48 protein-coding genes, 1 tRNA gene and 1 pseudogene (1 of these 50 only partly in view) are annotated in these 57,671 nt (G+C 62.7%); 25 read left to right on the top strand and 25 right to left on the bottom strand.

The features are described from left to right. Nucleotides 1-81: 81 nt before the first annotated feature. Both O7B34_RS02130 and O7B34_RS02125 read left to right on the top strand, forming a co-directional pair. The gene (locus tag O7B34_RS02130) at nt 82-516 is read left to right on the top strand and encodes a hypothetical protein (RefSeq protein WP_027145679.1); all 435 of its coding nucleotides are present in this window, start codon (nt 82-84) and stop codon (nt 514-516) included. 123 nt (nt 517-639) lie between these two features. After that, a complete protein-coding gene (locus O7B34_RS02125) occupies nt 640-1,299 on the top strand; it encodes a response regulator transcription factor (protein ID WP_027145680.1) in 660 nt (219 codons plus the stop codon). Between the two features lie 23 nt (nt 1,300-1,322). Here the strand turns inward: O7B34_RS02125 and O7B34_RS02120 are convergent, their stop codons facing one another. Next, nucleotides 1,323-2,639 carry an MDR family MFS transporter gene (locus O7B34_RS02120; RefSeq protein WP_337144693.1) on the bottom strand — a complete coding sequence of 439 codons (1,317 nt, stop codon included), beginning with the start codon at nt 2,637-2,639 and terminating at the stop codon, nt 1,323-1,325. Nucleotides 2,640-2,757: 118 nt separating this feature from the next. Next, a complete protein-coding gene (locus tag O7B34_RS02115) occupies nt 2,758-3,414 on the bottom strand; it encodes an O-methyltransferase (RefSeq protein WP_337144692.1) in 657 nt (218 codons plus the stop codon). A 95-nt stretch (nt 3,415-3,509) separates the two neighbouring features. On the opposite strand from O7B34_RS02115, the gene O7B34_RS02110 reads away from it, so the two are divergent. Continuing rightward, the gene (locus O7B34_RS02110) at nt 3,510-4,145 is read left to right on the top strand and encodes a TetR family transcriptional regulator (RefSeq protein ID WP_337144691.1); all 636 of its coding nucleotides are present in this window, start codon (nt 3,510-3,512) and stop codon (nt 4,143-4,145) included. Nucleotides 4,146-4,161: 16 nt separating this feature from the next. Here O7B34_RS02110 and O7B34_RS02105 read toward each other — a convergent pair whose 3' ends face one another. Beyond that, entirely contained in the window at nt 4,162-7,671 is a 3,510-nt protein-coding gene (locus tag O7B34_RS02105; RefSeq protein WP_337144690.1) for a PAS domain-containing hybrid sensor histidine kinase/response regulator, read from the bottom strand. A 247-nt stretch (nt 7,672-7,918) separates the two neighbouring features. Here O7B34_RS02105 and mscL point away from each other — a divergent pair, with 247 nt between their 5' ends. Both mscL and O7B34_RS02095 read left to right on the top strand, forming a co-directional pair. Further along, complete coding sequence (gene mscL, locus O7B34_RS02100) at nt 7,919-8,341, top strand: large conductance mechanosensitive channel protein MscL (RefSeq protein ID WP_337144689.1); 423 nt, start codon at nt 7,919-7,921, stop codon at nt 8,339-8,341. A 109-nt stretch (nt 8,342-8,450) separates the two neighbouring features. Beyond that, entirely contained in the window at nt 8,451-9,617 is a 1,167-nt protein-coding gene (locus O7B34_RS02095; RefSeq protein WP_337144688.1) for a pyridoxal phosphate-dependent aminotransferase, read from the top strand. A gap of 13 nt (nt 9,618-9,630) precedes the next feature. Here O7B34_RS02095 and hemA read toward each other — a convergent pair whose 3' ends face one another. Next, nucleotides 9,631-10,908, bottom strand: coding sequence for a 5-aminolevulinate synthase (hemA, locus tag O7B34_RS02090; RefSeq protein WP_337139378.1), 1,278 nt, complete (start codon nt 10,906-10,908; stop codon nt 9,631-9,633). Between the two features lie 279 nt (nt 10,909-11,187). Here hemA and galE point away from each other — a divergent pair, with 279 nt between their 5' ends. From galE to O7B34_RS02075, 3 genes are all read left to right on the top strand, one after another. Continuing rightward, on the top strand, nt 11,188-12,183 hold the full coding sequence (galE, locus tag O7B34_RS02085; protein ID WP_337144687.1) for a UDP-glucose 4-epimerase GalE: 996 nt from the start codon (nt 11,188-11,190) through the stop codon (nt 12,181-12,183). 119 nt (nt 12,184-12,302) lie between these two features. Continuing rightward, on the top strand, nt 12,303-13,553 hold the full coding sequence (locus O7B34_RS02080; RefSeq protein WP_337144686.1) for a D-amino acid dehydrogenase: 1,251 nt from the start codon (nt 12,303-12,305) through the stop codon (nt 13,551-13,553). 1 nt (nt 13,554) lies between these two features. Beyond that, the gene (locus O7B34_RS02075; RefSeq protein WP_337144685.1) at nt 13,555-15,381 is read left to right on the top strand and encodes an alanine racemase; all 1,827 of its coding nucleotides are present in this window, start codon (nt 13,555-13,557) and stop codon (nt 15,379-15,381) included. Here O7B34_RS02075 and O7B34_RS02070 read toward each other — a convergent pair whose 3' ends face one another. From O7B34_RS02070 to O7B34_RS02040, 7 genes are all read right to left on the bottom strand, one after another. Continuing rightward, nucleotides 15,382-16,758, bottom strand: coding sequence for an FGGY-family carbohydrate kinase (locus O7B34_RS02070; protein WP_337144684.1), 1,377 nt, complete (start codon nt 16,756-16,758; stop codon nt 15,382-15,384). Next, a complete protein-coding gene (gene rhaM / locus O7B34_RS02065; RefSeq protein WP_337144683.1) occupies nt 16,755-17,072 on the bottom strand; it encodes an L-rhamnose mutarotase in 318 nt (105 codons plus the stop codon). The genes O7B34_RS02070 and rhaM overlap by 4 nt, the downstream gene beginning before the upstream one ends. Then, nucleotides 17,072-18,073: an ABC transporter permease gene (locus O7B34_RS02060; RefSeq protein ID WP_337144682.1), complete on the bottom strand. Its 1,002-nt coding sequence runs from the start codon at nt 18,071-18,073 to the stop codon at nt 17,072-17,074. Before O7B34_RS02060 ends, rhaM begins: the two co-directional genes overlap by 1 nt. Beyond that, complete coding sequence (locus tag O7B34_RS02055) at nt 18,070-19,047, bottom strand: ABC transporter permease (protein ID WP_337144681.1); 978 nt, start codon at nt 19,045-19,047, stop codon at nt 18,070-18,072. The genes O7B34_RS02060 and O7B34_RS02055 overlap by 4 nt, the downstream gene beginning before the upstream one ends. Then, nucleotides 19,044-20,585 (bottom strand): sugar ABC transporter ATP-binding protein, encoded by a 1,542-nt coding sequence (locus O7B34_RS02050; RefSeq protein WP_337144680.1) that lies wholly within the window; start codon nt 20,583-20,585, stop codon nt 19,044-19,046. Before O7B34_RS02050 ends, O7B34_RS02055 begins: the two co-directional genes overlap by 4 nt. Before the next feature lie 82 nt (nt 20,586-20,667). Next, nucleotides 20,668-21,663: a rhamnose ABC transporter substrate-binding protein gene (rhaS, locus tag O7B34_RS02045; RefSeq protein WP_015319234.1), complete on the bottom strand. Its 996-nt coding sequence runs from the start codon at nt 21,661-21,663 to the stop codon at nt 20,668-20,670. Between the two features lie 54 nt (nt 21,664-21,717). Continuing rightward, nucleotides 21,718-22,521, bottom strand: coding sequence for a DeoR/GlpR family DNA-binding transcription regulator (locus tag O7B34_RS02040; RefSeq protein ID WP_027145694.1), 804 nt, complete (start codon nt 22,519-22,521; stop codon nt 21,718-21,720). A gap of 187 nt (nt 22,522-22,708) precedes the next feature. On the opposite strand from O7B34_RS02040, the gene O7B34_RS02035 reads away from it, so the two are divergent. From O7B34_RS02035 to ggt, 3 genes are all read left to right on the top strand, one after another. Further along, nucleotides 22,709-24,811, top strand: a complete 2,103-nt coding sequence (locus tag O7B34_RS02035) for a bifunctional rhamnulose-1-phosphate aldolase/short-chain dehydrogenase (protein WP_337144679.1) — start codon at nt 22,709-22,711, stop codon at nt 24,809-24,811. Nucleotides 24,812-24,920: 109 nt separating this feature from the next. Beyond that, nucleotides 24,921-26,213: an L-rhamnose catabolism isomerase gene (gene rhaI / locus O7B34_RS02030; RefSeq protein ID WP_337144678.1), complete on the top strand. Its 1,293-nt coding sequence runs from the start codon at nt 24,921-24,923 to the stop codon at nt 26,211-26,213. A 252-nt stretch (nt 26,214-26,465) separates the two neighbouring features. Further along, the gene (gene ggt, locus O7B34_RS02025) at nt 26,466-28,199 is read left to right on the top strand and encodes a gamma-glutamyltransferase (protein ID WP_337144677.1); all 1,734 of its coding nucleotides are present in this window, start codon (nt 26,466-26,468) and stop codon (nt 28,197-28,199) included. A gap of 83 nt (nt 28,200-28,282) precedes the next feature. On the opposite strand, the gene O7B34_RS02020 is transcribed toward ggt, so the two are convergent. Further along, entirely contained in the window at nt 28,283-28,624 is a 342-nt protein-coding gene (locus O7B34_RS02020) for a hypothetical protein (protein ID WP_084636831.1), read from the bottom strand. A gap of 309 nt (nt 28,625-28,933) precedes the next feature. Here O7B34_RS02020 and O7B34_RS02015 point away from each other — a divergent pair. Beyond that, nucleotides 28,934-29,071: pseudogene (locus tag O7B34_RS02015) on the top strand (alpha/beta hydrolase); the annotation flags it as partial. A gap of 9 nt (nt 29,072-29,080) precedes the next feature. Here the strand turns inward: O7B34_RS02015 and O7B34_RS02010 are convergent. Both O7B34_RS02010 and O7B34_RS02005 read right to left on the bottom strand, forming a co-directional pair. Beyond that, complete coding sequence (locus O7B34_RS02010; protein ID WP_337144676.1) at nt 29,081-29,515, bottom strand: hypothetical protein; 435 nt, start codon at nt 29,513-29,515, stop codon at nt 29,081-29,083. 331 nt (nt 29,516-29,846) lie between these two features. Continuing rightward, nucleotides 29,847-30,143 (bottom strand): adenylate cyclase, encoded by a 297-nt coding sequence (locus tag O7B34_RS02005; protein WP_337139391.1) that lies wholly within the window; start codon nt 30,141-30,143, stop codon nt 29,847-29,849. Nucleotides 30,144-30,811: 668 nt separating this feature from the next. Between O7B34_RS02005 and O7B34_RS02000 the strand changes: the two genes are divergently transcribed. Further along, nucleotides 30,812-31,033: a hypothetical protein gene (locus tag O7B34_RS02000; protein ID WP_337144675.1), complete on the top strand. Its 222-nt coding sequence runs from the start codon at nt 30,812-30,814 to the stop codon at nt 31,031-31,033. A gap of 19 nt (nt 31,034-31,052) precedes the next feature. Here the strand turns inward: O7B34_RS02000 and O7B34_RS01995 are convergent, their stop codons facing one another. Both O7B34_RS01995 and O7B34_RS01990 read right to left on the bottom strand, forming a co-directional pair. Continuing rightward, nucleotides 31,053-33,752, bottom strand: a complete 2,700-nt coding sequence (locus O7B34_RS01995) for an EAL domain-containing protein (RefSeq protein ID WP_337144674.1) — start codon at nt 33,750-33,752, stop codon at nt 31,053-31,055. 435 nt (nt 33,753-34,187) lie between these two features. After that, a complete protein-coding gene (locus tag O7B34_RS01990; protein WP_337144673.1) occupies nt 34,188-35,153 on the bottom strand; it encodes an alcohol dehydrogenase catalytic domain-containing protein in 966 nt (321 codons plus the stop codon). Between the two features lie 99 nt (nt 35,154-35,252). Here O7B34_RS01990 and O7B34_RS01985 point away from each other — a divergent pair, with 99 nt between their 5' ends. Next, nucleotides 35,253-36,158 carry a LysR family transcriptional regulator gene (locus tag O7B34_RS01985; RefSeq protein ID WP_337144672.1) on the top strand — a complete coding sequence of 302 codons (906 nt, stop codon included), beginning with the start codon at nt 35,253-35,255 and terminating at the stop codon, nt 36,156-36,158. A gap of 455 nt (nt 36,159-36,613) precedes the next feature. Here O7B34_RS01985 and O7B34_RS01980 read toward each other — a convergent pair. Beyond that, nucleotides 36,614-36,689: transfer RNA gene (locus O7B34_RS01980), tRNA-Phe, on the bottom strand. Between the two features lie 172 nt (nt 36,690-36,861). Next, nucleotides 36,862-37,734 (bottom strand): helix-turn-helix domain-containing protein, encoded by an 873-nt coding sequence (locus O7B34_RS01975; RefSeq protein WP_140748163.1) that lies wholly within the window; start codon nt 37,732-37,734, stop codon nt 36,862-36,864. A gap of 104 nt (nt 37,735-37,838) precedes the next feature. On the opposite strand from O7B34_RS01975, the gene O7B34_RS01970 reads away from it, so the two are divergent. The 5 genes from O7B34_RS01970 to O7B34_RS01950 all read left to right on the top strand — a co-directional run bounded on the left by O7B34_RS01970 (nt 37,839) and on the right by O7B34_RS01950 (nt 44,050). Next, the gene (locus O7B34_RS01970; RefSeq protein WP_140504757.1) at nt 37,839-39,110 is read left to right on the top strand and encodes an ABC transporter substrate-binding protein; all 1,272 of its coding nucleotides are present in this window, start codon (nt 37,839-37,841) and stop codon (nt 39,108-39,110) included. Nucleotides 39,111-39,204: 94 nt separating this feature from the next. Then, entirely contained in the window at nt 39,205-40,065 is an 861-nt protein-coding gene (locus O7B34_RS01965) for a carbohydrate ABC transporter permease (protein WP_337144671.1), read from the top strand. Next, nucleotides 40,062-40,898: a carbohydrate ABC transporter permease gene (locus tag O7B34_RS01960; protein WP_337139447.1), complete on the top strand. Its 837-nt coding sequence runs from the start codon at nt 40,062-40,064 to the stop codon at nt 40,896-40,898. Before O7B34_RS01965 ends, O7B34_RS01960 begins: the two co-directional genes overlap by 4 nt. An 8-nt stretch (nt 40,899-40,906) precedes the next feature. Then, nucleotides 40,907-41,986 (top strand): ABC transporter ATP-binding protein, encoded by a 1,080-nt coding sequence (locus O7B34_RS01955; protein WP_337144670.1) that lies wholly within the window; start codon nt 40,907-40,909, stop codon nt 41,984-41,986. A 36-nt stretch (nt 41,987-42,022) separates the two neighbouring features. Continuing rightward, entirely contained in the window at nt 42,023-44,050 is a 2,028-nt protein-coding gene (locus tag O7B34_RS01950; RefSeq protein ID WP_337144669.1) for an aldo/keto reductase, read from the top strand. A 22-nt stretch (nt 44,051-44,072) separates the two neighbouring features. Here the strand turns inward: O7B34_RS01950 and O7B34_RS01945 are convergent, their stop codons facing one another. After that, nucleotides 44,073-44,981, bottom strand: a complete 909-nt coding sequence (locus O7B34_RS01945; protein ID WP_181165933.1) for an AraC family transcriptional regulator — start codon at nt 44,979-44,981, stop codon at nt 44,073-44,075. Nucleotides 44,982-45,194: 213 nt separating this feature from the next. On the opposite strand from O7B34_RS01945, the gene O7B34_RS01940 reads away from it, so the two are divergent. The 6 genes from O7B34_RS01940 to O7B34_RS01915 all read left to right on the top strand — a co-directional run bounded on the left by O7B34_RS01940 (nt 45,195) and on the right by O7B34_RS01915 (nt 54,248). Next, nucleotides 45,195-46,661 (top strand): alpha-glucosidase/alpha-galactosidase, encoded by a 1,467-nt coding sequence (locus O7B34_RS01940; protein ID WP_337107268.1) that lies wholly within the window; start codon nt 45,195-45,197, stop codon nt 46,659-46,661. A 159-nt stretch (nt 46,662-46,820) separates the two neighbouring features. Beyond that, on the top strand, nt 46,821-48,902 hold the full coding sequence (locus O7B34_RS01935; RefSeq protein ID WP_337144668.1) for an ABC transporter substrate-binding protein: 2,082 nt from the start codon (nt 46,821-46,823) through the stop codon (nt 48,900-48,902). A gap of 132 nt (nt 48,903-49,034) precedes the next feature. Next, a complete protein-coding gene (locus O7B34_RS01930) occupies nt 49,035-50,042 on the top strand; it encodes an ABC transporter permease (RefSeq protein WP_027146563.1) in 1,008 nt (335 codons plus the stop codon). Continuing rightward, nucleotides 50,043-51,179, top strand: a complete 1,137-nt coding sequence (locus tag O7B34_RS01925) for an ABC transporter permease (RefSeq protein WP_337144667.1) — start codon at nt 50,043-50,045, stop codon at nt 51,177-51,179. Between the two features lie 11 nt (nt 51,180-51,190). After that, the gene (locus O7B34_RS01920; RefSeq protein ID WP_337144666.1) at nt 51,191-52,858 is read left to right on the top strand and encodes an ABC transporter ATP-binding protein; all 1,668 of its coding nucleotides are present in this window, start codon (nt 51,191-51,193) and stop codon (nt 52,856-52,858) included. Between the two features lie 19 nt (nt 52,859-52,877). After that, nucleotides 52,878-54,248 carry an alpha-glucosidase/alpha-galactosidase gene (locus O7B34_RS01915; protein ID WP_337144665.1) on the top strand — a complete coding sequence of 457 codons (1,371 nt, stop codon included), beginning with the start codon at nt 52,878-52,880 and terminating at the stop codon, nt 54,246-54,248. Nucleotides 54,249-54,280: 32 nt separating this feature from the next. Here the strand turns inward: O7B34_RS01915 and yacG are convergent, their stop codons facing one another. From yacG to hisD, 6 genes are all read right to left on the bottom strand, one after another. Further along, nucleotides 54,281-54,478 (bottom strand): DNA gyrase inhibitor YacG, encoded by a 198-nt coding sequence (yacG, locus tag O7B34_RS01910; RefSeq protein WP_337144664.1) that lies wholly within the window; start codon nt 54,476-54,478, stop codon nt 54,281-54,283. Beyond that, nucleotides 54,475-55,101 carry a Maf-like protein gene (locus O7B34_RS01905; protein WP_337107274.1) on the bottom strand — a complete coding sequence of 209 codons (627 nt, stop codon included), beginning with the start codon at nt 55,099-55,101 and terminating at the stop codon, nt 54,475-54,477. The genes yacG and O7B34_RS01905 overlap by 4 nt, the downstream gene beginning before the upstream one ends. An 18-nt stretch (nt 55,102-55,119) precedes the next feature. Further along, nucleotides 55,120-55,338: a translation initiation factor IF-1 gene (gene infA, locus O7B34_RS01900; protein ID WP_006329283.1), complete on the bottom strand. Its 219-nt coding sequence runs from the start codon at nt 55,336-55,338 to the stop codon at nt 55,120-55,122. Between the two features lie 197 nt (nt 55,339-55,535). Continuing rightward, nucleotides 55,536-56,006: an arsenate-mycothiol transferase ArsC gene (locus O7B34_RS01895; RefSeq protein ID WP_140504733.1), complete on the bottom strand. Its 471-nt coding sequence runs from the start codon at nt 56,004-56,006 to the stop codon at nt 55,536-55,538. Continuing rightward, on the bottom strand, nt 55,994-56,479 hold the full coding sequence (locus O7B34_RS01890) for a UPF0262 family protein (RefSeq protein WP_337144663.1): 486 nt from the start codon (nt 56,477-56,479) through the stop codon (nt 55,994-55,996). The genes O7B34_RS01895 and O7B34_RS01890 overlap by 13 nt, the downstream gene beginning before the upstream one ends. Nucleotides 56,480-56,485: 6 nt before the next feature. Continuing rightward, nucleotides 56,486-57,671: the 3' portion of a histidinol dehydrogenase gene (gene hisD / locus O7B34_RS01885; protein WP_337144662.1), read on the bottom strand. It continues 107 nt past the right edge of the window; only the last 1,186 of its 1,293 coding nucleotides appear in the window; its start codon lies beyond the right edge, outside the window; the stop codon is at nt 56,486-56,488.

Raw genomic sequence — 57,671 nt, 5'->3', positions numbered from 1 at the left:
CGCGGGGAAGGCCACGCCAAGGGTCTTCCCCATTTCCGGCGCAAACATGCGATATTTCAGGCTTTGGCCATGGAGGACAACATGCGTCTGCAGCACATCTTGATCCCCGCCGCGCTCGTTTCACTGGTCGCGGCCTCAGCTTATTCGGAAGAAGCCGACCGCTACCGGCTGGAAAAGTCTGATAACGGCTATGTCCGCATGGATACGCAGACCGGCGCGATGTCGATCTGCGAGGAGCATTCGGGCCAGCTCGTCTGCAAGATGGCGGCCGATGAACGCGCCGCTTACCAGGATGAGGTCGATCGCCTGCAGACCTCGATGAAGGCGATGGACGAGCGCGTCACCAGGCTGGAGAATTCGCTCTCCGCCCGCCTCGAATCGAAACTGCCGAGCGAGGAGGATTTCAACACGACGATGAGCTATATGGAGCGCTTCCTGAAGAGCTTCATGGGCATCGTCAAGGATATGGACAAGGACAGCGGCGGCGGCGCCCAGCTCAACTCGCAGAAGACCTGAGCGCGAGTGACGAGGGAAAACGCGGCGCGCTGGCTTTGCCGCTTGAAAACAGCGCGCGGCCCCTCATAATCGTCCGACTGATCCCGCAAAAAGCAGTAAATCGGGGATTCGGGGAGGGACATCTTGCCGTCAGGCTATACTTTCGTCATCGCCGACGACCACCCGCTGTTTCGCGGCGCCCTGCGCGAGGCGCTTGCCGGCATCGGCAATGTCACCGCCATTCATGAGGCGGGCGATTTCGAAAGCGCCAAGGCGCTGGTCGTGGCCAACGAAGATGTCGATCTCGTGCTGCTGGACCTGTCGATGCCTGGCGCCAGCGGCCTCTCCGGCCTGATCTCCCTGCGCGGCATCCATCCGGCGGTGCCGCTGGTTGTGGTGTCTGCGCATGACGATCCAGCGACCATCCGGCGCGCTCTCGATCTCGGCGCCTCCGGTTTCATCTCCAAGTCGGCCAGCATGGAGGAGATCCGCGGCGCCGTGCAGTCGGTGCTTGCCGGCGATATCGCGGCACCCGTCGGCGTCGATCTCGGTGTCGAACGCGATCCCGAAATATCGGACCTGATCAAACGGCTGCAGGCGTTGACCCCGCAGCAGACCCGCGTGCTCGGCATGCTGGCTGAAGGCCTGCTCAACAAGCAGATCGCTTATGAGCTCGGCGTTTCCGAGGCGACGATCAAGGCGCATGTCTCGGCCATATTGCAAAAACTCGGCGTCGACAGCCGCACCCAGGCGGTGATCCTGCTGTCCAAGATCGGCAGCGACCCGCTGCAACCGGCGGGCTGAGTGCCGGCTGCAGCGGGTCGCGACTATTCGGTTGCCGGATTTGGCGACCATGGTACCGGCAACTCCTGTGGATTGACCGCTTCCGGTCTGGCGCTCGGGTTCGATTTGGATTCGTTTGAAGGCCGCCGTGCGCGGCCGATCGCGGCGCCAAGGCCGAGCGAGGCGATCGCCACCAGCGGAATGCCGGCGATCCATGGCAGGCGCGGCGCCAGTGCGTAAAGCGCCGTGCCGATGGAAGGGCCGAGCGAATCCTTGAGGTCGACCGCCACCGACGAGGCCGCCATGTAGGAAGCCCGCCGTGCCTGAGGCGCCAGCGCATTGACGGCGGTCGGCACCAGCGGGCCGACCAGCATCTGGGCGACCGAGCACAGGCTGACCGCGCCGATCAGCGCCAACATTGCAGGCGAGGCGGCCAGCAGGGCGAAGGCGAGTATCGTTGCCAGGCCAGCACCGACCGTAAGCCACAAGGCGGACCGTGCCTCGACCATACGGCTTACCAGCATCTGCAGGCCGACCGTCAGGGCGGCCGCGTAGGCGAACAGCGCGCCGATGCCGGATGGTGTCAGCGTGCCGGCGTCATGCGCATAGAGCGGGATGACCGCCTCGATCCAGTTGCCGGCGACCTCGAACAGGACGACCCAGAGCAGCAGCTTCGCCAACCGGCCATCGCGGAACGCCGGCAGCAGCGCGGACAAGCCTTCTTCCTCTTCGTACTCTTCGTCGCCGTCGCCGTCGCCGTCGCCGTCGCCGGTGGCGCGGCCGGCGCTGATCGTCTCGTCCAGGGCCAGCAGCATCACGATCCCGCCCAGCACAAGCATCGTGCCGCCGGCGAGAAACACGCTGCGCAGTGACATAAGCGCAAGCAAGGCACCACAGGCCGGCCCGAGTATCTGTCCCGCGCTCGAACTCACCCGTGCCATGCTGAACCAGCGCGGATGCGCGGACGGCTCTGTCACATCGGCGATCGCGGTCAGTATTGTCGGGTGAAGCACCGATTCGCAGATGCCGGTCAAAAGCAGCACGAGCGCGGTGGCGACGACGCCGTGTACGAAGAACAGGGCCAGAAAGCCGGCACCGACGCCGAGCGACGAGGCAATCAGCACCGGCCGCCGGCCGATGCGGTCGGCGATGCCGCCGATGAGCGGCGCCGCCAGCAGCTCGCCGCCGGCATAGCAGCCGAACAGCAGGCCGATCGCGCCGACAGGGATGCCGGCTTCGCTGCTTGCCCAGAGTGGAAAGAAAGGCACCAGCGCGCCGTCGGCGAAACCGGCGCAGAAGAACAGAAAAAGTCCAAGCGTCGCCGGGCGCGGCAGCCCGCGCCAGGAGGGAATTGTGGTCATGATGATGTCACCTACGCGTCGGAGGCCCGAAGGGCCGGATTGCGCGTTGTCTGACGTTAACGCCTACGGCCGCTCGAGGAGCAGCATGCTGATCTGATCGTCGTCTATGCCGGAGTGTTCAGCCGAGCCGCATCGACAACTCCACCTCGTCGCCAAACGGCGTCGACATGTAGCCTCCCGCCGGCAAGCGCACGCGCTCGAGATAGTCGGGAGCGAAATCGGCGTTGTCGGCAATGACCAAAGCACCGGGCCTCAACCGGCTCTCGACCAAACCAAGAATCTCCGGATAGAGCGCCTTGGCGCCGTCGAGCAGCAACAGGTCGATCGTCTCGGGCAAGTCGGCGCTCAGCGTCTCCAGCGCGTCACCCTCGCGGATTTCGACCAGGTCGATGAGGCCGCCTTCCCTGAGATTGGCCTTGGCTCGCATCACCTTGGAACTCTCGAACTCGGTCGTGATCAGACGGCCGCCACCATTGTCCCGCAGCGCGGCGGCAAGGTAGAGCGTCGAGATGCCGAACGAGGTGCCGAATTCGACGATGATGCGCGCGCCCGTGCTGCGCGCCAGCATGTAGAGCAATGTGCCGGTTTCCGGCGAAACCGCGAGCCAGAGATCCTTCATGCTGCCATAGAACTCGCGATATTCGGTCTTGCTGTTGAGCAGGCGGGCCCGTTCTTCATGCGAATATCGCGCCATGGCCGGGCTTGTCGCGGCATCGGCTTCCTCGAACAGGCGCGCGAGCAGGGGAGCCAGCGGGGTTCCGGTGAGCGTGGTCATGGCAGTTCTCCAGTCGGAAATGCATGCGTCGTTGTGTTGTCTCGAAAAATACGAATAATCCTTCAGGTTTCCAATTCGCATTCCCGGGTGCCTCCATGATCCAACGCCCAACCCCTTCAATTTCCACCCGAAAACAACCTAAGCAGGCGCGCGCCACGGAACTCGTCGCGGCGATTTTAGAGGCTGCTGTTCAGGTTCTGGCGAGTGAAGGCGCACGGCGTTTCACCACCACGCGCGTGGCCGAAAGGGCCGGCGTCAGCGTCGGCTCGCTCTACCAGTATTTCCCCAACAAGGCGGCTCTGCTGTTCCGGCTGCAGAGCGATGAATGGCGGCAGACGACCGAGCTCTTGTGCGGCATCCTGGAGAACGCCGAAAGTCCGCCGCTTGAGCGGACGCGCACCCTGGTGCACGCCTTCATCCGTTCGGAATGCGAGGAGGCGGCGGTACGCGGGGCCCTGAACGATGCCGCTCCGCTCTACCGGGACGCGCCTGAGGCCGACGAATCGAGGGCCGTGGCCAATCGCGCGGTCCAGTCATTCATGCGCGAGACGCTGCCTGATGCGCCCGATGCCGTGTGCGTCATGGCCGGCGACCTGATCCGAACGACGCTGAGCTCGGTGGGGGCGGAGTTTTCGGAAAAGCCGCGAACGTCGGCGGAAATCGAAGCCTATTCCGACGCACTCGCCGACATGTTCTGCGCCTATCTCAAAAACCTGGGGCACCAGGCCTGATCCAGGCGCATCGACATCACTCCGCCGCCCGTACCATCGGCCTGAACCTGGCCATCATCGAACGCAGGACCGCCGGCTTCAGGGGCTTGTTGATTATCGGGATATCGAGGCCTGCCGCGGCTGCTCGCACCTCGTTGGAGCGGTCGGCCGTGACCAGCACGGCCGGCAGGTCGTCACCATGCGTCGCCCGCAGCCGGATGATAATGTCGAGACCGGTTTCGCGGTCGAGATGGTAGTCGGCAAGCACGATGTCGGGACGTTGGACCGCGACCCTGTCGAGATCCCCCGAGCCGGTCACCGTGGCGACATTGCAGCCCCAGCCTTCGAGCAGCAGCCGCATGCCTTCGAGGATACGGATGTCATTGTCGATGCACAGCACATGCAGCCCGGACAGCGAAGCCGCCGCGCGGGCCGGCGCCCTGGTCTCGACCTCGCGTCGCGGCTCCTGCGCGGCCGCCACCGGCAGGATGACGGAAAAGCGCGTGCCCTTGCCGGGGTTGGAGAAGATGCGGATCTCGAGCCGCAACACCCTGGCGATGCGGTCGACGATGGAGAGGCCGAGACCAAGACCTTCGGCTTCGCGTGCGCCTTCGTCCAGCCGGGTGAACTCGTGGAAAACAGTGTTGAGCTTGTCACCTGCGATGCCGATACCGGTATCGATCACCTGGATCTCGGCCAGATCGCCACGGCGCCGCACACCGACAAGGATGCGGCCCTGGCGGGTGTATTTGATGGCGTTGGAGACAAGATTCTGGATCAGGCGGCGCAACAGGTTACGGTCCGTCATCACCGTCAGCGACGACGGCATGATCGTCAGGCCAAGCTTTTTCTCCGCGGCCAGTGGCCGAAAATCATTGCCGATCTGGCGCAGCAGGCCATCCAGGGTGAAGGCGGTGTCGTCAGGTTTCATGGCGCCGGCATCAAGGCGCGAAATGTCAAGCACGGCGCCGAGAATGGTCTCGACCGATTCCAGCGAGGATTCGATGTTGATGGCCGCCTTGCCTGCTGGACCCTTGCCGGCCTTCTCGATCAGCGAGGAACAATAGAGCCGGGCGGCATTCAAGGGTTGCAGGATGTCGTGACCGGCGGCGGCAAGGAAGCGTGTCTTGCCGAGATTGGCCTCCTCGGCGAGCATCTGTGCCTGTGCCAGTTCCTCGTTGACCCGGGTCAATTCCTCGTTGACCCTAGTCAGTTCGACGGTGCGGGTCTTGACGCGCTGCTCCAGCGATTCATTGGCGCGCTTCAACGCCAGGTCCTGCTCGACGCGCCCCGAGATGTCGGCATAGGTGGCGACGATGCCGCCGTCGGGCATCGGGTTGGAGCGCAGTTCCACGATGCGACCGCTGGTCTTCAACTCCATCTGCCACGGGCTGACGAAGCTGGTCAGCCGGTTGAGCATCGTCACGCGCTGGTCGGCGGGAATGTCGCCGCGCTCGGCAAGATGGCGAAGGATCTGGTCGAGCGAAACGCCGACCTGGCCCATCTCGTCGGGCAGGTCGAACAGCGCCCGGTATTGGCGGTTCCAGCAGATCAGCCGGAAATCGCGGTCGAAGACGGTGATGCCTTGCTCCATCTGGTCGAGCGCGATCTGCAGCAGGTCGCGGTTGTGCTGCAGCGCTTCCGTGGCGTCGTCGAGCAGGCGGAAGGCGTCGCGGGATTCTCGGTCGTGGCGGCGAAACAGCAGCGACAGGATCAGACGCGCCGAGGAAGAGCCGACGGCGCTTGCCAACAGCTGCTCGGAAAAGCGGATGACGTCCATGCTGGCCTGCTCGTTGCCGTGCAGCGAGGTGCCGTTGCTCTTCTCGAAGGATTGAAAGGACCGCTCGGTGCGTTCGACACCAAGATAACGTGCGATCGTATCCTTGAGGTCGTTGACGGTGATGGCGGTGCGGAAGCGGCGCAGGCTCGGCATCGGGCCGGCTTCGCGCGGCACGAAGATCGATGCCTGGATGCGCTCCAGCGGCACCGACGCGCGCGATAGCGACCCGAAGACGAAGAACAGCGCATTGACCGACAGGCTCCACAGCACGCCGTGGTTCAGCGGTTCGGCGACGGTGCCGAACAGTGCCTGCGGCCGCAACGCCTCGAAGCCGAACAGTCCATGCACGATGATGCCGGCATCTTGCGCGACGAGCGACGGCACCAGCAGCGTGTAGCCCCAGACCAGGATGCCGGCGACCATGCCGAGTGCCGCGCCCCGGCCGTTGGCGCCGCGCCAGATCAATCCGCCGATCAGGGCCGGCGCGAATTGCCCGATCGCCGCGAAGGACATCAGGCCGATCGACGACAGCCGGGCGCTGTTGGTGCTCTCGCGATAGTAGAGAAAGGCGATGAACAGAAGGATGAAGATCGCTCCACGCCGCACATTGAGGATGAGCGTCGACCAATCCTCGTTCTCGGAGGTGGTCGTGCGCAACAGCCGGCGCACGAACAGCGGGATGATCAGGTCGTTGGAGATCATGATCGACAGCGCCACGCTCTCGACGATGACCATGGCGGTTGCCGCCGACAGGCCGCCGATGAAGGCGGCCATGGCCAGGAAATCGTGGCCGCTGAACAGCGGCAGCGACAGCACATAAAGATCGCTGCTCGTCCTTGTGCCGACCAGCGTCAGGCCGGCAAAGGCGATCGGCAGCACGAACAGGTTGATCGCCACCAGATAGAGCGGGAACACCCATGTCGCGGTGCGCAGTTCGGCCTCGCTGCGGTTCTCGACGATGGTGACGTAGAACTGCCGCGGCAGGAGAATGATGGCGAAACCGCTGAGACATGTCAGCACCAGCCAGGTGGCGAGCGACGTCGAATAGCCCATTGCCTGCCGCACCTGGCCATTCTCGGCCAGCCGGTCGAACATGTCGCCGGGGCCGCCGAAGATCAGGAAGATGACCATCAGGCCGATGGCCAGGAAGGCGGCAAGCTTGACCACGGTCTCGACCGCCACCGCCAGCACCAGCCCGTCCTGGTGTTCGGTGGCGTCGGCATGGCGTGTGCCGAACAGGACCGCAAACAGCGCAAGCAGCATGGCGACGACCAGCGAGATGTCGCTGACGAAGGGATCGAAGGAGGGCGGCGAGCCCGTATAATGCTCGACCATCAGGCTGACCGAGCCGGAGATCGCCTTCAATTGCAGCGCGATATAGGGCACGGCGCCGATCGTGGCGATCAGCGTGGCGATCGCGGCCACGGTGAAACTCTTGCCGTAACGCGCGCCGAGGAAGTCGGCGACCGAGGTGATCTTCTCGGTCTTGGCAAGCCGCACGATGCGGTTGAGCAAGGGAAAGCCGAACACGAACACCAGCACCGGGCCGGTATAGATGCCGAGGAATTCGAGGCCGCGCTCCGAGGAAAGGCCGACTGAGCCGAAGAAGGTCCAGGACGTGCAGTAAATGGCAAGGCTGAGCGCATAGATGAAGGGCCGCGCCCGACCGGGGCCTGACAAGGCCGAGCGGCGGTCGCCCAGGCTGGCGATGGCGAACAGCAGCGTCACATAGGCGATCGCGATGATGACGATGAACAAGCCCTGCACGCCGGCAAGATCCTCCCTGTGCCGATTTTCACCTGGCCGGGGCAGACGCAATCACAGCTTGGCGCCCGAGTCCATCACGGCTTTGGGCGCATGCGGGCGATGATTTCCGGCGGCTGCCCCCAGGTAAGGAGAAAGCGGTTGTTTTTTTTTAGCCGATGGTGCAACCCAAGGTTTTTGTTATGGTGTCGCCGGGTCGGTGCCTCGGGGATGGGACGGCTGTGCGGCCCGTCATGACAAGGAGGGTCGAATGCTGAAAGAATTCCAGGAATTCATTTCCAAGGGCAACGTGATGGACTTGGCCGTCGGCGTCATCATCGGCGCTGCCTTCGGCAAGATTGTCGATTCGCTGGTCAACGACATCATCATGCCGATCGTCGGAGCCATCTTCGGCGGGTTGGACTTCAACAATTACTTCTTTGGGCTTTCCTCGGCCGTCAACGCCACCTCATTGGCGGACGCCAAAAAGCAAGGCGCCGTTTTTGCCTATGGCAGCTTCATCACCGTGGTGCTGAACTTCCTCATCCTCGCCTTCATCATCTTCCTCATGGTCAAGGCCGTGAACAACATGCGCAGGCGCCTGGAAAGCGAAAAGCCCGCCGCAGCGGCAGCTCCCCCGCCGGCCGATGTACAGCTCTTGACCGAAATCCGCGATCTGCTGGCCAGGCGGTAGACGGATAGAGTTCTTCTGGACCAAAACCCCGGTCGTTCGCGGCCGGGGTTTTCTGTTTTCGTATCTGGTAAGCAGCGCTTACGAACGCCCGAGACAACGGACCTGCCCAATGACCCTGATCCAGACCCTGCGCCCCGAGGCCCTGGCCGCGCCTGAAAGCGGTATCGTCGCCGTCGTCAACTACGGCAGATTGCGCGAAGGCCTGATCCCGCTCTGGGCCGGCGAGGGCGACCTGCCGACGCCTGCCTTCATCACCGATGCCGCGTCGAAGGCGCTGGCCGGCGGCGAGACGTTCTACACCTGGCAGAGGGGCATCCCCGATCTCAGGCAAGCGCTGGCCCGCTACCATTCCAGGCATTTCGCCAAGACCTTCCCCGAGGAGCAATTCATCGTCACCGGCTCAGGCATGCATGCCATCCAGCTGGCGCTCGATGCGCTTGCGGGAGCTGGCGACGAAGTGATCTACCTGTCGCCCGCCTGGCCGAATTTCGACGCCGCCGCCGCGATCGCGGGTGCCGTGCCGGTGCCGGTCACGCTCGACCATTCCGGAAATGGCTGGTCCTGCGACGTCGAGAAGATCGCGGCGGCGGTCACGCCGCGCACGAAGGCGCTGTTCATCAACACGCCGTCCAATCCGACCGGCTGGACCGCCGACCATGAGACCTTGCGGGCGATCCTCGATCTCGCCCGCGCCAGGGGTCTGTGGATCATCGCCGACGAGATCTATTCGCTGTTCCACTATGGTCATGGCCGCGCGCCATCCTTCCTCGACATCGCGGAGGCGGAAGACCGCATCCTGTTCGTCAACAGTTTTTCCAAGAACTGGGCCATGACCGGCTGGCGCGTCGGCTGGATCAAGACCCATCCAAGCCTGCAGCAGGTGTTCGAGAACCTGATCCAGTATTCGAACTCGGGCGTCGCCCAGTTCATGCAGCGCGGCGCGGTCGCGGCGCTCGACGAGGGCGATGCCTTCGTCGCCGAACAGGTGGAGCGGGCGAGGAAAGCCCGCGACCTGGTCTGCGGCATTCTCGGCGAAACCGGCAAGGCGCGCTTCACCGTGCCGCAGGGCGCCTTCTACCTGTTCTTCACCGTCGACGGCATCACGGATTCGCGGGCAGCCGCTTTCGAAATCGTCGACAAGGCCAATGTCGGCCTGGCGCCCGGCACCGCCTTCGGCCCCGGTGGCGAAGCGTTCCTGCGGCTGTGCTTCCACCGCCGCCTCGATCAGCTCGAGGAAGCGGCAAACCGGCTGGCAAGCTGGATGAACACTGTTTGAACAGGTGGCGGCCTTAGCCGCCTGACTTCGGCACCAGAAGCGGAATAATGCGGTCGCTTTTCGCGACGGCTGGCCGTCCCGCTGACCCGTAAGGAATGCCGAGCGCGTCCCAGGTCTCGACCAGCGCGTCCTGCAGTTCGGCGATCAGCGCGTCGGAATGGAACGGCGTCGGTGTGATGCGCAGCCGCTCGGTGCCGCGCGGCACCGTCGGGTAGTTGATCGGCTGGATGTATATGCCGTGCACGCCGAGCAGCCGGTCGCTGGCCATCTTGCAGAGCTCCGGATCGCCAACCAGCAGCGGCACGATGTGGGTTGGCGACTCCATCACCGGCAGGCCGGCGGCGGACAGGATCTGCTTGGTTCGGCTCGCTTGCTGCTGCTGGGCATCGCGCTCGGCCTGCGAGCGCTTGAGATGACGGATCGATGTTGTGGCCGCGGCGGCGATCGCCGGCGGCAGCGCCGTGGTGAAGATGAAGCCCGGCGCATAGGAGCGCACCGCGTCGATGACGGCGCTGGTGCCGGTGATGTAGCCGCCCAGCGTGCCGAACGCCTTGGCGAGCGTGCCTTCGATGATATCGATACGGTCGGCCAGGCCTTCGCGCTCGGTGATGCCGCCGCCGCGCGGCCCGTACATGCCGACCGCATGGACCTCGTCGATATAGGTCATGGCGTTGTAGCGCTCGGCGAGCTCGACGATCTCTTTGATCGGCGCGATGTCGCCATCCATCGAATAGACGCTTTCGAAGACGATCAGCTTGGCGCGTTCGCGGCCCGCCGTCTGCAAAAGGCTTTCCAGATGCGCGACGTCATTGTGGCGGAAGATCTTTTTCTCGGCGCCCGAGCGCCGCACGCCTTCGATCATCGAGGCATGGTTCAGCTCGTCCGAGATGATCAGGCAATTGGGCAAAAGCCGTGCGATGGTCGAGATCGAGGCTTCGTTGGAGACGAAGCCGGAGGTGAAGACGAGAGCCGCTTCCTTGCCGTGCAGGTCGGCCAGCTCATGCTCGAGTTCGACCAGCGGGTTGGACGTGCCGGAGATGTTTCGGGTGCCGCCGGCGCCGGAGCCCATCTTGCCTGCCGTGTTCTGGAACGCGGCGATCACGTCCGCGTGCTGGCCCATGCCGAGATAGTCATTGGAGCACCAGACGGTGATTTCCTCGGCGCGGCCGTTGGCACGCCAGATGGCGCGCGGGAACTTGCCCGCGATGCGCTCGAGGTCGGCGAAGACGCGGTAGCGACGCTCGGCATGGAGCTGGTCGATAGCCTCCTCGAAGAAACGCTGGTAATTCATATCGACTTCCCAATTTTGGGCGGGATCATAATCATTGGCCTTTTGGTCGTCCACCGGGCCGATTTGGTCAAAATGCCACGCCCCGGACCTGTTCCTAACGACGGCGGATCGTGGCCTATTCCCAATCCGTGGCACGCTCTTTGGTTCACTTTTGTTTCCGCACGATGCCACATCAAGTGAACGCTGGTTACATCGGGTTTTAATGGGCAGACGGCAGACTTTCCAGTAAGGCGGTTGTTGAGACAGTTTCCGATAAATCTAGGGTAAGCGAGGACGCGGATGACGGTTTTGGTGACAGGTGGCGCAGGCTATATCGGCAGCCATATGGTCTGGGAATTGCTGGATGCGGGCGAAAGCGTGGTCGTTCTCGACCGGCTTTCCACCGGCTTCGAATGGGCGGTGGCGCCGGAGGCAAGGCTGGTCGTCGGCGATGTCGCCGACAAGGAATTGGTCGGCTCGATCATCCGGGAGAACAAGGTCGACGCGATCATCCATTTCGCCGGCTCCATCGTCGTCCCGGAATCGGTCGCCGACCCGCTCGCCTACTATGAGAACAACACCTCGAAGACACGCACGCTGATCGAAACCGCGGTGCGCGAAGGCGTGCCGAATTTCATCTTCTCCTCGACAGCCGCCGTCTATGGCGGCGCCGGACTGGAGCCGGTGCGCGAGGATGCCCGTCTGGCGCCGGAATCGCCCTATGGCCTGTCCAAGCTGATGAGCGAATGGATGCTGCGCGATGCAGGCCTTGCGCACGACATCCGCTACACGGCGCTGCGCTATTTCAACGTCGCCGGCGCCGACCCGAAGGGCCGCACCGGCCAGTCGACGCCGGGCGCCACCCATCTGATCAAGGTCGCCTGCGAGACCGCGCTCGGCAAGCGCCCGTTCATGCAGGTCTTCGGCACCGATTATCCGACGCCGGATGGCACCTGCATGCGCGACTATATCCATGTCAGCGATCTGGCCGCCGCGCATCGCCTTGCGCTGCAACGGCTACGCGCCGGCGGCGCCAGCCTCGTCGCCAATTGCGGCTATAGCCATGGCTATTCGGTGCTCGAGGTCATCGACAGCGTGCGCCGCGCCTTTGGCCATGACTTCGAGGTCAGGATGGGCGACCGACGTCCCGGCGATGCCGCGGCGGTGGTTGCGAATTCCGATCTCGCACGGTCCGAACTCGGCTGGATCCCGCAGCGCGACGATCTCGACCAGATCGTCAACGACGCGCTGGCCTGGGAGCGCATCCTGACCGGCAAGAACTCCGCGCGGAGCTGAGCGCGCTTTCCCAAGGGGCTCACAAGCCCCAAGGGCTCGCAAGGTGCGCGGCGACGCGCTATGCAAGCATTCGCGACACAGCGTGGAGGCGCCGTGCCGCGAGAGCTTTGGGGGATGGCATGAGGATAACGGTGCTTGGAGCCGGCGTCGTCGGTACGGCCGCCGCCTATTACCTGGCCGCCGACGGTCACGAGGTCACCGTGATCGAGCGCCATCCGGCGCCGGCGCGGGGCACCAGCCAGTCGAATGCCGGGCTGGTGTCTCCGGGGGATGCCACCGCCTGGGCCTCGCCGGCGGCACTTAAGACGTTCCTGCGCGGGCTCTACAATCATGATCTCGGCATCAAGGTGCGGCTGCGCTTCGATCCCTATTTTCTCGCCTGGAGCCTGCGCTTCCTGCGCCAGTGCACGGTGGCCCGCCTGCGCGCCAACAGCCAGGTCAAGCTGCGGCTCGCGCTCTATTCGCGCGACTGCATCAATGCCATTTCAGCCGATACCGGCATCCACTATGACGAGCGCAAGAAGGGCATCCTCTACTTCTTCCGCTCGCAGCACAGTCTCGACACCGGCACCGACAATTACCGCTATCTGGCCGAGCATGGCCTGCCGATCGAGATCGTCGGCCGCGACCGGCTGGTCGAGCTTGAACCAGGTCTTGCCGGGGTGAAGGAAAAGATCGCCGGAGGTGTCTACTCGCCGATCGACCAGACCGGCGATTCCCGGCAGTTCGTGGAAAATTTGGCCGCCTACGCCGCCGAAAAGCTCGGCGTGAACTTTCTTTACGGCACGGCGGTCGAGAGCCTCGATATCGAGGGCGACCGGGTGGGGGCCGTGATGACCTCGGCCGGACCGATCGTCGGCGATGCAGTGGTCATCTCGATGGGGCCGGAGAGTGGTCTGCTCGGCCGGCGCTACGGCATCGACCTGCCGGTCTATCCGGTGAAGGGCTATACGGCGACGATTCCGCTGGAGGACGAGAGCAAGGGCCCGACCATGGGCGGCGCCGACGAGGATCAGCTGATGGCCTATTCGCGCCTCGGCAATCGCTTGCGGTTGGCTTCGACCGCCGAATTCACCGGCTTCGACCGCACCCACAAGCCCAGCGACTTTGCCACCATGTTCAGGACGGGCAAGGACCTGTTCCCCGGTGCCTTCGACGAGAAGAAGGCAGAGCTGTGGGCAGGTTTGCGGCCAATGATGCCGAACTCGGTGCCGGTCATCGGCCAGGCGAAATACCGCAACCTTTATCTCGACACCGGCCACGGCCATGTCGGCTGGACCATGGCCTGTGGCTCGGGAAAATTCCTCGCCGACCTCGTCGCCGGCCGCAAGCCGGAGATCGACCCGCAGGGATTGGTCTACAGAGGATAAGATGTCGGGACCGCAAGTCGCCATCGACCTTGGCCGCATCGAGCGCAATGCACGCACCATTGTCGATCGTTGCGCGCTTTCGGGCATCAAGGTGTTCGGCGTCACCAAGGGCACCTGCGGCATGCCGCAGGTGGCGCGCGCCATGCTGCGCGGCGGCGTCGCTGGCATTGCCGAATCCCGCTTCGAGAACATCCGCCGACTGCGCGACAGCGGTATCAGCGCGCCGATCATGCTGTTGCGCAGCCCGCCGATGGCGCGTGTGGAGGAAGTGGTGCGCACCGTCGACGTCAGCCTGCAGTCGGAGCTGACGATCATCCGTGAAATCTCGCGCATCGCCGAGCGCATGGGCCGCGTCCACGACATCATGCTGATGATCGATCTCGGCGACCTCCGGGAGGGCATCTGGCCGAACGACCTCATCCCCACGGTCGAGCAGATTCTCGACATGAAGGGCGTGCGTATCGCCGGCATCGGCACCAATCTCGGTTGCTTCGGCGCCATCACGCCGACGGAAGAAAATCTCGGCCAGCTTGTCGCCCATGCCTACAAGACCGAGCGCCTGTCCGGGAAAAGCCTGGACTTCATCTCCGGCGGCGCCTCGTCGTCCCTGCCGCTGCTGCTCGAAGGCAAATTGCCGGCCGGTATCAACAATCTGCGCGTCGGCGAGGCGATCCTGCAGGGTGGTGTGGAAACCTTCCGTGACGTGCCATGGGCCGAACTCGAACCCGATGCCTGCCGGCTGACCAGCGACGTCATCGAGGTCAAGCTTAAGCCGTCACGGCCGATCGGCACCTCCGGTTACGACGCCTTCGGCAACCAGCCTGTCTTCCCCGACGAAGGCGACAGGTTGCGCGCCATCGCCAATATCGGCCGCGAGGATGTGCTGGTCGAAGGGCTGAGCCCGATCGTCAAGGGCATAAGGGTGCTCGGCGCCTCCAGTGACCATCTGCTACTCGATGTCCAGGACGCCGATCCGCCGCTCGCCGTTGGCGATCGCGTCGCCTTCCGCATGAGCTATGGCGCCATGCTTTTGGCAATGACCTCGGAATATGTCGAAAAAGCGCCGATGCACGATGTCGCGGATTTCTCCGGTCGCAAGATGGTGTCGATTTCGGCCGAAGCGGAAGCGGCCCGCATCCTCGCCCGGGAGGGAACCGGCGCCCGGCTGGAGGCGATGAATTTCGATGTCGTCGAACTGGCGGATATCGATCGGCCGCCCTCGGGCCTGATCCGGTTAGCCGCGGGTGCCGATCGTCGTATCGCTCACAAGGCGCTGACGGCGACGGCGGGCGCGACGCACTCCTTCGGCCTGATCTGGATCGATTCCATCGCCGCGCTGATGCCCGAGGACGAGGACGGCATCGACCTGCCGGAAGTGTCGGTACTGGCGCGCTCGCTTGGCCTCGACCACAAGGCCGGCGCGCTGCAGCCGCAGCTGTCGCCGGAAAACGTCGTCATCATCGGACTGCGCCATGCGGACCCGGCCGAAGTGCGGGTGCTGAAGGATTCGCGCGTCTCGGCCTTCACCATGACCGACATCGACGCCATGGGCATGCGCGACCTGATGCACGAGGCGATCCGCATCGCCACCTCGGGCACGCAAGGGTTTCACGTCAGCTATTCGCCTGATGTGACCGATTTCGCCGGCTGGGCGGCTGGTTCCGGCGGCCTCACCGTGCGCGAGACGCATCAGGCGATGGAGGCGATTGCGCTTTCCGGCGGACTGCTGTCGATGAATGTCTCGGGCCTGAGTGCCGATCTGGAGCCCAGGATCGGCACGGAGACCGTCAACTTCGTCATGTCGGCCTTCGGCAAGCGGATTCTCTGATCAGCCAATAGCCTCGACGGCCGCCCGCCACGCGCGCGCATACTCCGTCCAGGCCGGATCGGCCGGCGGCTCTTGTCTCTGGCCCTTGCCATGCGCGGCACCCTGGTCCGATGCCAGCAGGGCGGCCCCGATGCTGGTGCCGGTAGCGGCTTCCGATGCGATGACCGCGCGGCCGGTGCTGGCGGCAAGCATCCGCGTGAACAATTGGTTGCGCGCGAAAGGTCCCTCGACGGTCGTCGGACCATCGCCGCCGATCAGGTCGAGGCAAGTGGCGGTCATCAGCGCCAGGTAGAAGGAGATCGCGGCAAAGCGCTGGCCGGGAGGGATGGCCTCGCCCTTGCGCCATGCGGCGGTGTGATGCGGAAACGGCCCCGAGCCTTGCTGGATCGAAGGCAAAAGCAGTGTCTTGCGCGCCAGCACGGCAGCAACATCGCTGTCGTTCCAGTTCTGCGCCGAGCCTTCGGTCAGCAGCGAGAATTCGCGGCCGCCCATGAACCGCGCCGAGGGCACGGGGTTGCCGAGTGCATTGACATTGACCAGCGTATCCCTTGCTGGATCGAGCGCGACCGCCTTGCCGCCGACCGCCATCGACACCACCCAGGTGCCGGTCGAGACCACCGAGAAGGGCGGCGTATCGGACAGGAGATGCGGCAGCAGGGAGGCGTTGGAATCGTGCAGGCCGCAAAAGACCGGCGTTTGCGGGTGGAGTCCGGTCCGCTCCGCAAGCGCGGGCAGGATCGAGCCAAGACGGTCCCTGGCCGGCCGCACGGGCGCCATCAGGCCGCGCCAGCCCAGGCGGTCGACCAGCGCCGAAAAATCCCCAGTCCAGGGGTTCCACAGATCGGTGTGGCAGCCGAGCGAGGTGACCTCGTTGGCGACGACACCGGTCAAGCGCAGCGCCCAGTATTGCGGGTACATCAGCATCGCGGCGGCCCTGGCGAACTCCGTCGGGAAGCTTTGCTGCTGCCAGAAGAATTGCGCGCCGAGATTGAGGCCGAGCGGCAGGCGCGGCGTGCCGGTCTCGGCGAAAGGCGGGCGGATCGCGTCATAGCCTTCCGCAAGCTCGTCGGGCCCGCCGAATTCATAGTCGAGAACAGGTAGCACGAGTTCGCCGGAGGCATCGACCAGCACGCCGGTCGCGCCATGGGTGGTGATCGAAATCGCGTCGATGCGCTGTTCGCGGTTGAGCGCCGCAAGGCTGTCGAGGATGAAAACCCACAGCGCTTCGACATCGTGATGCGGATAGGGCGCCTGTCGCACCGGCGCGTTTGCCATGCGGCGCAGCGCTACCTCGCTCAATGTGGCGAGATCGACCAGTGCCACCTTGGCGTTGGTCTTGCCGATATCGATGACGGCGATGTGGCGGATCGCGCTCATTCCATATGGAACATTAGTTCCAGGGGCACCGCCACCGGTTCATTGTCCGGCCTGGTCTCCATGATGTCGGCCATTTCAGCCCACCAGCGCTGCATCACCGGATGCTTCGGCAGATCATCCATGCCGTGACCATCGCGCCGCCACAGCACCCCAAACAGGATGTTGGTCTCTTCGTCGAGATGGATCGAATAGTCGGAGACGCCGGCCTGCTTGAGCAGCGCGACCAGCGCCGGCCAGATTTCATCGTGGCGCTTCTTATACTCGGCCTTCATGCCGGGCTTGAGCATCATCTTGAATGCGTACTTCTCGGGCATCAGGCCAAGCGTCCCCCGCGCAGCCGCCGCCAGACGATCGGCAGCGCAATGACGATGATCAGGAGCACGCCTATGAAGATCGACATGACGATGCCGGGCACGTTGAGCAGGCCGAGGCCGAAGGTCACCAGCCCCATGATGAAGGCGGCGAGCACGACGCCCAGAATGCTGCCGGCGCCGCCAAGGATGCTGACGCCGCCCAGCACCACCATGGTGATGACTTCGAGCTCATAACCTTGGGCGATGGACGGCCGTGTCGAGCCGAGCCGCGAGGTGATCAGCACCGAGGCTATGCCCGACATCAGGCCGGTCAGGCAAAACAGGATGAATTTTATGCGGCCGACGCGCACGCCGGAAAACTGTGCCGCGACCGGATTGTTGCCGATGGCGAAGACACGACGGCCGAAACTCGTGCGGTGGAGCATGAACCAGTAGACGACAGCCGCTATGAGGAAGAGCACCAGTTCAAACGACACCACCCACCAGACGTAACCCTGGCCGAAGAAGGCGAAGCTTTCAGGATAGCCCTTATAGGCCTGGTCGCCGAGGATTATGAAGGCGATGCCGCGAAACAGGCTCATCGTGCCGATGGTGACGACGATGGAAGGCAAGCCGAGGCGTGTGACCAGCAGCCCGTTGAAGGCGCCGCAGCCGAGCCCGACGACGATGCCGATCAAGACAAGCACTGGCGTGTCGGCGCCGGCCTGCACCGCCATGCCCATCATGGTCGATGCCAGCGCGATGATGGCGGCCACCGACAGGTCGATCTCGCCGGAAATGATCAGCAATGCCATGGCAAAGGCGATCAGACCCTTTTCGGTGAAGTTGAAGGTGAGATCGGAGAGCGAATAGGGGTCGAGGAAATAGGGTGAGGCGAAACTGTTGATGGCAAAGATGGCGATGGCCACCACGACCAGCAGCGCTTCCCAGGAAAAGATCGCCGAAGAGAGCGGCTTGTCGAGCCGGTCGGGAATGTGGCGAGGGGCGGGGACGTCGGTCATGCCGCTTCCACCTTTCTCAGGATGATGCGGCCCTGCTGGCGTTCGCCGCGCGCGTTGAGCACGACGGCCAGGATGATGGCGCTGCCCGAAATCGCCATCTGCCAGAAGGGCGAGATGTTGATGACCGGCAACGCATTGGAGATGATGCCGAGGAACAGCGCGCCGAGCACGGCACCGCCGACCGAACCGATGCCGCCGGCGATCGAGATGCCGCCGATGACGCAAGCGGCGATGATGTTGAGCTCATAGCCGTTGGCGACCTCGACCGAGGCAATGACGTAGCGCGAAATCCAGAGATAACCGCAGAGGCCACCGATCATGCCGGAGATGCAGAAGACGATGAATTTCGTGCGGCCGACATCGATGCCGGCATAGACCGACGCCGTCGGATTGACGCCGATGGCGTAGATCGAGCGGCCGAGCGCGGTGCGTGTCATCAGCACGAAGAACAGTCCGATGACCAGTATGGCGATCAAGGACAGCACGGGAATGCCGAGGAAAGCAGCGCGCTGGAAACCGATGAAGTCGGGGCTCATCTTGTCGGCATTGACCCAGGCGCCGCCGGACAGGACGAAAGTAGCGCCGCGATAGATGGTCAGCGTGCCCAGCGTCACCACGATCGAGGGGATGTTCAACCGCCACACCAGCAGGCCGTTGATAGCACCGAGCATCAGCCCGACGGCGAGTGCGATGACGATCAGCAGCGGGATCGGGATTGCTGGATGGGCGGCGTTCAGCATCGCCACCACCATGCCGGTGAAGCACAGATTGGAGGCCATCGACAGGTCGATGGAGCGGGTCAGGATAACGACCATCTGGCCGAGCGCCAGGATCATCAGGATGGAGGTGTCGTTGAACACCTGGCGCAGATTGCCTGCATCGGCAAAGGCCGGAAAGCGCGTCGAGATCAGCCCGATCAGCACGACGATGGCCGCGAGCAGCCAGATTTCGCGGCATTTGAGGAATGCTTTCATGCCGCGATCCCCGCTGCTGTCCGGACCAACGTCTCGGCATCCAGTCCCTTGTTGTCGTAGACCGCCGCGACGAGGCCCTCGCGCATGACGACGACGCGGTCGGACATGCCGAGGATTTCGGGCAGTTCGGACGACACCATGATCACCGACAGGCCCTGCGCCACAAGCTCCGCCATGAAGCCGTGCACGGCGGCCTTGGAGCCGATGTCGATGCCCTTGGTCGGCTCGTCCAGGATGATCACTTTGGGTGTCGTCGCCAGCCATTTGGCGATGACCACCTTCTGCTGGTTTCCCCCCGAAAGCGTTCCGACATCCTGGCTGAGCGAGGAGGCCCTGAGGTCAAGCCTTTCTGTAAAGGAACGGGCCAGCGAAAATTCCTCCGCCAGCCGAAGCACGCCGGATTTGGAGGTCCGTGCGAGTGAAGGGAGAGAAACATTCTGGAAGATCGGCAGGCCGATCACCACGCCCTGTTTGCCGCGTTCCTCCGGCACGTAGACGATGCCGGCTTCGATCGAATCCGCCGCCGATTTCGGCGCGATCGCCTTGCCTTCCAGCGTGATCGTGCCGCTGCTGGTGCGCGTGATGCCTGAAATCGCCTGCATGACCTCGCTGCGCCCGGCACCGACCAGGCCGTAGAAGCCGAGGATCTCGCCCTTGTGCAGTTCGAAGCCGATGTCGTTGAATTCGGTCGGGTGCGACAGGCCGGAAACGGAGAGCACCGGCGCGCCGATCTCGGCCTTGCGCTGCGGAAAGATGTGGTCGACCGCGCGGCCCACCATCATGCGCACGATCTGGCTCTGGCCGGCATCCCTGATCAGGCCTTCGCCGACCATCTCGCCGTCGCGGAATACGGTGTAGCGGTCAGCGATGCGATAGATCTCGTCGAACTTGTGGCTGATGAACAGGATCGCCTTGCCCTGTTCCTTGAGGAACTCGATGAGCAGGAACAGCTCCTCGATCTCCTTCATCGAAAGGGCGGCGGTCGGCTCGTCCATGATGACGATCTGAGAATCGATCGACATGGCGCGCGCGACCGCGACGAGATGCTTGTTGGCGATGCCGAGATCCCTGAGCCGCGCATCGGCGTCGATATGGCCGGCATGCATGGTGTCGAGCACTTCTCGCGCATTCTTGCGCATCATGCGCCAGTCGATGGTGCCGAAGCGCGAGCGTGGCGCATGGCCAAGGAAAATGTTTTCGGCGACGCTGAGATCGTCGAACAGAACCGTCTCCTGGTGGATGGCGGTGACGCCGATGCCGAAGGCCGCATGCGCGCTGGGCAAGGTGACGGGCTGGCCGTCAATGCTGATGGTCCCCGCGTCGGGCTGGTAGATGCCGGTCATGATCTTGACCAGCGTCGACTTGCCGGCGCCGTTTTCACCGATCAGCGCGGTCACCTGGCCTGGATAAAGCGAAAGGCTGACATTGTGCAGCGCCCGCACGCCGGGAAAGCTCTTGGAGATGCCGGACAGCGTCAGGCGTGGAGCCGAGGCTGCAGGCCGCTCCTTTGTCTCGCTGCGTTGGGCTGTCGTGTCCATATCCGTATCAAGCCCTGAAACTAGGTCCGTTTGAAGTCGCGGCGGGACCAAAGCCCCGCCGCGCCATTGAAGGGCGCCAGGATCAATAGATCTTGGAGAACTTCTCGATGTTGCTCTTGTCGAACTGGAAGGGCGGAGCCATCGCGGCCGAGTTGGTGTCGTCGAGCGTGACCTTGCCGACGCGGCCGATCGACAGCGTCGCGCCCGGCTTGGCCTCTTCCTTCTTCACCGCCAGGTCATGGGCGAGGTAGACCGCGGAGTAGCCGAGGTCGATCGGGTTCCACAGCGCAACCGCCTGGCTGGCGCCGTTGTCGATGAACTTCTTGAACTCCGACGGCAGCGCCAGGCCCGTGACGTTGACCTTGCCGATCAGGTTCTCGTCGGTGACGACCTGCGCGGCGGCGACGACGCCGACGGTGGTCGGCGCGATGATCGCCTTGAGGTTCGGATAGGACTTCAAGAGGCCCTTGGCCTCGTCGGTGCTCTTCGCCGAGTCGTCATCGCCATAGACGGTGGCGACCAGCTTGATCTTGGGGAACTTCTCCGGCAGCACCTTCTTGGCCGCTTCGATCCAGGAATTCTGGTTGGTCGCGGTCGAGGAGGCCGACAGGATGGCGACATCGCCGCCTTCCGGCAGATAGTCGGCGGCGAGCTTGATGATGGTCTCGCCGATCAGGCCGGTGTCGGACGGGTTGAGGTGAAGCTGGCGGCCTTCCTTGGCGACGCCCGAATCCCAGGAGATGACGGTGATGCCGCGCTCCATGGCCTTCTTCAGCACCGGCACCAGCGCGTCGGCGTCATTGGCGGAAATCGCGATGGCGTTGACCTTCTGCGCGATCAGCGAATTGACCACTTCGATCTGCGCTTCCGCGGTCGCCTTGGTCGGGCCGGTGTAGATGATGTCGACGTCGCCGAGTTCCTTGGCCGCCTCTTGCGCGCCCTTGTTGGCGGCATCGAAGAAGCCGTTGCCGAGCGACTTCACCACCAGCGCGATCTTGACATTTTCAGCGTAGGCGGCATTCACGAACATGGCGGCCGAGAAGGCCGCCGTCACCATCAATTTCTTCAGAAAGCTCATCGTTTTTCCTCCCTTGAGCGTTGCATTCCATCGCCGCTGCGGCGTGAGGGTGTCTCAGGCCTGCAGTGAAGATTCTTCCTTTGTCGACTTGCGGGCGACGATCAGCGTCACCCCCGCGGTTTCCAGCATCTTTGCCTCACGGTCCTCGATGCCGTCATCGGTGATGACGGTTGCGATCCGCGAAAGACCACACAGGATCAGGCTGGAGCGTTTGCGGAATTTCGAGGAATCGACCAACACCACCAGTTCGTCGGCCTGGTCGATCAGCTTCTGCTCCGCCTGGATCAGCAGCGGATCGCCTTCCATCAGGCCGAGCGGCCCCAACCCTTGAGCACCCATGAACATGCGGCGCGCGTAGAAATTGCGCGTCACATCATTGTCGAAAGGCGACAGGATGATGTTCTGCTCGCGATAGATCGTGCCGCCCGACAGCATCACCGTGTTCTTGGAGTGCTTGAGCAGGTGCTCGGCGATCGGGAACGAATTGGTGAAGATCGGCATGCGGCGGCCGGTCAGGAAATGCACCATCTGGAAGGTGGTGGTGCCGCCGTTGATGATGATCGGCTCGCCGTCCTTGCACAGTTCGACCGCTTCGCGTGCGATGGCCCGCTTCTGCGCGGCGTTGAGCGTTTCGTTGACGGAGAAGGGGCGGCCCGCCAGCCCGATGAACTGCGGCGGCGAGATCGCCTCGGCGCCGCCGCGCACCCGGCGCAGGCGTTTCTGGACATGGAGAGCAGCGATGTCGCGCCGGATCGTCGCCTCGGAGGATTCCGTCAGGTCGACCATCTCCTGCACCGTCACCACAGGTTTTTCCTGGACGGCGGACAGAATGATCCTATGGCGCTCTTTTTCGTGCATGGTTCCTCCCTGCCTCAGCATCTAGGCACCCAAAACGAGCAGTGTCAATCATTTCCGATCATATAATTTCATTGTGCAGTGCAATATGATTGATGTTGATCGTTTGTGATTGACAAGCTCGCCTCTTGCGTAGACATTCCTGGGCGAAAAAGGAGCGCATCGTCCGCGCTCCAAGGGAGGATTACCTATGCTCGACAAGCGCTCCGGCTCGCGCCTCGCCAATCTGTGGGATGATGCGAAGGCACAGGGGATGAGCGAGCCCGAGCTTCTGGTCTATCGCTCGAACACGCTCGGCTCCGACAAGCGCGTCACCAATTATGGCGGCGGCAATACCTCCTCGAAGATCTGGCAGAAGGATCCCCTCACCGGCGAGAATGTCGAGGTGCTTTGGGTCAAGGGCTCGGGCGGCGACAGCGCCTCGATCAAGCTGGACGGCTTCGCCACCCTCTACATGGACAAGTTGCGGGCGCTGAAGGGGCTTTACCGCGGCGTCGAGCACGAGGACGAGATGGTGGGCTATCTGCCCCACTGCACCTTCAACCTCAATCCACGCGCGGCCTCGATCGACACGCCGCTGCACGCCTACGTGCCGAAGCCCTTCGTCGACCACATGCACCCCGATGCCATTATCGCCATCGCCGCCGCGAGAGATTCCAGGGCGCTGACCAAGGAGATCTTTGGCGACGTCATTGGCTGGCTGCCATGGAAACGGCCGGGCTTCGAGCTTGGCCTGTGGCTGGAGAAATTCTGCCTCGAACACCCAACCGCCAAGGGCGTCATTCTCGAAAGCCACGGCTTGTTCACCTGGGGCGACACCCCCAAGGAGTGCTACGAGACGACGATCTCGGTGATCAACCAGGCGATTGAGTGGTTCGAGCGCCGCTCCGAAGGCGTGGCGATTTTCGGTGGCGAGGTAATGAAGTCGCTCGACGCCGCTGACCGCCGTGCCATTGCCGCCAAGCTGATGCCGAGAATCCGTGGCCTGATCTCGGAAAAGAGCCACAAGCTCGGTCATTTCGACGATTCGGCCGCCGTGCTCGAATTCGTCAACTCGAAAAATTTGCGCCCGCTGGCCGCGCTCGGCACCTCGTGCCCGGATCATTTCCTGCGCACCAAGATCCGCCCGCTGGTCATCGAATTCGACCCGGCAAAGCCTGACGTCGATGCCGTCATCGCGCGCCTCGCCGACGACATTGCCGAATATCGTGTCGGCTACCAAGCCTATTACGACAGCTGCAAGCATGCGGATTCGCCCGCCATCCGCGATCCCAATGCGGTGGTCTATCTGATGCCCGGCGTCGGCATGTTCACCTTCGCCGGCGACAAGGCGACCGCACGCATCTCGGGCGAATTCTACGTCAACGCCATTAACGTCATGCGCGGCGCGTCCACCGTCTCGTCCTATGTCGGCCTGCCCGCGCAGGAGGCTTTCGACATCGAGTACTGGCTGCTCGAGGACTTGAAGCTGCAGCGCATGCCGAAGCCGAAGTCTCTCGCCGGCCAGATTGCGCTGGTCACCGGCGGCGCCGGCGGCATCGGCCGGGCTACGGCCAACCGCCTGCTGCGCGAAGGCGCCTGCGTGGTGCTGGCCGATATCGACGAGGCGGCGCTCGCCAGCGCCAATGACGAACTGGCCAAGGTCTTTGGCAAGGATTTCATCCGGCCGGTCCTCATCAACGTCACCTCGGAGGATCAGGTCGTCGCCGGCTTCGCCGAGACGGCAGTCGAGTTCGGCGGCATCGACATTCTGGTCTCCAATGCTGGCCTTGCGTCCTCGGCGCCGATCGAGGAGACGACGCTGGCGCTGTGGAACAAGAACATGGATATCCTGTCGACCGGCTATTTCCTGGTCTCGCGGGAAGCGTTCCGGCTGTTCCGGGTACAGAAGATCGGCGGCAATGTCGTCTTCGTCGCCTCCAAGAACGGCCTTGCCGCGTCACCCAATGCCGCCGCCTATTGCACCGCCAAGGCCGCCGAAATCCACTTGGCCCGCTGCCTGGCGCTGGAAGGCGCGGAAGCGCAGATCCGGGTCAATGTCGTCAACCCGGACGCCGTGTTGCGCGGCTCGAAGATCTGGACCGGCGAGTGGAAGGAACAACGCGCCGCCGCCTACAAGATGTCGACCGACGATCTGGAGGAACACTACCGCTCGCGCTCGATGCTGAAGCGTTCCGTCTTCCCGGAAGACATCGCCGAGGCGATCTATTTCCTGGCCTCCGACATGTCGGCCAAGTCGACCGGCAACATCATCAACGTCGACGCCGGCAACGCACAGAGCTTTACGCGCTGAGCTAACGTCGAAGCGCTATCCCTTCTCCCCGTCACTATACGGGGAGAAGGTGGCCCGAAGGGCCGGATGAGGGGCAGCGCTGACCGAATGCATTCTGGGAGGAACAGCAGTGTCCGAATCCATCATCTCCGCCGACATCGTCGATAAGAGCAATGCCGCGCGCAAGGCCGACCTCGAGCGCGACTACGCCTCGCTCGGCGAACGCCTAGACCGGCGCGGCATCGCCATCAATGCGATCAGGGACAAGGTCGAGAAATTCGCCGTCGCGATCCCATCCTGGGGCGTCGGCACCGGCGGCACCCGCTTCGCCCGCTTCCCGGGCGCTGGCGAGCCACGCGACATCTTCGACAAGATCGAGGATTGCTCCGTCATCAAGCAGTTGACGCAGGCGACCCCGACCGTCTCCCTGCACATCCCGTGGGACAAGGCCGATCCGAACCGGCTGAAGCAGGCGGCCTCCCGCTTCGGTCTCGGTTTCGATGCCATGAATTCCAACACCTTCTCGGACACGAAGGATCAGAAGCTCTCCTATAAATTCGGTTCGCTGTCGCATTCCGATGCCGGTACGCGCCGGCAGGCGGTCGAGCACAATCTCGAATGCATAGAGATCGGCAAGACGCTGGGCTCCAGGGCATTGACGGTGTGGATCGGCGACGGCTCGAATTTCCCCGGCCAGGTCAATTTCGCCAAAGCCTTCGAGCGCTATCTCGATGCCATGAGGCAAGTCTATGCCGGCCTGCCGGCCGACTGGAAGCTGTTCACCGAGCACAAGATGTACGAGCCGGCCTTCTATTCCACCGTCGTGCAGGACTGGGGCACCAACTACATCATCGCCAAGGAATTGGGTGACAAGGCGTTCTGCCTCGTCGACCTCGGCCACCATGCGCCCAACGTCAACATCGAGATGATCGTGTCGCGGCTGATCCAGTTCAAAAAACTCGGCGGCTTCCACTTCAACGATTCGAAATATGGCGACGACGATCTCGATGCCGGCTCGATCGATCCCTACCGGCTGTTCCTCGTCTTCAACGAGCTGGTCGATGCCGAGCTTTCCGGCGCGGAGGGCTTTGATCCCGCCCATATGCTCGACCAGAGCCACAACGTCACCGATCCGATCGAAAGCCTGATGCTGTCGGCGGTCGAGGTGCAGCGCGCCTATACGCAGGCGCTGCTGGTCGACCGCAAGGCGCTTGAAGGTTTTCAGGACGGCAATGACGCGCTGATGGCGACGCAGACGCTGAAGGCGGCTTACCGCACCGATGTCGAGCCGATCCTTGCCATGGCGCGACTGAGGACCGGTGGCGCCATCGATCCGGTCGCGGCTTACCGGGCAGCGTGCTACCGCGCCAAGGTCGCAGCCGAACGCCCGGCAGTCGCTGGCGGCTCTGGCGGGATCGTTTGAGGTAGAGCCGATCTCCCCCTTTGCGGGGGAGATGTCCGGCAGGACAGAGGGGGCGCTGTCCCGCCGACGTCTCAGCTGATTGAGCTGCCTCACAATCAAACCTGGATGAACAAACGTCCGAAGGTTGGCGATCGCTCACGCCCTGTATCTCCCCACAAGCGGGCAGTCACCAACCCGTGAATGTCTTCATTGAAGATGGACTCGATCGCTCCAAGTAGCTCTTCTTAGCAAGCACCACCTGGAGAACCCGCCATGCACCTCACCCGCCGAACGCTGATCGCCCTCAGCCTTTCCATCACCTTCGCCTTTTCGCCATCGGCCTTCGCCGCCTCACCAGCACCGGCCAAGGGCGAGAACGGCATGGTCGTCACGGCCCAGCATCTGGCTTCCGAAGTTGGCGTCGAGGTTCTGAAACAGGGCGGCAATGCTGTCGATGCGGCTGTCGCCGTCGGCTATGCCTTGGCCGTGGTCTACCCCAACGCCGGCAATATCGGTGGCGGCGGCTTCATGACCATCCGCTTCAAGGACGGCAAATCGACCTTCCTTGATTTTCGTGAGCGGGCGCCGCTTGCCGCGACCAAGACCATGTATCTCGACAAGGATGGCAACCCGGTGAAGGGCGCCAGCCTCGACGGCTACCTCGCGGTCGGCGTACCGGGTTCCGTCGCCGGTTTCGAGATGGCGCGCGAGAAATACGGCACCTTGTCCAGGCAGGACCTGATGGCGCCGGCGATAAACTATGCCAAGGACGGGTTCATCCTCAACCAGGGCGATGCAGCCTCATTCGCCGGCGGCGCTGAAAGGTTGGCGAGAGACCCAGCGGCGGCCGCCGCCTTCCTCAAACCCGGTGGCAAGCCCTATGGCATCGGCGAGAAGCTGGTTCAGCCCGACCTTGCAGCGTCGCTCTCGGCGATTTCCGAGAGAGGTCCCGATGCCTTCTACAAAGGCGCCATCGCTGACGCCATCGTCAAGGCGAGCGGCGCCAGGGGCGGTATCCTGGCCAAGGGTGATTTCGAACACTATGCGGTGCGCGAGCTGAAGCCCGTCACCTGCTCCTATCGTGGCTACGAGATCATCTCGTCGCCGCCGCCGAGCTCAGGCGGCGTCATCATCTGCGAAATCCTCAACGTGCTGGAAGGCTACCCGCTGTCCTATCTCGGCGCGGGCTCGGCCGAAACGGTGCATGTCATGGTCGAGGCGATGCGCCACGCCTATGTCGACCGCAACTCGGCTCTCGGCGATCCCGATTTCGTCGACAACCCGGTCTCCAAGCTGCTGGATAAAGCCTATGCCAAGGACATCCGCGACAAGATCGATCCGTTTCGGGCCGGTGTGTCGCAGGACCTGATGCCGAAGGGTTTTGGCGAATCGAAGGAGACGACGCACTATTCGATTATCGACAAGGACGGCAACGCGGTCGCGGTCACCTACACGTTGAACGGCTCGTTCGGCGCCGGCGTAGTGGCGGACGGCACCGGCATCCTGCTCAACAACGAGATGGACGACTTCACCCAGAAACCCGGCGTGCCAAACCTCTATGGCCTCGTCCAGGGCGAAGCCAACGCTATCCAGCCGAAGAAGACGCCGCTGTCCTCGATGAGCCCGACAGTCGTGGCCAGGGACGGCAAGCCGTTCATGGTCATCGGCAGCCCCGGCGGCTCGCGCATCATCACCATCACGCTGGAAGCGATCGTCAACGTCATCGACCACGGCATGAACATCCAGGAGGCGATCGATGCGCCGCGCATTCATCACCAATGGCTGCCCGACACCGTCTATGTCGAGCCGTTCGGGCTTTCGCCCGACACCGAAAGGCTGCTCGCCGGCATGGGCTATCACCTCGACCTCGCTGACCAGAGCTGGGGGCAGGCGGCCGGAATCCTGGTCGGCGGCAAGAGCCTGGCGGAAATCGAGAAGGGCGGTGGCGCGCGCTACAATGGCGCCATCGACAGCCGCGCCGCATCGGGCGAAGCGCTTGGATATTGACAGGCCGCAAGCCTGTTCCTTGCCGGGCGAGGCCGGATTCCACCCTCCGGCACCGGCCTCCGCCTCATGGCCGGCAGGAGCCGTCAGGTCACCAGCGTGACGGTCGATGCAATCAGCATCAGGGCAGCGATGCCGACGAACAGCGCATAGATGCGTGGCCGGTCGAGCAGCAGCGCGTTACCCGATATCCAGGCCGACGTGGCGCCGCCCAGCGCGAAGAGGAAGCCGTTGCGATGGCCGAAAGTCATCGACGCTGCCATCAGCCCGCCGATGATCAGGGCGCCGAACACGATGATCACGGCGACCGCATATTTCTCGAAGTCGTTGTTGCCGATCCCTGGTCCGATCGCGTTCAAATTCGGCAGGTCGTCCGGATCGAAGGGGCTCGCCGACCCGTATTCGTCTTGACCCATGGATTCTCGCATCACTTGATCTCCGCTGACCGGCAACAAACCATCAACGCCTGCCGAGCGCAACCCGATCGCACGTCCCTCTCCGTGTTGACCATTATCTTCAACACTTTCCGGCCGCGCTTGTCACCGATCTTTCGGCCACCTGGCTCGAATGCAACAGGCGTTGCCGCCCGGATGGTACGCCATCGCCCATCCATGTCGACGGTGTCCGGCGGGAGAAAGACAATGCCGCCGATCAATTCAGTGCCGGTAGGCCTTAGGCGGCTGCGGCGGGGAGTCGCAGCGCCCGGCAAATCCCGGCCGGATTGGTCGGCACACTGCTCTCGGGCGATGGCTGAACGCCTCGACGCGCTCCCGGGCCTGCGGGCGAGCTTCGAGTTGGATGCCGGCGAGAACCACATGTCGATCCTGCCGGTGACGGTCAACCGGGCGGTTCAGGCGGCGTTCGCGGTGCGGTAGAATTTCCATTCAGCGCGCCGGCGGCAGTTCGAACAGCTTGGCGCCGTTCTCCTGGCCGCGTTCGACATAGCCGATAATGCCGAACCATCTGGCGACATCGGGCCGCTTGAGCCAGCTGCGCGAGTGGATGGGAAGGTTGCCGGCGAGCGCCTGGATATGCCTGATATGCCGCTTGCAGAAACGGACGGTCGAGCCGCGGAAGAAATCCTCCTGCGCGGCAAACAGCGTGTCGGCGGCGTCGCTGTTTTCATGCCAGGCGATGATCGCCACGGCCTTCTCGCCCTCGACAAGCGCGTGCGCCCGGCCTTCCTTCAAATTCATCATCAGATTGTCGTAGGCGATCTTGCTGTCCTTGCCAGACGCCGCGTACTCGTCCGACATACGCTTGGACAGGCCATGGAAGACGTCCTCGAGATCCCCCAGCGTTGCTGCGCGTGCTCTCATTTCACCTCCTGCAGCCCCGGCAGGGAGTTTGCCCTAGGGATGGTGGGGCGCCAAGCAAATTGAATCCGCCAGAAGCCCGGTGAGAGCAAAGTCGTTCCGTCGACCGATCTTTGTGACGGGGCGGGTACCCACTAAGCCAACGGAAGTCCCGATAAATTCCGAGACCCTAGGGCTAGAAGAGTTCGGAGCAGCAGATTCGCCCCTTTTTCGTGTGGTGCTGACGAGTTTCCCGGCGCCCTTCTCCACGCCGACAAGTGGCGCCAACTTGGCGAATGCGTCGGCCCGGCTGCTTCTGCGGCCGGGCCCGTTGTTTCGCGGACCGTGCTGTCACCTAATGATTATGGGACTGCTGGAAGCCGGCCGCGTCGTATTGAGATACGCTCTTCGGATTTTTCGAGTTTTGTGGCTGGGTGCCGGCGTAATGTGTTCCGGCATTCCCATCCGGGTTGAAGGCTGAGCCCGGAGCAGAGCTGGCGTGGCCGGGGGTTGCACTTCCTGTTTGAGCAGTTCCGATTTCTTGGCTGGGCTGACCTGTCGTGCCCGTCACCGTGTGGACATTGGTGGCCAAAGCCATGCTGGTGGAACCTATGAGCAAGCCTGCCATCATCGGAATGAGGAGATGTTTCATGATCGTTCTCCCAAAAGCATTTGATTTTGGGTGCTCGGGGTTCATGTGAGCACCCGGCGAACTAAAGTTAGAACGCTCTTCGGAGCACCATTCATCCCGACTATCGCAAACTGTGATCTGCTTGTTTCACCGTGACATGCTTTTGGCGGCTTCGGTCTCCAGGTCCTTTAAGGCATCGGGTTCTTTTAAGGCATCAGGGAACAAGAGCCTGTGGATTCCAGTTAACTGGATATGCCAGCCAAGATCAAAGAACCGCAGCCGAAGCCCGGCCCGCAGCCACCCATCAGTCGGCCGGACAAGGCAGCACCGTCAGAGCTTGAGCATATCGACCCGCCACCGCGAGACGTGCGAGAGGCGCCGGCACCAAATCCCAATGGCGACAAGAAGGCCTAGGTTCCGACACGCGAATCGTCTGCAAGGCGGATGCGATACGAGAGCGATCAGGGATCACTTCATAAGCGCTTGATAGTTCTTGGCACGTGATCTGGCAAGATCGTCGTCTCCTTCACGCTCTTTGGTGCAAGGATGTTCGGAATTCTTACTTGTCCGTAACGATCAAAGACAATTAGTTATCACTAATGTATCGACGGATGGATGGCTGATCTGCTAATTTAGGCAGCCGCAAGTCTGACAGACTGGGGCGGAAGCTTCTGCCCACGATCCGTTCGATGCTGGAAACAATGATGCCAAAAGATCCACAGCGGGCCCGTGAGATACAGGATTTCGTCGTCACGGACGTCCTTGAGGAGGCCGGATATTCCGATCGAGGAATTGTTATCACTTTGGTGAATATCCAAGGGAGCCGCCTGCACCTTCACTTAACTGCGGCGATCGGAGAACTGCTTTGTGAGCGCTTCGCCAACGCGCTGGAAGAGAGGTACGGCAAATAGGCGGCTTCGCCAATGAATCTCATTCTGGGGAAGTGTGACCATGTTGCTCCTTGTGGAGCAGTCTCGCGATCCCATGGGCGGAGACCGGCTTGCTGAAATGGTAGCCCTGCATCTCGTCACAGTTGTTTTTGCGCAGGAACGCTATCTGATCGTCTGTTTCGACGCCTTCCGCGATTACACGCAGATTGAGCTTCTGTCCAAGCGAGATCACGGCGCTGGCGACGGCCTGGTCGTTCTCATCGGTAGCGAGATCGTTGATGAAGGATTTATCGATCTTCAGCCGCGCCACCGGAAAGGTCTTCAGTGCACTGAGGCTGGAATAGCCGGTGCCGAAATCGTCGATCGAGATCTGCACGCCAAGGCTCTGCAGCTGGTTCATCGTCGCCACCGCCATTTCGACATCCTGCATGATCAGGCTCTCGGTCACTTCGAGTTCGAGGTATTTCGCCTCCAGGCCGCTGTCCGTCAGCGCATCGACCACGTGGCTGATCAGATTCTTTTCCTTGAACTGCCTTGCCGATACGTTCACGCACACCACCAGCGGTGGCAGGCCTGCGTCCTGCCAGGCCTTGTTTTGCCTGCAGGCTTCGTGCAGCACCCAGTCGCCGATCGGCACGATCAGGCCGGTCTCCTCGGCCATTGGAATAAACTTCATCGGTGCGATCAGTCCGAGGCTCGGATGGTTCCAGCGGATCAACGCCTCGGCAGCAAAGACGTTGCCGGAGCGAAGATCGACCTGCGGCTGGTAGAGCAGTGTGAACTCGGCGCGCGCCAGCGCGTTGCGCAACTCCTCCTGCAGCAGGAATTTCTCCTGGGCCGTCGCGTTGAATTCGGGCGCATAGAACTGGAAATTGTCGCGGCCGAGCTCCTTGGCGCGGTACATAGCGGCATCGGCGTTGGCCAGCAGCATATCCGTCGTGGCGCCGTCATCGGGGTAGTTGGCGACGCCCATGCTGGCCGTTGCCCTGATGTGATGTTCACCCAGACAAACGGGCTCGGCGATTGTGGTCCGGATCTTCTGCAAAGTCGCGGCAATGAGGTCGACATTCGGATCCTGATCGAAGAGGACGACGACGAATTCGTCGCCGCCCAGCCGCACGACGGTATCGGTCGCCCTGACGCATTCGACCATGCGGCTGGCGACGGCCTTCAACAGCATATCTCCGGCGTTGTGGCCGAGCGTATCGTTAACCAGCTTGAAATTGTCCAGATCGATGAACACCACGCTCACCCAGCGGCCGTAGCGCTGGGCATAGAGGATGGCCTGCGAGAGCCTGTCGCCGAGCAGGGCGCGGTTGGGCAGCCCGGTCAGCGCGTCGTGGTTGGCCATGAAATGGATGCGGTCTTCGGCAAGCTTGCGCTCGATAGCGATGCCGGCGATGCGGGTGGTGAAATCGATGAGATTGCTCTCGGCCTTTGTCGGCTCGCGCACCGTCTTCGAATACATGGCAAAGACGCCGAGCACCACGCCGGTATGCGAGAGGATCGGCGTCGACCAGCAGGAACGGTAGCCATAGGGCCTCACCAGATCGCGAAAATCCTCCCACAAGGGATCGCTCACAATATCGGTGACGATGATAGGCTCGCGCCGGTGGGCGGCGGTGCCGCAGGAGCCAACCTTGGGGCCGATGCGGATGCCGTCGATGGCGTGAGTGTACTCCTTCGCCAGGCTGGGCGCCGCACCGTGGTGCAGATGAGCGCCGTCCTCGTCGAGCAGCAGCACCGAGCCGACTATACCGCTCAGTTGCGACTCGATGAGGCGCATCAGACGTTCGAGCACCTCAGGAAGCGGCGCACTTGTCGCGATCATTTCCAGGATATGCGCCTGTCCATCCCGCAGATCGTCCGCTTGCTTGCGCGCCGTGATGTCGCGGGCGATGCCGATCAGGCCGAAAATTTCATCCCCGGCGTTTCGCAGGGGTACTTTCGTCGATGACAGCCATTTGCCGGTGCCCGAAGCATCGACGATGAATTCCTCCCTGTCGACCATCGGCTGGCCGCTGCGCAGCAGGTCCTGCTCGCTGGCACGGAACTGCCGGGCGAGTTCGGGCGCGTGCAGGTTGAAGTCGTTGAGGCCGATCATCTCGCTCGGGTCTCTGCCATGGTCCGCGGCGAGGGCCTTGTTGGCCACGACGAATCGGCTTTCGGAATCCTTGACCCACAGATAGTCGGGAACCCAGTCGATCAGCGCCTGCAGCGAGACGCGTTCGCTGACCATCACGCGGCTGGCGGCGATCTCAGTGACGTCCTCATGCGTCGCCACCCATCCCCCATCGGGCATCGGCTGATGGCCGACTTGGATGGTGCGGCCGTCCTTGAGTTCGGTGGTCCAGGTCCTCGAACTGGTGCTCGAATTGATCGAACGGGCGAAAGCCAGATAGGCTTTGCCGTCCATCGCCAATGTTCCGGCAGCGAGCCGGTGTTCGATGATGTCGGCAAGTCTCATGCCCGCCTGCAGCTTTCCCGGCGCGATGCGGTAGATCTCGGCGTAGCGGCGGTTGCACAGGATCAGCCGCTCATCGACATCGAAGAAGCAGATGCCTTGCGGGATGTTGTCGATCGCCATCTCGAAGCGTCGTGCCTGGGCTTCGAGCTCGGCAATCGTGGCCCTGAGCTCGCGCTCCAGGGTTTCATAGGAGGCAACGGCCAGCTGCGATAGCGCGGCCAGATGGGTCTGACCGGCTGTCTCCACAGCGGTCCTTGACGATTCCGCGACCAAGTAGCGTTCTCCAATTCGGCCTGCCGAGCAAAACAATTTGGCCGGGAATGAGCTAAGATCGTCGCCATGTTAATTGATGTCTACTAATTGTCCGTGAACATCTTCCGCACTCGTAGTAGCTTCCCTGGCGGTTCGACGGTCTCCCGATCGGCGAATACAGCGCAGCAAAATCCTGCTCCAGCGAGAGTCTTGGCTTTGAGGCAAGGGGCAATCCTGCCCAACAAAAATATCAACTAAATATTTCTGTGGATTGGTTCGACTCCAATACTATTCGCCGTATGACGTCAGCTGACCCCCTTCGAGGTCGAAAGCTCTTGCGAGCGCAGGCAGGTTCGTAACCCGAGCTATCCACCTCATGTCCGAAAATGTCCGTCAGATAGTGCTCGGCCTGCGGGCGTTCGCGCATCGCGCTGTCTCTTCAGTTCAATCGCAAGATTAGATGAGCACGACCTTGCCTTCACCGGCACTCGCCCGCGCGTGCGGCAATGCCGTGGCGAATTCCTCAAGGTTATATCGGGCAACGACCGGCAGCTTTTCGGGGTATCGCGAAAGGACGGACCAGCAGTCCTTCGCTGCGGCCGCCAAGGTTTCGGTGCTCGCCTTGTTCTGCCAGACGCTTACAGCGAACCCGCGCCAGCGCAGCGCTCTGTAGAGCAAGGCCGATGCCTTGATCTCGATCGGGCGATCGTCGAGTACGCCGTACGAAAATAGGTTCGCTCCCACAGCCGCTCGCGCGATCAGGGCGAGCGTGTCGGGCCCTCCGACTGGATCGAGGATCAGGTCGTAAGGCTTGGCCTCCGCGAGCGCATGGGCGACGTTGTCGCCAATACCTAGTGTCCTATCTTCCGAATCGCACAGCTTGTAGCTGCCGTGGTGCCGATAGAGCCGTTCGACGACAGCCCCTCGCTCGCGGGACAGTTGATCAGCCACGGCGGCGACGACTGATCGCGCTGCAGTTAAGAGCACTCGCTGTCCGGACTTAACCGAAGCGAGATCCAGGAGACCCCAAGCGGTCAGCGGATTGAGCGGAAACTGGCAGACGACATCGTCGGAGAGCCGGTCCGCGAATTCGGTCGGAACCGGATAGATTCGCGCAATTGGCACTGCTGCGTACTCAGCCCAAGCGCCTGGGCTGCGAAATGCAACGCGCTGCCCTACCTCCAGTTCGCCTATGTCGGCGCCGACTGCTTCGACAATACCCGCTCCGTCGAATCCGGCGACCTGCGGGTAAAACGGCTTTATTGAATATTTGTCAGCGACGAACAGCAAGTCGGCCGGCTGGATGACGCGGGTCGTGACGCGCACGAGGGCCTCTCGCGGACCGCACGCGGGATCAGGCATTTCCCTGTTCTCGAGAACCTCCTCAGCAACTCCGGGCCTATCAAACACAATAGCTTTCATCAAACGCCCCATCCTCGATAATTCTGAGTGGAAGGTTGCGCGCAAAGTTGATACAGTCAAAGACTGATTTGAGATAAGTTAATACTCGACGGGTATGAAATGGAGCTTCGGCACCTGCGCTACTTTCTGGCTGTCGCTGATTGCGGGCACGTCACACGCGCAGCGCAGCGCCTGCACATCTCTCAACCGCCCTTGAGCCGTGCGATACGCGAGCTGGAGATCGAGCTCGGCGTTGATCTGTTCGTGCGCCAACGACAACGGATTGCTCTGACACCGGCCGGTGTAGCAATGGTCGAAGACGCGAAAGCCGTTGTCGCAAAGGCGGATGGTCTAATCCGCCATGCGCGTGCGCTATCAAGCGGTGAGAGTGGGCGAATTCGTGTAGGTTACGTCGATGGCGCCATGCAGGGCGGCGTCCTCAGCGCTCATCTGCGAAATCTTCGGAGTCATTGCCCCACTCTTGTCGTCGATCTCGTGGCCGCCAGCACAGAAACGCAGCTTAAAGCGCTTGCCGACAACCAGCTCGATATCGCAATTCTCTACACGCCGCGCGAATGGCCCGACGGCATTGCCTGCAGCAAGCTCCTTTCCGACGGCATGAAGCTTGTTTTGTCGACTGACGACGCCCTGGTTTCAAGACGTGCGATTGCGCCGTCGGATCTCGAAGCAAGTTCGTGGGTTGCCCTTCCCAGAGAGGGCGACGCTTATTGGCGCGATCGTTTCCTGCAACAATGCGCAACTGCCGGATTCTGCCCGGATATTCGGTATGAAGTTGCGCAGCTCTCGGCGCTGCTGGGACTTGTCGAAGCAGGCGCAGGACGTGCCTTTGCGCAAGCCAGCATCTCTCGTGCCGGAAACCAGGGCCTTGTCCTAAGATCGCTGCCATGGTGGAAGTACACGGTCGACTATTGGCTTGCCTGGCGTCGGCACAGCCCAGTGCCTTCGGTTGGGCAATTCCTCAAGGCCAACCGCGTCACGGACAGCGTGAAGTCGCGGTACGACTAACTTAACCTGATAGCTCAAGCGGTTGCGTGGCAGAGGGAATTACTCGCTTACGTCGATCTCGGATAGTTGCAGTTCTTGTTGTGCGCCACGCTCACGTGTAACAGTTGTAAATGCATTCAAAAATTGGATTTGAGTGAGCGCTGGTGGCGGGCATCGGGGCATGTTGTATATGCCCTTCCGTCACCATCACGCTCGGTCACCAGAATGCTCAGTGAGTCGACGGACGACAATGCACCCTGTTCTTTTCATCCCGCGCACCAAAGTTCATCGGTGAGATAATGGACCACCTTCGACGACGGCATATGGCTCGTCAGCTTCATGCATTATGATCTGGGATACATAGACTTGGAACAGAGGACCCTGCAGACCATCGACAACCCGTTCGGCACGAGGTTGTCACCCATGTCTCCGGTATAAACCGTAACCTATGTGTCCAGAATGGACCCGAGAGGTGATGGTGCCCAGAGGCGGATTCGAACCACCGACACGCGGATTTTCAGTCCGCTGCTCTACCAACTGAGCTATCTGGGCCTGTTCCGGCTAACGAAAACTCGTGCTCCGGATTTCATAAAGGCGCCGTGGGCACCCCTTGAAAGCGCGTGGGTTATAGCATGGGAATCCGGCCTGTCCAGCGCCCAGATGTGGATTTCCAGCAGGAAAAGAAATGCCGCCCGATGGGCTGGTTTCCATGCCGTGCGCCCGCCTATCTGGCGCTTGCCAGTCCCTTGCGGAAGTCGGATGGCGTCATGCCGGCGAGCTTGCGGAAGGATTTGTTGAAGGCGCTGAGCGAGCCGAAGCCACTATCCATGGCCACGCGCAGCACATTGGCGTCCTGATGCATCAACAGCGCCTGCGCGTAGCTCAGGCGCAGAAGGTTGACATATTCGTTGAGCGTCATGCCGGTCGATTTCTTGAACAGGCTCATGGCGTATTTGGGGTGGATGTCGGCGGCCGCCGCTATGTTCACGCAATCGATGTCGTAGAGGAAATTCTCGGCGATGAAATCGCACATGCGCCCGACATTGCGCGACGACTGCTGATCGAAGGGGCTGCCCGCTTCCTGCCCGGCGGCGTTTCCCGGCACCAGCCGGTAGGGCTCGAACCGCACCCGCTCCAGCCGCAGCAGAAGTTCGTTGACGGCGTGCTCGGCCTTGGCCGGATCGCCTGAGCGGGCATAGCGGTTCCAGCGAGCGAAATTGTCGTTGTCGGATTGATCGGTGGCGCTGGTCACCAGCGTCGCGCCCGTCATCAGCCGATGGCGTATGTCCGCCGGTAGGTGCAGCCGAAAGAAATGCACCAGCGGCAGATGCGCGCCGGCATAGACGGCGTCGTCGCTCAAATCGTCCATCTGATGCGGCAAGCCGCCCCAGAACAGGCACATCTCGCCGGCCGAAAGCGATATTTCGTGCTCGTTCATGCGGTAGTGGACGGAGCCGCGGACGATGAAATTCACCTCGACCTGGGCATGCCAATGCGGCTTCAGCATCACCAGCGGGTTGGTGTGGAACATCTGCAGCGCCAGCGGAAAACCCTCAACGCTGCTGGCGCCGGGCTGGTAAAACGGCCTGTCGGGCATCTTACTTTCCGCCAATTCCATATTCCCTCTGTCAGGGACAGGCCCTTACCGGTGCCTAGTCTAGCCACGCTCACAGAGAGAGCAAATGAAATGGGAGGATTTCAATGCGCATCACACTGTCCTGCGCCGCGCTAGCGCTTGCCCTGGGCTCCGCCCCGGCCTTCGCGCAATCCGGCGAAATCACGATCTGGAGCTGGAACATTGCCGCTTCATCCCTGAAGGCAACGGTTGCCGGTTTCAACAAGCTGCATCCCGACATCAAAGTCACGGTCCAGGATCTCGGCAACCAGCCGACCTATGACAAGTCGATCGCCGGATGCGCGGCTGGCGGCGTCGGCTTGCCCGATATCGTCACCATCGAGAATGGCGAGGCCGAGAATTACTGGAGCCAGTTCCCCGACTGTTTCGTCGACCTGCATACGCTGGGCTATACGGCGGAAGACCAGAAGAAATTTCCCGATTTCAAGCGCACCGAACTCGAAGTCGGCGACAAGGCCTATGCGATGCCGTGGGATTCCGGCCCGGTCGCCGCCTTCTATCGCCGCGACTTCTATGAGAAGGCCGGCGTCGATCCGGCATCGATCAAGACCTGGGACGATTTCATCGCCGCCGGCAAGAAAATCCAGGCCGCCAATCCAGGGGTCTCGATGACCAATGCCGATTTCAACGGCGACAGTGAATTCTTCCGCATGATCTCCAACGAACAGGGCTGCGCCTATTTCGCCGAGGACGGCCAGTCGATCACGGTCAACCAGCCCAAATGCGTCGACGCCATGACCAAGGTCAAGGAGATGAAGGACGCCGGCATCGTCTCGTCCGCCGACTGGGGCACCAAGATCACCAACAACACCGCCGGAGCCGTCGCTACCCAGGTCTATGGCGGCTGGTACGAGGGCACTATCCGCACCGAATCGGCGGGCGAAAACGGCAAATGGGGCGTCTACCTGATGCCGAGCCTGACCGCGGACGGCCCGCGCGCCGCCAATCTCGGCGGCTCCTCGCTCGCCATCACTTCGGCGTCGAAGAACAAGGAAGCGGCCTACGAGTATTTGAAATACACGCTCGGCACCAATGAAGGCCAGATCACCATGCTGAAGGAGTTCGGTCTTGTCCCCTCGCTGGTCTCGGCCCTGAACGACCCCTATGTCAGCCAGGGCCTGCCCTACTGGGGTGGCCAGGCGGTGTGGAAGGATATTCTGGGCACCTTGCCCAAGGTTGTTCCGAGCCGCGGCACGCAGTTCCAGAGCGATGCCGAGATCATCGTCCGCGCGGTGCAGACCAAATATCTCGCCGGCGGCTATCCCGACGCCAAGGCGGCACTCGACGACGCCGCTAGCCAGATCGCCTCGGCGACTGGGCTGCCTGTCAAGTCCTGACCTCCCGGGACGGGGTCCGGGATGGCAGAAGTGCCGTCCTGGACCCGCCACTTGCTCGCTTGTCTTGAACACCAGGGATGAAGGAGGAGAAAAGATGCGCAACCGCAATGCCACGGCCTATCGCTTCCTCACGCCCTATCTCCTGATCTTCGCCATCTTCTGGGTGTGGCCGATCATCTCCTCGTTCCTGATCTCGTTCCAGGCGACGCGTACCGTGCCGTGGCGCTTCGCACCGGGTTTCAACTGGGGCCGGCTCATGGGCGACCCTGCCTTCTTCAACGCGCTGAAGAACACGCTGCTCATCCTCGTCATCCAGGTTCCGGTGATGATCGCCCTGGCCATGGTGATGGCGGTGTTGCTGAATTCGCCGCTGCTCAAGGCGCGCGGCCTCTACCGCTTCGCCTTCTTCGCCCCGGTCGTCGTCGGCGAGGTCGCCTATTCCGCGGTGTTCCGGCTGATGTTCAGCCTCGATTTCGGCATCGTCAACAAGCTCTTGAACAGCATCGGCCTGCCGAAGGTCGACTGGTTCTCCAATGTCACGCCGGCCATGGCGCTGATCATGATCGCGGTCACCTGGCGCTGGGCCGGGTACAACGCCATTATCCTGCTGGCAGGCATGCAATCCATTCCCGATGATGTCTACGAGGCGGCGACGCTCGACCGGGTGAGCAAGCTCAAGCAATTCTTCTACATCACCCTGCCGCTGTTGAAGCCGGTCATCGTCTTCTGCGCCGTGCTGTCGATCATCGGCACCATGCAATTGTTCACCGAGCCGTTCCTGATCACCGAGCGCGGCGGGCCGGGCGGCGGCACAGAGACGCTCGGCCTGCTGCTTTACCGCCAGGGTTTCCGCTCGCTCAACTTCGGCTACGCCTCGGCCGTCGCCTACACCATGGCGGGGCTCGCCATCGCGATCACGCTGGTGCAGCTTTGGCTGACGAGGGAACCGAAATGAGTTCGCTCTCATCGGCAAAACTGAAACGAAGCATCGCACTGCACCTCTTCCTGACGCCCTTGGCGCTGATCTGGCTGTTTCCGCTGTGGATGATGGTGGTGTTCTCGACCATGCCCGACAACGGCATCTTCAGCCCCGGCATCGAACTGTTGCCGCACGGCAATTTCATCGACAATTTCAACAATCTGCAGCGCGACACCGACTTCGTCGGCGCGATCATCATCTCCGTTTGCGTGGCGGTGACCTACACCGTCCTGTCGGTGCTTCTGACCTCGATGGCCGGATGGGCGCTGGCCCGCTACCAGTTCTTCGGCAAAAGCGTCGTCGTCGCCATCATCCTGGGCACCATCACGCTGCCCTATGCGGTGGTGCTGATCCCGCAATTCATCATGGTGGCGCGTGACTTCAAGCTCGCCAACACATGGGTGGCGCTGATCGTGCCGCCGCTGTTCAATTCGCTTGGCGTGCTGTTCATGCGCCAGAGCTTTTCCATGATGCCGGACGATCTGTTCGATGCCGCCCGCGTCGAGGGCGTCAAGGAGTGGCGCATCTTCGTCTTCATCGCCTTGCCGCTAGCGCGGCCGATGCTGGCCGCACTCTGCATCATCCTGTTCCTCGCCTCCTGGAACAATTATCTGTGGCCGCTTTTGATCAACAGCCAGCCGGGTTCGATGACAGCACCCGTGGCGCTCGGCACGCTGATCGGCCTGACCAAAGTGTCGTGGGGTGGCATCATGGCGGGCGCGGTGATGCTGACCGTGCCGATGCTCATCGTCTTCGTGCTCCTGCAGCGTCATTTCATCGCCGGCATCGCCGCCGGCGCAGTCAAATAAGGAGCAGAATGGCAACCGTCACGCTCACCAATGTCGCCAAGCGCTTCGGCGCGTTCGAGGTCGTCCACGGTGCCAACATCGACATCGCCGATGGCGAGTTCGTCGTCTTCGTCGGCCCGTCGGGCTGCGGCAAGTCCACGCTGCTCAGGATGATCGCCGGGCTGGAGGACATCAGCGGCGGCGAGATCGCCATCGGTGGCAAGGTGGTCAATGATGTCGAGCCCGCCGACCGCGGCATCGCGATGGTGTTCCAGTCCTACGCGCTTTATCCGCATATGAGCGTCGAACAGAACCTCTCCTTCGGGTTGCGCATGACCGGTAACCCCAAGGCCGACACCGAGCGGCGGGTGAAGCGCGCGGCCGAGATCCTGCGCATCAGCGAATTGATGGAGCGCCGCCCCAAGAAACTTTCCGGTGGCCAGCGCCAGCGTGTCGCCATCGGCCGCGCCATCGTGCGCGAGCCGCAGGTGTTCCTGTTCGACGAGCCGCTCTCCAATCTCGATGCCGAACTGCGCGTCCAGATGCGGGTCGAGATCTCAAGGCTGCATAAGGAACTCGGCGCCACCATGGTCTATGTCACCCATGACCAGACCGAGGCGATGACGCTCGCCGACCGGATCGTCGTGCTGCGCGCCGGCCATATCGAGCAGATCGGCAGGCCGCTCGAACTCTATGACAATCCCGACAATATTTTCGTGGCCGGCTTTGTCGGCTCACCGAAGATGAACTTCATCAAGGCCCATATTGTCGGGCGTGATGCAAAAGGTGTTGTGGTCGAATTGGCGGGCGAGGAGAGGACCCGTGTCGTCCAGCCGTTGACAGGCGTCGCGCCCGAGCCGGGCAGCAAGGTCATCGTCGGCGTGCGGCCCGAACATTTCGGCGTTGCCGGTGAAGGCGACGCTGACCTTTCCGTCGCCATCGACGTGGTCGAGCACCTGGGCGGCACGAGTTTTCTCTACGCCAGGACGGCCCATGGCGAGGACGTGGTGATCCAGCGCGACGCGGCAAAGGTCCCCGAGACATCAGATGTCACCGTTTCCATCCGCAAATCCTACCTGTTCGACGAAAAAGGGATGCGGCTGCGCTGACCGGCCGCCCCTTTCCCAGCCCGCAAGGAGAATGACATGACTGCATCAACGCCCATTCGCTGGGGCATTCTTGGGCCGGGCGGCATCGCCAAGGCCTTTGCCGGCGGCGTCGCCGGTTCGCGCACCGGTAAACTGGTTGCCATCGGCGCGCGCAATCCCGGCAAGCCGGGCCTGGCCGAGAGCTTTCCCGGCGCCCGCATCCTCGACGGTTATGACGCTCTTCTTGCCGATCCGGAGATCGATGCGATCTATATCGCGGTCCCGCATCCAGGCCATGCGCAATGGGCGATCAGGGCGGCGGAAGCCGGAAAGCATGTGCTCTGCGAAAAGCCGCTCGGGCTGACGGCCTTCGAGGCCGACGCCATGATGCATGCGGCGCGCAAGGCCGGCACCTTCCTCGGCGAAGCCTTCATGTACCGGCTGCATCCGCAGACGCTGCAACTGGTCGACTTGATCAAGTCCGGCGTCATCGGCGAGATCAGGATGATCAAGTCGAGCTTCGGCTTCGCCATGCCTGATTTCATGCCGCGGCACCGGCTCTACGACAACGATCTCGCCGGCGGCGGCATTCTCGATGTCGGCGGCTATCCCGTTTCGATGGTGCGCCTGATTGCCGGCGCTGCCGCTGGAGAGCCATTCGCCGAACCCGACAAAGTCGCCGGCACCGCCCATCTTGGTCAATCCGGTGTCGACGAATGGGCCTCCGCTGTCCTGCATTTTCCCGGCGGTATCGTCGCAGAGGTCTCCTGCAGCATCTCGCTCAACCAGGACAATGTCCTGCGTATCTTCGGCACCAAGGGGCGTATCGAGGTGCCCGACTTCTGGTTCGCCGGCGGCGACCGCGATGTCGGCCCAGGCCGGATCCACGTGATCGGTGCCGACGGCGCGCAAGAGACCATCAGCGTCAACGAGAAGCGCCATGTCTATTCCTTCGAGGTCGATGCCGCCGGCGAGGCGATCCGCGCCGGGCGTCCGGAATTCGCCTGGCCGGGCATGGGCTGGGCCGACAGCCTCGGCACCTTGCGCGTGCTTGACAGATGGCGCGCGGCGGTCGGGCTGGAATATGAGATCGAGAAGGCCTCGCTGCGCACCAACACCATCTCCGGGCGACCCTTGCGCCCGGGCGGCACCGCGATCGGCAAGCGCACCATTCCGGGCCTGGCGAAGCCGGCCTCCGTGGTGGCGCTCGGCTTCGAGGATTTCCGCACCTTTTCCTCCGGGTCGATCCTGCTCGACGCCTTTTTCGAAGCCGGCGGCAATCTCTTCGACACCGGCTATGTCTATGGCGGCGGCTACACCGAGACGCTGCTCGGCCAATGGCTGAGGAACCGTGGCGTGCGCGAGCAATCGGTTGTTATCGCCAAGGGAGCGCATTCGCCGCTCTGCTATCCCGACGTGATCGGCAAGCAGCTTGCCCAGTCGCTCGACCGCCTGCAGACCGACCATGTCGATATCTATTTCATGCATCGCGACAATCCGGACGTGCCGGTCGGCGAATTCGTCGACGCCATGGACCGCGAGGTCAAGGCCGGGCGCATTCGCGGCCCCTTCGGCGGCTCGAACTGGACGATGCAGCGCATGGACGAGGCGATTGCCTATGCCGAGCGAACCGGCAAGCAGAAGCCCGGCGTGCTCTCCAACAATTTTTCGTTGGCCGAAATGCTGGAGCCGATCTGGGCTGGTTGTGTCACCTCCTCCACCGATGACTGGAAGGCCTGGCTGACATCCAGGCAGATGCCGAACTTTGCCTGGTCGAGCCAGGGACGCGGCTTCTTCACCGATCGCGCCGGGCGCGACAGGCTGGACAGCGAGGAACTGGTGCGGGTCTGGTACTCCGAGCGCAATTTCGGCCGCCGCGACCGCGCGATCGAACTCGCCGCCCGGCTGCGCAAGAGCCCGATCCATATTGCGCTGGCCTATGTGCTCAACCAGCCTTTCCCATCGATTCCGCTGATCGGGCCGCGCACGCTTGGCGAACTGGACGACAGTCTGCGGGCGCTGGACATCGCGCTTTCGCCTGTCGAACTCGAGTGGCTGGACGGCGGCAGCCTGCACGCGGCCTGACAAAACGCGGCCCCAAGCGGCGTCAGGTCTCGTCGTCCGACAGTCTGACGCCGCGCCTGGCCGGGGTTCGCAAGCTGGCATACATGCCGGTCGTGCGGAACTGGCTGGGCGTCGTGCCGTAGAGCCGGCGGAAGACCTTCGAAAAATAATTCGCGTCCTCGAAACCGCACAGGATGGCGACCTCCTTTACCGGCAGGAAGTCCGCTTTCGTCAAAAGCTTCGCGGCCCGTTGCAGCCGCTGCTGCAGTACGAACTCGGCGGGCGGCAGGCCCTCGCTCTCGGCGAAACAGCGCGAGAAATGGGCCCGGCTGAGCCCGCTGATCTGGACGAGGTCCGCCACCGGCAGGGCTTTGTCGAGATTGGCGTTGATGTGATCGATGACCGGCTGCATCGCGCTCTGTTTTTCGGCAAAGGCATGCGAGCCGAACACATCGTCATAGAGTGCCATCGCCGCCTCGTAGGCGATGGCCGAAGCAGCACCTGGCGAAGCGGCCCCCTTGATGAGACGCAGGCTGCAATCGGCAAGATGATCGATCGTCGCCGGCTGCAGCCGAAAGACCGGTCCCGACACGTCGAGGATCGACTTGTGGATGCGCAACGCCTCCTCGCCGTTCATCGAGATCCAGAAATATTCCCAGCGCTCGTCCCTGGCCAGCCAGTAGCGGTGGTTGTGCGGCACCAGCACCAGCAGCGTGTCGTTCGTCTGCAGGCGGTAATCGCGGTTCTCGTAGCGCAGCCGGCCGGTGCCGCTGATCGTATGCTGCAGTACGGTGAATGGTGTCTGGCCGCGCTTTCGCCCGTCCCAGTCATAGGTCACGTCCTCGCGCACCTCATAGCCCGTGCTTGTCGGCATGGCATGCAGGCGCTGGCGGCCGCGCGGCAGCGAGACCGTCCGCATCGACTGTCCGTTGGCGATCAAATCCCGCAGCACAAAATTACCCCTGAAAGCATAATCCTTCTCTGGCCGCGCCCGCGAATATGCGCATAATCCCGCCTCGAAGAACGCGAATAACCCGCGATCGAGGAGCGGGCGGGAGGAGAGAAAGCCGGATTCCGGCTTGAATGGCTTGCACGTCAAGGCGTGTAGCCGTCTTTCTCCCTTGCTGCTCCTTGCCTAGCATTCGAATGGATCGAGGTGAAGGTGATGAGTTTCAAAATCGCTATTATCGGCGCCGGCAGCGTCGGTTTCACCAAGAAGCTGTTCACCGACATTCTCTGCGTGCCTGAATTCAAGGACATCGAATTCGCGCTGACCGACCTCAGCGAGCACAATCTGGGGATGATCAAGGCGATCCTCGACAGGATCGTCGAGGCGAACGGATTGCCGACCAGGGTGACCGCGACAACCGACCGCCGCAAGGCGATCGAGGGCGCGCGCTATATCATCAGTTGCGTGCGGGTCGGCGGCCTCGAAGCCTATGCCGACGATATCCGCATTCCCTTGAAATACGGTATCGACCAGTGTGTCGGCGACACGATCTGCGCCGGCGGCATCCTCTACGGCCAGCGCAACATTCCGGTGATCCTTGATTTCTGCAAGGACATCCGCGAAGTCGCCGACACCAACGCCAAATTCCTCAACTACGCCAACCCGATGGCGATGAACACCTGGGCGGCGATCGAATACGGCAAGGTCGACACGGTCGGCCTCTGCCATGGTGTCCAGCACGGCGCCGAACAGATCGCCGCGGTGCTGGGCGCGAAATCGCCGCGGGAACTCGACTATGTCTGTTCCGGCATCAACCACCAGACCTGGTTCATCGATTTGCGGCTGAACGGCCGAAAGATCGACAAAGATGAGCTGGTCGCCGCCTTCGAGGCGCACCCGGTCTATTCCCAGCAGGAAAAGCTTCGCATCGATGTGCTCAAGCGTTTCGGCGTCTATTCGACTGAAAGCAACGGGCATCTTTCCGAATATCTGCCCTGGTACCGCAAGCGCCCCGACGAGATCACGCGCTGGATCGACATGTCGGACTGGATCCATGGCGAAACGGGCGGCTATCTCCGCTATTCCACGGAAACCCGCAATTGGTTCGAGACCGAATATCCGCAATTCCTCGAAGCGGCATCGAAGCCGATCGACGCCTCAAAGCGCTCCAACGAGCATGCCAGCCACATATTGGAGGCGCTGGAAACCAACCGCGTCTATCGCGGCCACTTCAACGTCAAGAACGATGGCGTCATCACCAATCTGCCGCGCGACGCCATCATCGAATCGCCCGGTTTCGTCGACCGTTTCGGCATCAACATGGCCGCCGGCATCACGCTGCCGGAAGCCTGTGCCGCCACATGCATGGCCTCTATCAACGTCCAGCGCATGTCGGTCCATGCCGCCATCTCTGGCGACATCGATCTTCTGAAGCTTGCCGTGCTGCACGACCCGCTGGTCGGCGCCGTGTCGACGCCGGAGGAGGTCTGGCAGATGGTGGACGAAATGGTCGTCGCCCAGGCGCAATGGTTGCCGCAATATGCCCACGCGGTTCCTGCGGCCAAAGAGCGGCTGTCGAAATCCACGGTCAAGACCCGGGAATGGGCGGGTGCCGCGCGGCGGAACGTGCGCTCGATCGAGGAACTGCGCGCAGAAAAGGCCGCACTGAAACAGGCCGTCTGAAAACCGGGCGCGGCGGCGGACCCTCGGGAGGCAGGTCCACCGCGGTCAGCGGCCCGGAGAAATCACGGGAGAAGTGTGAAGCGGTTCTCCGTCCGGAATTGCATAGAGACATAGACAAGACGAGCAGCAGCAAACGTCTGAACACGAGGGAGGACACTAATGAGGAACCTACGCAGTATTGGCATTGCCGCTGGACTGGCGCTGAGCGTCTCCGTTCCAGCGATCAACGCTTTCGCTTCCGAACCCACCATCCCGCCGGTGCCGGCGACGTTTCCGGCCGAGGGCAAGATCAAATACGTGGCGCGCGACTCCATCCTGGAGTTCAAGGCGCTGTCCGAATATCACGAGCCCGGCTGGGTGACGGAAAAATACGTCAAGGCCGGCAAGCTGCCGCCGGTCAAGGAAAGGCTGCCGAAGGAGCCGCTTGTCTTCAAGACGGGCAACATGCCGAACGGCGTCGGCGTCTACGGCGACACGATGCGCCATGTCATCGGTGGCCGGCCGGAAGGCTGGAACTACGGCGCCGGCCAGACCCAAGGCTGGGGCGGCATCGACATCGGCCTTTCCGAGTGCCTGACGCGCACCGCGCCGTTGTTCCAGGTCGAGGCGAAGGATACCGAGCCGCTGCCCAACCTCGCCAAAAGCTGGGATTGGTCAGCCGATGGCCACAAGCTGACCATGCATCTCGTCGAGGGTGCCAAATGGTCCGACGGCGTGCCATTCAACGCCGACGATGTCATGTTCTACTGGGACGACGAGGTCATGGATCCCAACGTCTCGCCGCTCAATGGCGCCACCCAGGAAACCTTCGGTGTCGGCACGACGCTCAAGAAGATCGACGACTATACGGTCGAGTGGACCTTCAAGGACGCCTTCCCGAAACAGCACCTCTACGCAATGGCTTACGGCACCTTCTGCCCCGGTCCCTCGCATATCTTGAAGCCGCAGCACCCGAAATATTCGAAGAACACCTACGACCAGTTCAAGAACGCCTTCCCGCCGGAATATATGAACATGCCGGTCATGGGCGCCTGGGTGCCGGTCGAATATCGGGCCGACGACATCATCGTCATGCGCCGCAATCCCTATTATTGGAAGGTGGACGAGAAGGGCAACCAGCTGCCCTATCTCAACGAATTGCATTACAAGCTGTCGACCTGGGCCGACCGCGACGTTCAGGCGGTCGCCGGCGCAGGCGACTTCTCCAATCTCGAGCAGCCGGAAAACTTCGTTGCCTCGCTGAAACGCGCGGCGGAAGCGAATGCGCCGGCGCGCCTTGCCTTCGGCCCGCGCCTGATCGGCTACAATCTGCGCCTGAACTTTTCCGCCAATGGCTGGGGCAATCCGGACGAGCGCGGCCAGGCGATCCGTGAACTGAACCGCAACGAGGATTTCCGCAAGGCCGTCACCATGGCGCTTGACCGCAAGGCGCTGGGCGATTCCCTCGTCAAGGGGCCGTTCACCGCGATCTATCCTGGCGGCCTCTCCTCGGGCACCAGCTTCTACGACCGCAAATCCACCGTCTACTATCCTTTCGACCTCGAGGGCGCCAAAGCCGAACTCGCCAAGGCCGGCCTGAAGGACACTGACGGCGATGGTTTCGTCAACTTCCCGGCCGGTACCGCCGGCGGCAAGAATGTCGAGATCGTGATGCTGGTCAACAACGACTACACCACCGACAAAAGCCTCGCCGAAGGCGTGGTCGCGCAGATGGAGAAGCTTGGCCTGCGGATCGTGCTCAACGGGCTCAACGGTACCCAGCGCGATGCCACGCAATATTCAGGCCGTTTCGACTGGCTGATCCGGCGCAATGAGCAGGAGCTGACCTCAGTGGTGCAGAACACCGTGCAGCTCGCTCCAGTCGGCCCCAAGACCAGCTGGGATCACCGCGCGCCGGAAAGCGGGGAGGTCGATCTGATGCCTTTCGAGAAGGATCTCGTCGACATCGTCAACAAGTTCGTCTCGTCGGCGGATAATAACCAGCGCGCCAGCCTGATGCGGGACTTCCAGAAAATCTCGACCGAACACGTCTACAATATCGGCCTGACGGAATATCCCGGCGCGCTGATCATCAACAAGCGCTTCTCGAACATTCCGCAAGGCACGCCGATCTTCATGTTCAACTGGGCTGAGGATTCGATCATCCGCGAACGGGTCTTCGTCGCGGCCGACAAGCAGGCCAAATACGAACTGTTCCCGGAAGAACTTCCCGGCAAGCCTGGAGACAAGGGTCCGATGTAAGTTTAAGGGCCGATGCAAGTTTACCTCCCCTGACTGAGAGAGACCCGGCCGCGCCGCTGGCGCGGCCGGGACAAACCAACCCTCCGAGCGCCCCCCAAGGAGCGTCCGGCGAGATGAGGAAGCGGACCGCCCATGCTGCGATTCCTGCTCACGCGAATAGCGTCGGCAATACCGGTTCTCGCTATTCTGAGCCTCGTCACCTTTGCCATCATCCAGGCGCCGCCTGGCGACTATGCCGATTACATCCGCTCGCAATTGATCAACCAGGGCGGAGCCTCCTTCGCCGAGGCCGACGCGCAGGCTCAGGCCTATCGCGTCGAGCACGGCCTCGATAAGCCGCTGCCCGTCCAGTATCTCAACTGGATCGGCGGCATCGTCACCCACGGTGATTTCGGCTACAGCCTCTATTACAACAAGCCGGTGGCCGACGTCGTCGGCGAGCGCCTGCCGCGCACCCTGCTTCTGGCTTTGGTCTGCCATCTGCTCGCCTCGGTGCTGGGCATCACCTTCGGCATCTGGGCGGCGACCCGGCAATACACCTGGATCGACTCGACCCTGTCGGCGGTTTCGTTCCTCGGCATGACGGTGCCGCGCTTCCTGATGGCGCTGATCATCGTCTATCTCCTGGTCTTCCAGTTCAATGTCTCGGAGATCGGCTCATTCTTCTCGCCGCAATATGGCGGCGCGCCATGGTCATGGGCGAAGTTCGTCGACCTGGTCAAGCATGTCTGGCCGGTGGTGGCGATCGCCACCTTCGGCGGCCTTGCCTACAATATGCGCGTCATGCGCGGCAATCTGCTCGATACGCTCAACGCGCAATATGTCGAGACGGCCAAGGCCAAGGGCTTGACCGGGAGCGCCGTCGTGATGCGCCACGCCGTGCCGAATGCCCTGCATCCGCTGGTCATGTATCAGGGCGTGGTGCTGCCCTATATGCTGACCGGCGAGATCGAGACGGCGATCATCTTCGCGCTGCCGACCGTCGGTCCGGCGATCGTCGGCTCGATGGCGGTCGGCGACGTCTATGTCACCGCCACCTTCATGATGGTGCTGTCGGCGACGCTGATCGTCGGCAACATCATCGCCGACATGCTGCTCGTCCTGCTCGATCCGCGCGTGCGCCAGTTCGGGGAGGGTTAGATGCTGGCACGAGATCCTGCACCACCGCCACCGCCAGCCGAGCGAGCCACAGTGGCGCCCGCACGCGGCAATGAGAGCTACATGGCGCTTGTCTGGCGCCGGCTGAAGCGCTCCTGGACCGGTATGGCCGGGCTTTGGCTGGTCGTGCTGCTCCTGGTCATGGCCGTATTCGCCGAATTCCTGGCGCCGATGGACCCGAAGGCGACCGATGTCGGCTTCGCCCCGCCGCAGCTGCCGTCCTTCCACGACAAGGACGGCAATTTCGTCGCGCGGCCGAGGGTCTATGCACTGTCCGATTCGGCCGACCTCGATCCGGTCACTTTCCAGCCCATCGTCGGCCCCGACTACGACCACCCGAGGCTGCTTGGCTTCTTCGTCGAAGGCGCACCGTACAAGCTCTTCGGACTGATACCGGCGAACCGGCATTTCTTCGCCTCGACGGATGGCCAGCCGGTGCATTTCCTCGGCACCGACAAATTCGGCCGCGACGTGCTGTCGCGCGCCATCCACGGCTCGCGCGTCTCACTGATGATCGCGCTGACGGTCGTCTTCATCATCACCGTCATCGGCACCACCGTCGGCATGGTCTCCGGTTATTTCGGCGGCCGGTTCGACGTCTGGATGCAGCGCTTCGTCGAACTGGTGCTCGCCTTCCCGCAACTGCCGCTCTACCTGGCGCTGACGACGTTGATCCCGGTCACCGCGCCGACCAATGTGTTCCTCGCCTTCGTCATCATCGTCATGTCGGCGCTCGGCTGGGCGCAGATGTCGCGGGAGGTGCGTGGCAAGACGCTGGCGCTGGCGCGCATAGAGTATGTGCGCGCCGCCATGGCGGTCGGCGCGACAGACCGGCGCATCATCCTGCAGCACATCTTCCCCAATGTGATGAGCCACGTGATTGTCGCCGTGACGCTGGCGATCCCGACGGTGGTGCTGCTCGAATCCTTCCTCGGTTTCCTCGGTTTTGCCGTCAAGCCGCCGCTGATCTCCTGGGGCCTGATGCTGCAGGACACCGCGACCTATTCGGTCATCGGCACTTATCCCTGGATCCTGTCGCCGGTCGGTTTCGTGCTCGTCACCGTCTTTGCCTTCAACGCGCTGGGCGACGGCCTGCGCGATGCCGTCGATCCGTATTGAGGGGGACCGGGATGACCGTCGTACTCGCCGAGCCCTTCGCGCCAGCCTTCCGCCTTGACCATGACGGGCGCCAGGGAGAGCCCGTCATCGATGCCCGCAACATCGAGGTGGCCTTCAAGGTCGAACACGGTGTCGTCGAGGCGGTCAAGGACATCTCTTTCCAGCTCTATCGCGGCGAGACGATCGCGATCGTCGGCGAATCCGGTTCCGGCAAGTCGGTGACGGCGCGCACCGTCATGGGGCTGCTGTCGCGCCGAGCCACCGTGTCGCCGAAATCGAGCATCTGTTACGACGGACAGGACATCCTGAAATTCCCCGAAAGTGCCCGGCGCAAGCTGCGTGGCAACCGCATCTCGATGATCTTCCAGGAGCCGATGAGCTCGCTCAATCCGATCTATACGGTCGGCAGCCAGATCGTCGAGGCAATCCGGGTGCATCGCAAGGTGAGCCGCAAGCAAGCCTGGGCGCGGGCGCTCGAGCTGCTGCGGCATGTGCAGATCCCCGAACCCGAAGCGCGGCTCAAACAATATCCGCACCAGCTCTCGGGCGGGCAGCGGCAGCGCGTGATGATCGCCATGGCGCTCGCCAACGATCCCGACGTGCTGATCGCCGATGAGCCGACGACCGCGCTTGATGTCACGGTCCAGGCGCAGATCCTTAACCTGATCCGCAATCTGCAGAAAGAGCTGCGGATGGCGGTGATCCTGATCACCCACGATCTCACCGTGGTGCGCAAGTTTTCCGACTACGTCTATGTGATGCAGCATGGCGAAATGTGCGAGCACAACGTCACCGAGCGGCTCTTCGCCGCTCCGCGGCATCCCTATACCCAGCGGCTGCTTGCCTCCGAGCCACGCGGCCGGCCGCAACCGCTGCCCGAGGGCAGCGGCACCATCCTCGAGGCGAACGGCGTGCGCGTCTGCTTCATGCTGCGCCATGGAACGTTCCTGAAGCCGGACTGGCGCGAACTGGTTGCCGTCGACGACCTCGACCTCAAGCTTTGCCGCCACGAGACGCTGGGGCTGGTCGGCGAATCCGGTTCCGGCAAGACCACATTCGGCCAGGCGTTGCTGAGGCTGACCGACGCCAAACGCGGCGAGATCCGCTTCGATGGCCAGCCTATTCATGGCCTGTCGCGAGGCGAGATGCGGCCGCTGCGTTCGCGCATGCAGATCGTCTTTCAGGATCCGTTCTCCTCGCTCAACCCGCGCATGACGATCGGCCAGATCATCGAGGAAGGGCTGATCGTCAACAGCATCGGCGCGACACGGCGCGAGCGGGTCGAGCGGGTGCGCGAGGCACTGGTCAGTGCCGGCATGCCGGGCGATATCCTGTCGCGGTTTCCGCATGAGTTCTCCGGTGGCCAGCGCCAGCGCATCGCGATTGCGCGGGCCATCGCACTCGAACCCGAATTCATCCTGCTCGACGAGCCGACATCGGCGCTCGACCTCTCCGTCCAGGCACAGATCATCGACCTGCTGCGCAAGCTGCAGGACGAGCGTGGCCTGAGCTATCTCTTCATCTCGCACGACCTCAAGGTGGTGCGCGCGCTGTGTCACCGCGTCATCGTCATGCAGCACGGCAAGATCGTCGAGCAGGGCCCTGTCGACGAGGTCCTCACCAATCCCAAGACCGCCTACACCGAACGGCTCGTCAGGGCCGCTTTCGACGTGGCCTGAACACATGCCGGAGGTTACATTGGCAAGACATCCCAGGATCACTTTCATCGGCGCCGGTTCGACGGTGTTCATGAAGAACATCGTCGGCGACGTGCTGCAGCGCCCGGCACTTTCGGGCGCCACGATCGCGCTGATGGACATCAATCCGCAGCGGCTGGAAGAAAGCGCCGTCGTCGTCAACAAGCTGATCGCCACACTCGGCGTCAAGGCGAAGGCCGAGACCTACACGGACCAGCGCAAGGCGCTGGCGGGCGCCGATTTCGTCGTCGTCGCCTTCCAGATCGGCGGCTATGAGCCCTGCACCGTCACGGATTTCGAGGTGCCGAAGAGATACGGGCTGCGCCAGACGATCGCCGATACGCTCGGCGTCGGCGGCATCATGCGGGGCCTGAGGACCGTGCCGCATCTGTGGAAGATCTGCGAGGACATGCTTGCCGTCTGCCCGCAGGCGATCATGCTGCAATACGTCAACCCGATGGCGATCAACACCTGGGCGATCTCAGAGAAATATCCCGAGATCAGGCAGGTCGGGCTGTGCCACTCGGTGCAAGGCACGGCGATGGAACTGGCGCACGACCTCGACCTTCCCTACGACGAGATTCGTTACCGCTCGGCTGGTATCAACCACATGGCCTTCTACCTGAAGTTCGAGCATCGCCAGCCGGACGGATCCTACCGCGACCTCTATCCCGATCTCGTGCGCGCCTATCGCGAAGGCCGCGCGCCGAAGCCCGGCTGGAACCCGCGCTGCCCCAACAAGGTGCGTTACGAGATGCTGACGCGGCTGGGCTATTTCGTCACCGAAAGCTCGGAGCATTTTGCCGAATACACGCCCTATTTCATCAAGGACGGCCGCCCCGATTTGATCGAGAAATACGGCATTCCGCTCGATGAATATCCCAAGCGCTGCATCGAGCAGATCGAACGCTGGAAGGACCAGGCGCAAGCGTATAGCTCGGCCCAACGTATCGAGGTCGAGGAGTCCAAGGAGTATGCCTCCTCGATCATGAATTCTGTGTGGACCGGCGAGCCGTCGGTGATCTACGGCAATGTCTGCAACAATGGCTGCATCACCTCGCTGCCCCGCGATTGCGCGGCCGAAGTGCCGTGCCTGGTCGATGCGTCCGGCATCCAGCCGACCTATATAGGCGACCTGCCGCCGCAATTGACGGCGCTGATCCGTACCAACATCAACGTGCAGGAACTGACGGTGCGGGCGCTGATGACGGAAAACCGCGAACACATCTATCACGCGGCGATGATGGACCCGCACACGGCGGCCGAACTCGACCTCGACCAGATCTGGTCACTGGTCGACGATCTCCTGGCCGCCCACGGCGACTGGCTTCCGGCCTGGGCGCGTGGTGATCGCAAGAACCAGGCCGCCTGACCGGCGGCCCTGGGTTCATTTCGGCCCTGGCTTCATTTCGGCTCGTCGGCGTCCCGTTCTTCCTCGTCGTCGCGAGCGGAGATGACATAGGCGCCCTTCAGCCAGCGGTTGAGGTCGATGTCCTTGCAGCGCGTCGAGCAGAACGGATAGGTCTCGCGCGCCGACGGCTTGCCGCATTCGGGGCAAGGGCGCTTGGGCCGCAGTGGCGTGACTTTGTCGTCCGGGCTCATGGTCGCGCGGACAACCAGTTTTGATGGGTCTTGAAACCTTCGCCCGACAGCAGCGCCGCCGTCTCATAGAGCGGCAGGCCGACGATGTTGGTGTAGGAGCCGACGAGCTTGACGACGAAGGCGCCGGCGAGACCCTGGACGGCATAGCCGCCGGCCTTGCCCCGCCATTCGCCCGAGGCGACATAGGCGTCGATTTCCTCGCGTGGCAGCCGCTTGAAACGCACCCGCGTCTCGACCAGCCGCTGGCGCATTTTGCCCCCTGGCGTGATCAGGCAGATGCCGGAATAAACCCGGTGCGAACGGCCGGACAACAGCCCGAGGCAGTTGGCGGCGTCATCCAGTGTCTCGGCCTTGGGCAGGATGCGTCGCCCGACGGCGACCACCGTGTCGGCAGCCAGCACAAAGCTTGGCGCATAGTCGGTCTCGGCCTTCAGCGACGCGAACGCCTTCTCGGCCTTTTCCTTCGACAGCCGTTTGGCCAGCGAGCGCGGATGCTCGGCACGTAGCGGTGTTTCGTCGATATCGGCTGGCAGGATGCGGTCCGGCTCGATGCCGGCCTGCTGCAAGAGTTCGATGCGACGCGGCGAACCCGAGGCAAGCACCAGCTTATGCAAAATGCTCATCGCGCTCGGGTCTTGATCTTACTTGAAACGATAGGTGATGCGGCCCTTGGTCAGGTCGTATGGCGTCATCTCGACCAGAACCTTGTCGCCAGTCAGCACGCGGATGCGGTTCTTGCGCATGCGGCCGGCCGTATGGGCGATGATCTCGTGTTCGTTTTCGAGCTTTACCCTGAACATCGCGTTGGGCAACAATTCCGTGACGATACCCGGAAACTCGAGGACTTCTTCCTTCGGCATTCGATACCTTTGCTTGGATGGCAGTTCCGGCGCCTAGAGCATGATGCCGAAAAGTGTGAAGCGGTTTTCCGACGACATCATGCTCTACTTGTTTGACCTAGAGTCGGATGATTTCAGGTCGGACAGACCTGAAATCATCCGACTCCAGCCGGAATTTCGGCGGAACCTATATGATAATCGTGCGCTTGTGAACACGCTTAATCCGTCGCGTTTTTTGCTTCGGGAAGCAAAAAACGTCGGCTTATGCGCAACTTCAGCCGCTCGCGCACGTCGCGATAGCTGGCCATGATCTGTTCACGCGTGCCGTCGGCACCGGTCGGGTCCGGCGTAGGCCAGTATTCCACCTCGACGGCAAGCGAGCGGGTGAGTTCGAGTGCGGCATGGTGCGCCTCCGGCGCCAGTGTCACGATCAGGTCAAAATAGTCGTCCTCGAGATCGTCCAGCGTCCGTGGATGGCGTTCGCCCAGTGTCAGACCGTCTTCGGCAAGCACGGCATCGACGAACGGGTCGCGCTCGCCGGCGCGCACACCCGCCGAGGCGACGAAAATGGTGGCGGGAAGCATCCGGCGCGCCAGCTGCTCGGCCATTGGCGAGCGCACGGCATTCATGCCGCACAGGAACAGGACCGAGCGGGGCAGGGCGCCGGCGACCAGGATCAGCCCCGCCAGTGCAGCACGCAGACCAGCGTGAACAGCCGTCGCGCCGTGTCGAAGTCGATGTCGATCTTGCCGGAGAGCCGATCCATCAGCGTCTGCGAGCCCTCATTGTGCAGGCCACGGCGGCCCATGTCGATCGCCTCGATGTGGCTCGGCGTCGAGGAGCGGATGGCGTCGTAATAGCTCTCGCAGATCATATAGTAGTCCTTGACGATGCGCCTGAGCGGCGTCAGCGACAGGATGTGGGTGACGACGGCGGCGCCGTCCTCGCGCGCCACGGCAAAGACCAGGCGGGACTCGGCCAGCGACAGCTTCAGCCGGTAAGGACCTGTACCGCTGTCGTTGACAGGCTTAAAACAGTTCTCCTCGATCAGGTCGAAGATCGCCACCGCCCGCTCATGCTCGACATCGGGCGTCGAACGGCCGATCGATTCATCGAGTTCGACATCGATCAGTTTTGCGCGGGTTTGATCGTGGCCCGTCATGCCGGCCTACATGTTCAGACGTATGGCGACAGAGCGGCCATGCGCGTCGAGCCCTTCCGCCTGAGCGAGTGCGATCGCCGCCGGTGCCAGCATGCGCAACTGCTCCGGCCCGAGCTTCAGGACCGAGGTGCGCTTGACGAAGTCGAGCACGGACAGGCCCGACGAGAAGCGCGCCGAGCGCGCCGTCGGCAGCACATGGTTGGAGCCGCCGACATAGTCGCCGATGACCTCGGGCGTGTGGCGGCCGAGAAAAACCGCGCCCGCGTTGCGCATCTTTGCGAGGAAGCCCTCGGCATCGTCGATGGCCAGCTCGACATGTTCGGCGGCGATACGGTCGACCAGCGGCAGCGATGCCTCGATCGTTTCGACCTCGATCACCGCGCCGAAATCGCGCCAGCTCGCCGCCGCCGTTTCAGCGCGCGGCAGGCTCTGCAGCTGGCGTTCGACCGCATGTTCGACCGCTTTGCCGAAAGCCGGGTCATCGGTGATCAGGATCGACTGCGACGACACGTCGTGTTCGGCCTGGGCAAGCAGGTCCGCCGCGATCCACTCCGGATCATTGCCGCCGTCGGCCACCACAAGCACCTCCGACGGCCCGGCGATCATGTCGATGCCGACAGTGCCGAACACCCGCCGCTTGGCCGCGGCGACATAGGCGTTGCCGGGGCCGACGATCTTGGCCACCGGCTTGATCGTCTGCGTGCCATAGGCAAGCGCCGCGATCGCCTGCGCGCCGCCGACGCGGTAGATTTCGGAGACGCCTGATATATCCGCCGCCACCAGCACCAGCGGGTTGACGATGCCATGCGGTGCCGGCACGACCATGACGATGCGCTCGACGCCGGCTACCTTGGCCGGCACGGCGTTCATCAGCACCGAGCTCGGATAGCTTGCCGTGCCGCCCGGCACATAGAGCCCGACCGCCTCGATCGCAGTCCAGCGCGAGCCGAGCTCGACGCCGGCGGCATCCGTGTAGCGTTCATCCTGCGGCTTTTGCCGCTGGTGATGGGACCGGATGCGGTCACGTGCGAATTTCAGCGCCTCGACCGTGGCCGGATCGGCCTCGGCATAGGCGCCGGCGATGTCTTCCGCCGAGACGGCAATGCCGAGCTTGGCGAGGTCGCCTCCGCCGAATTTCTGCGTGTAGTCGATCAGTGCCGCGTCGCCCTCGGCACGCACGCGCGCGATGATG

This window comes from Mesorhizobium sp. Cs1299R1N3, from assembly GCF_037179625.1.
Taxonomy (GTDB): Bacteria; Pseudomonadota; Alphaproteobacteria; order Rhizobiales; family Rhizobiaceae; genus Mesorhizobium; species Mesorhizobium salmacidum.
This window is presented reverse-complemented; position numbering and strand designations above follow the sequence as displayed.

Excerpts from the sequence above, each read along its gene's own strand:
- O7B34_RS02130 (WP_027145679.1), top strand. The coding sequence starts at position 82 with ATGCGTCTGCAGCACATCTTGATCCCCGCCGCGCTCGTTTCACTGGTC.
- O7B34_RS02120 (WP_337144693.1), bottom strand. The coding sequence starts at position 2,639 with ATGACCACAATTCCCTCCTGGCGCGGGCTGCCGCGCCCGGCGACGCTT.
- O7B34_RS02115 (WP_337144692.1), bottom strand. The coding sequence starts at position 3,414 with ATGACCACGCTCACCGGAACCCCGCTGGCTCCCCTGCTCGCGCGCCTG.
- O7B34_RS02110 (WP_337144691.1), top strand. The coding sequence starts at position 3,510 with ATGATCCAACGCCCAACCCCTTCAATTTCCACCCGAAAACAACCTAAG.
- mscL (WP_337144689.1), top strand. The coding sequence starts at position 7,919 with ATGCTGAAAGAATTCCAGGAATTCATTTCCAAGGGCAACGTGATGGAC.
- O7B34_RS02095 (WP_337144688.1), top strand. The coding sequence starts at position 8,451 with ATGACCCTGATCCAGACCCTGCGCCCCGAGGCCCTGGCCGCGCCTGAA.
- hemA (WP_337139378.1), bottom strand. The coding sequence starts at position 10,908 with ATGAATTACCAGCGTTTCTTCGAGGAGGCTATCGACCAGCTCCATGCC.
- galE (WP_337144687.1), top strand. The coding sequence starts at position 11,188 with ATGACGGTTTTGGTGACAGGTGGCGCAGGCTATATCGGCAGCCATATG.
- O7B34_RS02080 (WP_337144686.1), top strand. The coding sequence starts at position 12,303 with ATGAGGATAACGGTGCTTGGAGCCGGCGTCGTCGGTACGGCCGCCGCC.
- O7B34_RS02075 (WP_337144685.1), top strand. The coding sequence starts at position 13,555 with ATGTCGGGACCGCAAGTCGCCATCGACCTTGGCCGCATCGAGCGCAAT.
- O7B34_RS02070 (WP_337144684.1), bottom strand. The coding sequence starts at position 16,758 with ATGAGCGCGATCCGCCACATCGCCGTCATCGATATCGGCAAGACCAAC.
- rhaM (WP_337144683.1), bottom strand. The coding sequence starts at position 17,072 with ATGCCCGAGAAGTACGCATTCAAGATGATGCTCAAGCCCGGCATGAAG.
- O7B34_RS02060 (WP_337144682.1), bottom strand. The coding sequence starts at position 18,073 with ATGACCGACGTCCCCGCCCCTCGCCACATTCCCGACCGGCTCGACAAG.
- O7B34_RS02055 (WP_337144681.1), bottom strand. The coding sequence starts at position 19,047 with ATGAAAGCATTCCTCAAATGCCGCGAAATCTGGCTGCTCGCGGCCATC.
- O7B34_RS02050 (WP_337144680.1), bottom strand. The coding sequence starts at position 20,585 with ATGGACACGACAGCCCAACGCAGCGAGACAAAGGAGCGGCCTGCAGCC.
- rhaS (WP_015319234.1), bottom strand. The coding sequence starts at position 21,663 with ATGAGCTTTCTGAAGAAATTGATGGTGACGGCGGCCTTCTCGGCCGCC.
- O7B34_RS02040 (WP_027145694.1), bottom strand. The coding sequence starts at position 22,521 with ATGCACGAAAAAGAGCGCCATAGGATCATTCTGTCCGCCGTCCAGGAA.
- O7B34_RS02035 (WP_337144679.1), top strand. The coding sequence starts at position 22,709 with ATGCTCGACAAGCGCTCCGGCTCGCGCCTCGCCAATCTGTGGGATGAT.
- ggt (WP_337144677.1), top strand. The coding sequence starts at position 26,466 with ATGCACCTCACCCGCCGAACGCTGATCGCCCTCAGCCTTTCCATCACC.
- O7B34_RS02020 (WP_084636831.1), bottom strand. The coding sequence starts at position 28,624 with ATGCGAGAATCCATGGGTCAAGACGAATACGGGTCGGCGAGCCCCTTC.
- O7B34_RS02010 (WP_337144676.1), bottom strand. The coding sequence starts at position 29,515 with ATGAGAGCACGCGCAGCAACGCTGGGGGATCTCGAGGACGTCTTCCAT.
- O7B34_RS02005 (WP_337139391.1), bottom strand. The coding sequence starts at position 30,143 with ATGAAACATCTCCTCATTCCGATGATGGCAGGCTTGCTCATAGGTTCC.
- O7B34_RS02000 (WP_337144675.1), top strand. The coding sequence starts at position 30,812 with ATGCTGGAAACAATGATGCCAAAAGATCCACAGCGGGCCCGTGAGATA.
- O7B34_RS01990 (WP_337144673.1), bottom strand. The coding sequence starts at position 35,153 with ATGAAAGCTATTGTGTTTGATAGGCCCGGAGTTGCTGAGGAGGTTCTC.
- O7B34_RS01985 (WP_337144672.1), top strand. The coding sequence starts at position 35,253 with ATGGAGCTTCGGCACCTGCGCTACTTTCTGGCTGTCGCTGATTGCGGG.
- O7B34_RS01975 (WP_140748163.1), bottom strand. The coding sequence starts at position 37,734 with ATGCCCGACAGGCCGTTTTACCAGCCCGGCGCCAGCAGCGTTGAGGGT.
- O7B34_RS01970 (WP_140504757.1), top strand. The coding sequence starts at position 37,839 with ATGCGCATCACACTGTCCTGCGCCGCGCTAGCGCTTGCCCTGGGCTCC.
- O7B34_RS01965 (WP_337144671.1), top strand. The coding sequence starts at position 39,205 with ATGCGCAACCGCAATGCCACGGCCTATCGCTTCCTCACGCCCTATCTC.
- O7B34_RS01960 (WP_337139447.1), top strand. The coding sequence starts at position 40,062 with ATGAGTTCGCTCTCATCGGCAAAACTGAAACGAAGCATCGCACTGCAC.
- O7B34_RS01955 (WP_337144670.1), top strand. The coding sequence starts at position 40,907 with ATGGCAACCGTCACGCTCACCAATGTCGCCAAGCGCTTCGGCGCGTTC.
- O7B34_RS01950 (WP_337144669.1), top strand. The coding sequence starts at position 42,023 with ATGACTGCATCAACGCCCATTCGCTGGGGCATTCTTGGGCCGGGCGGC.
- O7B34_RS01940 (WP_337107268.1), top strand. The coding sequence starts at position 45,195 with ATGAGTTTCAAAATCGCTATTATCGGCGCCGGCAGCGTCGGTTTCACC.
- O7B34_RS01935 (WP_337144668.1), top strand. The coding sequence starts at position 46,821 with ATGAGGAACCTACGCAGTATTGGCATTGCCGCTGGACTGGCGCTGAGC.
- O7B34_RS01930 (WP_027146563.1), top strand. The coding sequence starts at position 49,035 with ATGCTGCGATTCCTGCTCACGCGAATAGCGTCGGCAATACCGGTTCTC.
- O7B34_RS01925 (WP_337144667.1), top strand. The coding sequence starts at position 50,043 with ATGCTGGCACGAGATCCTGCACCACCGCCACCGCCAGCCGAGCGAGCC.
- O7B34_RS01920 (WP_337144666.1), top strand. The coding sequence starts at position 51,191 with ATGACCGTCGTACTCGCCGAGCCCTTCGCGCCAGCCTTCCGCCTTGAC.
- yacG (WP_337144664.1), bottom strand. The coding sequence starts at position 54,478 with ATGAGCCCGGACGACAAAGTCACGCCACTGCGGCCCAAGCGCCCTTGC.
- O7B34_RS01905 (WP_337107274.1), bottom strand. The coding sequence starts at position 55,101 with ATGAGCATTTTGCATAAGCTGGTGCTTGCCTCGGGTTCGCCGCGTCGC.
- infA (WP_006329283.1), bottom strand. The coding sequence starts at position 55,338 with ATGCCGAAGGAAGAAGTCCTCGAGTTTCCGGGTATCGTCACGGAATTG.
- O7B34_RS01890 (WP_337144663.1), bottom strand. The coding sequence starts at position 56,479 with ATGACGGGCCACGATCAAACCCGCGCAAAACTGATCGATGTCGAACTC.